The organism is Bradyrhizobium sp. 63_E2_N1_3, from assembly GCF_052076005.1.
In the GTDB taxonomy this organism is placed as follows: domain Bacteria; phylum Pseudomonadota; class Alphaproteobacteria; order Rhizobiales; family Xanthobacteraceae; genus Bradyrhizobium; species Bradyrhizobium barranii.
This window is the reverse complement of record NZ_CP197235.1, coordinates 2,159,049-2,215,080: the sequence shown is the minus strand read 5'-3', so window position 1 is coordinate 2,215,080 and position 56,032 is coordinate 2,159,049. Positions and strand designations below refer to the sequence as shown.

Genomic DNA, 56,032 nt, shown 5'->3' with positions numbered 1-56,032 from the left:
AAACGTCAGCAGCCAAACGAGGCGGACTACCCCCGCCCGTCCACGGTCGGGCGCCAGACCAGCAGCCTGCGCTCAACCAGCGTCACCCCGAAGTCGATCAGGATGACGAAGGCCGACAACACGAACATGCCGGCGAACACACCGGCGACGTCGAAGATGCCTTCGGCCTGCTGGATCAGATAGCCGAGCCCCGCCGCCGATCCCAGATATTCGCCGACGACTGCGCCGACCACGGCGAAGCCGACCGAGGTGTGCAGCGAGGAGAACATCCACGACAGCGCCGACGGCCAATAGACATGCTGCATCAGCTGCCGCTCGCTCATGCCGAGCATGCGGCCATTGTCGAGCACGGTGCGGCTGACCTCCTTGACGCCCTGATAGACGTTGAAGAACACGATGAAGAACACCAGAGTCACGCCGAGCGCGACCTTGGACCAGATGCCGAGGCCCAGCCACAGCGCGAAGATCGGCGCAAGCACGACGCGGGGCAGCGCGTTGACCATCTTGACGTAAGGATCGAACACCGCGGCAACCAGCGGCTGGCGCGCGAACCAGAAGCCGACCAGCACGCCGCCGAGCGATCCGATCACGAACGCCAGAATCGATTCCGTCAACGTGATGCCGAGATGCTTCCAGATCACGCCGGACGAGAACCATTTGACGATCTGGCTGAACACGTCGACCGGGTTGGAGAAGAAGAACGGTGGCAACAGGATTTTTCCGAACACCGGCACGGTCGCAAAGAGCTGCCACAGTGCAAGGCAGACAACGGCGACCAGGACTTGCAGCGCAAGCAGCGTCACGCGCGACATCAGATCGCCTCCGCCGCTTGAGTCGATTGCGCGTAGCCCTTCATCACCTCGTCCTTGAGCACGCTCCAGATCTCGCGGTGGAGCGCATGGAACTCCTTGTCCAGCCGCACCTCGAAAATATCGCGCGGGCGCGGCAAGCTCACGCGCCAGTCGCCGATGATGCGCGAGGACGGCCCCGCCGACATGATCACGACGCGGTCGGCGAGCGCGATCGCCTCTTCGAGATCATGGGTCACGAACAGCACGGCCTTGCGGTCGGCATTCCAGAGGTCGAGCAGCAGATTGCCCATCACCTGGCGGGTCTGCGCATCGAGCGGCCCGAACGGCTCGTCCATCAGGAGTATCTTTGGGTCGCGGATCAGCACCTGTGCCAGCGCCACGCGCTTGCGCTGGCCGCCCGAGAGCATGTGCGGATAACGGTTGGCGAAGGCGCCGAGGCCGACGGAAGTCAGCCATTTTTGCGCGCGTTGCAGCGCCTCGGCGCGGGGCGTGCCCGCGATCTCGAGCCCGATCGCAACATTGTCGAGCGCGGTCTTCCAGGGGAACAGCGCATCGGCCTGGAACAGGTAGCCGGCGTCCCGGTTCAGCCCCGCAAGCGGCCGGTCGAAAATCTTGATGCTGCCGGCGGCGGGCTTGAGCAGGCCGGCCGCGACGTTGAGCAGGGTCGATTTCCCGCAGCCGGTCGGCCCGACGATGGCGACGAACTCGCCCTGCGCGACCGAAAGATGGGCCTTCTCCACCGCCGTATAGACCCGGTCGTCCCCCAGCCGGAACGCGACTTTGGCGTCTTCCAGCGCCACTGCCGTGGGCGTCGTCATGTGTTCCCTCCGAACTTGGCCCGATGCCTTAGCCGCTCGCGCGGCCAAGTTCAATCGAGCCGCCAAGCGTGCTACGCATGGGGTCCGTCGCCTCCTTCACCCTCCCCTGGAGGGGGAGGGTCGGTGCGCATGAAGCGAAGCGGAATGCGGACCGGGGTGGGGTGACGGTCCCTCCACGTCCAACACCGCCCGTGTTGAGAGATCACCCCACCCCGCCCGCGCTTCGCGCGAGCGACCCTCCCCCTCCAGGGGAGGGTAAGGAAGAGTGAGCCGCGTCGAATGCCTTCCAAACCTGCCATCAGCTATTCCCACGTCAGCAAGAACTTCGGCTCACTCAAGGCCGTCGACGATGTGTCGCTCGATATCGCCGAGGGCGAATTTCTGGCCATCGTCGGCGGCTCCGGCTCCGGCAAGACCACGCTGCTGCGGCTCGCCAACCGGCTGATCGAGGCCGATGCCGGCACGATCACGGTCGAGGGCGAGGATGTGCAGACCGTCGATCCTGTCTCGCTGCGGCGCCGGATCGGCTACGTCTTCCAGAGCGGCGGGCTGTTTCCGCATCTGAGCGTCGCCGACAATATCGGAATCACGCCAAGGCTGCTGGGCGCACCGGCAGCGGACATCACCGCGCGGGTCGACGAGCTGCTCGAGCTCGTGCAACTCGACCGTCGCGCGCATCGCGATCGCCTGCCCGAGGCGCTCTCCGGCGGCCAGCGCCAGCGCGTGGGGGTGGCTCGGGCGCTCGCGGCACGGCCCCGCATCGTGCTGATGGACGAGCCGTTCGGCGCGCTCGATCCCCTCACCCGCGATGCGCTCGGCGAGGATTTTCGCGAACTGCATCGCAAGCTCGGCCTGACCACCGTCATGATCACCCATGACATGACGGAGGCGATCCTGCTCGCCGACCGCATCGCGGTGATGCGCGGCGGACAACTGCTGGCGCAGGGCACGCCCGCGGACCTCTCGACGAGCGGCGACGCCTATGTGCTGGAGCTGCTGCGCACGCCGCGACGCCAGGTCGAGCGGCTGAACGCGCTACTGCCGCCGAGCGGTGCGGCATGAGCCTGTTCGCCGATCCGCGCTGGGGCGAGGCGCTGTCGCATCTCCCCGACTATCTCGGCAACCATGTTCGGGTCAGCCTCGCCGCGCTCGCGCTCGGCCTCGCCGTCAGCCTGCCGCTGGCGATCCTGACCCGCAACCGCCCGGCGCCGCGCGCTATCCTGCTCGCGCTCGCAAGCATCGTGCAGACGGTGCCCGGCTTGGCGCTGCTCGCGCTGTTCTATCCGCTGCTGCTGCTGGCCGCGTCCTTGACACTCGCCTGGTTCGGAATCTCCTTCTCCGCTTTCGGCTTCCTGCCGGCGATGCTGGCGCTCGCGCTCTATTCGATGCTGCCGGTGCTGCGCAACGGCATCACAGGCCTCAACGGCATCGATCCTGCGCTGATCGAAGCCGCCAAAGGCGTCGGCATGACCGCGCGGCAGTCGCTCGTCATGGTCGAGTTGCCGCTGGCGCTGCCGGTGATGATGGCCGGCATCCGCACCGCGGCGGTGTGGGTGATCGGCACCGCGACCCTGTCGACGCCGATCGGGCAGACCAGCCTCGGCAACTACATTTTTGCCGGGCTTCAGACCCAGAACTGGGTGTTCGTGCTGTTCGGCTGCTTTGCCTCGGCCCTGCTCGCGCTCGCCGTCGATCAGCTGCTCGGCCTGATCGAGAGCGGCTTGCGCCACCGCAGCCGCCTGCCTGCCGCGCTCGGCGGCATCGGGATCGCGGCGCTGGTCCTCGCAACGCTGGTGCCGACGATGGGACGCTCGTCGCAGAGCTATGTCGTCGGGGCCAAGACATTCGCCGAGCAATATGTGCTGTCGGCCCTGCTGAGGGACCGCCTCCAGGCCGCCGGTCTCCCCGCGACCGCGCGGTCGGGTCTCGGCTCCAGCGTGATCTTCGAGGCGCTCAAGGCCGGCGACATCGATCTCTATGTCGATTATTCCGGCACGCTGTGGGCCAACCAGCTGCACCGCACGGACATCAAGCCGCGCGCGGAGTTGTTGGCGGAGCTCAAGACGGCGCTCGCAAAGGACCATATCACCCTGCTCGGCGAGCTCGGCTTCGAGAACGCCTATGCGCTGGTGATGCCGAAGAAGCGCGCCGAGGCGCTCGGCATCCGCACCATCGCCGATCTCGCCGCACATGCACCGGCGCTGTCCATCGCCGGCGACTACGAATTCTTCTCGCGCCCCGAATGGGCGGCGCTGCAAAAATCCTATGGCCTCTCGTTCCGCGCCCAGCGCCAGATGCAGCCGGATTTCATGTATGCGGCCGTCGCCAGCGGCGAGGTCGACGTGATCGCCGGCTACACCAGCGACGGGCTGATCGCGAAATACGATCTGGTCGTGCTGGACGATCCCAGGCACGCGATCCCGCCCTACGACGCGATCCTGCTGCTGGCGCCGAAGCGCGCCGGCGATGAGCGACTACAGGCCGCGCTCGAGCCGCTGCTCGGCAAGATCGACATCGCCACGATGCGAGAGGCCAATTTGCGCGCCAGCGGCAACGACGCGAATTCATCGCCGGATGCGGTGGCGAAGTGGCTTTGGGAGAAGGTGGGCAAGCGGTAGGCCGACTACAGCCCCCGGATGATCCCGGCATTGATCAGCAGCCGGTTCAACCGCCGCGCCTCGGCGCCGTCCTTGCAGCCGTAGAAGATGCCTTTGCAGCGGAGCATGATCTGCTTCTGCTCGGCGAAGGAGGGATCGAGCGGAATGCCGGCGGCTTCCTGAATCACCAGCGGGAGATAAGGGCCGTCGACCGTGTCCATCACGGCCTCGCTCTTCACCGGCTCGAAATTGATGGCGTCGATCGCGTAATAGGTCGCGTAGAGACGCGGATCGTAGGCGTCGAGCTTCTTGCCGAGCGCGCCCTCGTCGAGCCCGGGCTCGAGGAGGTTCGGCGCAAACTCGGGCTGGTGGTCGCCGTAGCGCACGATCAGGAAGGGCTCGCCGGGAAAATTCTTCTTCAGCCCCGCGACAAACGCTCTGTACTGCTCGGCGCTCATCGCTTGCCGGCGCAGATATTCGTCGATGGACGCCACATTATTGCCCGGCGCGCGCCAGTTCGGCAGCAGGTCGGGGCGGAAACGCGTCTCCCAGGGGAAATGATTGGCGCCGAGATAGATGAAGGTGAACAGCGGCTTGTTCGGCGGCTGCTGGCCCATCAGTTGGAGCGCCTTGTCGTAGAAGAAGGAGTCCGGCTCGACGTCCTTGGCGCCGAGATCCTTCGAGTCGAGGAAGCGTTCGACGCCGGTCGTCACCTGAAAGCTGCGCGCGCCCATGAAGCCGCCATAGGCGGGATAGAGCGATAGCGTGTCATAGCCGCAGCGGCGCAGCGCCAGCGGCAGGCCGCGCTCGACGCGGTTTGAGGCGATGCGCGTCACGAAATAGGCGAAGCGGCCGAACGAGCGCGAGGAGAGACCAGCGAGCACGTTGTATTCGGTGAACCAGCTCGGCCCGCCATTGCTCTCGGCCAGGAACGTGCGCTGCTTGCCGTCAAAGGACTTGAAATGATCGCCATAGCGCGGCGGCACCTTGATGCCCTGGGCGGCGCGAATGTCGAAGCTCGATTCATCATGGACCATGATGATGTTCGGCCGCCGTCCCGCGGGGTGGCAGGCATCGACCAGCGGCATGTTGAGCCGTTCGCTGGTCGAGGTCGCCGACTCCATGAAGCCGTATTGCGCGAAATCGGAGACCGCGCTGACGCCGGAGCGGAAGAATTTCGAGAGATAGCCGTCGTCGTAATAGCCGCGCCAGGCCTCGTCCGGATGATAGAGCGAATAGCCGACCAGTGCGGCAAGACAGGCGAGCGTGGACGCGAACGCCGGCAGGCGGCGGATGCGAAACGGATCGAGCCACCACAGCGCATACATCAGCGGCAGCGTGACGAGGCCGGCCCCGATCACCGACCAGCGCAGGTTCGGGAAGATCGTGAACAGGAACGCCACGGTGTCGCGGTCGATCATCATCAGGTCGATGAAGTTGACCGTCATCTGCACGACGTCGTGCTTGAGACGCGACAGCAGCACCAGCACGACGACCATGGTCAGCGACAGCGCGCCCGACAATGCCGGCCGCCGCAAGAGCGTGATCCAGAAGAAATTGAGGATGCCCCAGGCGAGCACGAACGAAAGCCGCGAACCCAAATCGGTCTCGGTCTCGTACATGAGCGCGAGGGCGGCAAGATGCGGCGCGGCAACCGCAAGCAGGCGCCAGATGCCGAGCGCGGCAACGCTCGCCAGCACGGCGGTGGTGGCAGAAGGACCTGGATTCGGCGCGGACGCCATCGACGGCACGCAACTTCTGGTCCGGCGCGATGAATACCCAGCCGTCGGGCCGGCCTGCGGCGTTCGGCGCAGCCGGAAGCCTGCACCGTGTCATAAAACTGTAATTGAATGGTCACGGACAAGCAACGCGTGTCGCGGTCCGACCTTCGCTTAATGTTAGCAGGCGGCGAACAGCCGCACGGCCAACTCCATCCCCTCACCCTGAGGAGCCTGCGAAGCAGGCGTCTCGAAGGGCGAGGCCCGAGTGGGCCTGCATGGTTCGAGACGGCGCTACGCGCCTCGTCGCCATGAGGGTCAGTCAGTTCAGGAGCCGCGGCCCGACTTCGCGATCCCCGCGATGAAGAGGTCGATCACCCCTTCCGCCATCCGCTCGGTCTCGCCCTCCTCCACCCCCCAGCGCGGAAAGTGGCCGTCGAGGTTCATCCGGGCAAAGCCATAGACCAGGGCGCGGCCGGCGATCTGGATGCGCTTGAGGTCGGCCGACCGCAGCAGGCCCTGCTCCGCCGCGTCTGCCAGCATCCGTTCGGTCAGAGCGATCAGCTCGGCATTGTCGCGTGTCAGCTCCACGGAGCTGCCATGGGCGAAGTAGCGCCCCGTGGAGATGATCTCGAAATGCGCGGGATTGCGCATCGCCCAGCGCAGGTAGGCGAGCCCGAAGGCGCGGAAGCGGCCGAGCGGGTCGGTGGCCGGCGCCTGGCCCAGCGCCACCTCGATCTCGGCACGAAAGCGCCGCTGCGCCTCCCCGGCCACCGCCGCCATCAGCGCGTCGCGGTTGGGGAAGTGCCGGAACGGCGCCCCCGGCGAAACCGCGGCCCGGCGTGCGGCCTCGCGCACCGAGACTTCGGCACCCTCCGCCGCCAGTTGCAACGCAGCATCGATCAGCACGCGGCGGAGGTCGCCGTGATGATACGGCCGGGCTTCCGGCGTTTGGCGGCGGGTGCGCGGCTTGGACGGCTGTCGGGCGGGCATGGTGCTTCCTAGCATCACCCGAACGTGAATGTAAGCACCGATTACACCGTTGACGATTTCGCCAGCCTGAAATGTAATCGATGCTTACATTAGGGAGGAGACCGCCATGTCACAACGTCAAAACTGGTTTGAGGGCTGGCGGCTGCTCGCCGTTCTCACCCTGAGCCTGATCGCGCTCAGCCTGTGGATCGCGTCGATGCGGCAGTTCGAGGTCGAGGGCGTGCGGATGGTGATCCGTTTCACGGCGCGAAGCTCGCTGCTGCTATTCTGCCTTGCCTTCAGTGCAGCGGCGCTCGCCCGGCTGTGGCCGAACGCCTGGACCCGCTGGCAGCGCCGCAACCGCCGCGATCTGGGCCTGAGCTTTGCGGCCTCCCACGCCATCCACGCAGTTGCGATCGTTGCCTTCGCCAAAATGGACCCGGCCGGCTTTGTGGAGGCCACCTCGGCCGCCTCCTACATCTTCGGCGGCATCGGCTATGCGTTCATCATCGCCATGAGCGCGACCTCGTTCGACCGCACCGCCGCGCTGCTCGGACCGCAGGCCTGGCGCGTGCTGCACCTCGTGGGCGGCTATTACCTCTGGTTCCAGTTCATGGTGTCGTTCGGCAAGCGCGTGCCGGCGATGCCGCTCTATGCCGCCTTCCTCATTCCGCTGCTCGCCGTGATGGCGCTGCGCCTGATCGCGATGGCCGCCCACCCCCGCCGACGGACGGCCGAAGCGAGCTGAACGTCGATCAGCCCTGCGGCAGGAACCCGAGGCGCTTGGCGATGATGCGATCGACCGTCCGTTTCGGCAACAATGCGCCGATCAGATGGCGCAGCGGGTCCGGCGTGATCTGGTAACGCACCTTGGGGCTTGCGGCGGTCAGCGCCTCGAACACGATTTCGGCGATCCGCTCGGCCGGCAGACCCTTCGCACCGAGGTCCATCATGAACGCCATGACCTTGTTCAGCGCCGGCAGATAGGGCGAGTTCTGATAGACGGAGAGATCGATCTCTTCGGCCTTGCTCCAGATCGGCGTCTTCACTGCGCCCGGGGCGACGATGATGACGTCGATCCCGAACAGCATCAGCTCGCGCCGCAGGCTCTCCGACAGGCCTTCGATGGCATGCTTGGAGGTGCAGTAAGGCGCCGACAGCGGATTGCCGTTCTTGCCGGCGACCGAGCTGATCATCACGATCCGCCCCTTCGGCCCCTTCAGCGATGGGTCCGCGCCGAGCAGCGGCCCAAAGGCTTGCGTCGCGATGACCGGGCCGATGACGTTGATGTCCATCTGGCGGCGGAAATCGTCGACCGACAATTCCAGGACCGGCCCCGCGACCGCAATGCCGGCATTGTTGACGAGCCCCGCCAGCGTCTCGCCAGCCAGCGCTTCGCGAACTTGGCGCGCAGCGGCGAGCACGGCGGCCTCGTCGGTAACGTCGAACAGGAGCGGCGTGAAGTTCGCGCCGAACTCACCCCTGAGCCGGTCGGCGTCGGCCTGCTTGCGGACGCTGCCGAAGACGCGGTAGCCGCGCCCGATCAGAAATTTCGCAATGGCCCAGCCGATGCCGGTGGACGCGCCGGTGACGACGACAGATCGCATAGACCCCTCCCCCTCAAGTTCCCGCGATCATGGAGAGAAGGATGTGTCAGCGCAATGCCACCCAACGCTCAAAGGGACGTCGCGGGTGTCGATTCTTAAGATGAAGCGGCGCGCGAGCTTCGCGCCATGAGATTGATTGCGCCCTGAAGATGCAGATGAAGATCCGAATCCTCGATCTTGAAGACGCTGGGCTTTTGGCGATCGCGAGCTTCTGGAGAAGTTATGAAAACGACGCGAGACCAAGAATGTGGTTTAAGCGTCAGTTCTTCGCGCTCAGAGGGCATGTCAGCTCGCGAAGAATTTGAATGAAGCCGCAATGCTTCGCGCGAGATGAAAGGAGCGAGACCGCCGTTCGCGACCTCGCTCCGATGTAGTCGAGAAGGTTTAAAATTTGGTTTGGCGAGCGAAGCTTGTGTTTCGCTCGTCATTCCGGGGCGCGACGAAGTCGCGAACCCGGAATGACGGCGCAGCCGTCAGTTCTTGCTCTTGTCGACCAGCGCGCCCTTCTTGATCCAGGGCATCATGTCGCGAAGTTTCGCGCCGACTTCCTCGATCGGGTGCGCGGCGAGCTTGGCGCGGGTCGCCTTGAACGAGGTCTGGTTGACCTTGTTCTCGAGCATCCAGTCGCGGGCGAACTTGCCGCCCTGGATGTCGGCGAGAACGCGCTTCATCTCGGCCTTGGTCTCCGCCGTGACGATGCGAGGACCGGTGACGTACTCGCCATACTCCGCGGTGTTGGAGATCGAGTAGTTCATGTTGGCGATGCCACCTTCATAGATCAGGTCGACGATCAGCTTCACTTCGTGCAGGCACTCGAAATAGGCCATCTCCGGGGCGTAACCGGCTTCGACCAGGGTCTCGTAGCCGGCCTTGATCAGCTCGACCAGGCCGCCGCAGAGCACGACCTGCTCGCCGAACAGGTCGGTCTCGCACTCTTCCTTGAAGGTGGTCTCGATGATGCCGGCACGACCGCCGCCGACGGCGGAGGCGTAGGAGAGGCCGAGGTCATGGGCGTTGCCCGAGACGTCCTTGGCGATCGCGATCAGGCAGGGCACGCCGCCGCCGCGCTGATATTCCGAACGCACCGTGTGGCCGGGGCCCTTCGGCGCGATCATGAGCACGTCGAGGTCGGCGCGCGGGTCGAGCAGGTTGAAGTGGACGTTGAGGCCGTGCGCGAACACGAGGGCGGCGCCCTTCTTCATGTTGTCGTGCAGGTGCTCGCGATAAATGTCGCCCTGGAGCTCGTCCGGGGTCAGCATCATGACGAGGTCGGCCCATTTGGCGGCGTCGGCGACTTCCATCACCTTGAAGCCGGCGGCTTCCGCCTTCTTGACCGAGCCCGAGTCCTTGCGCAGCGCAATGGCGACTTCCTTGACGCCGGAGTCCTTGAGGTTGAGCGCATGGGCGTGGCCCTGGCTGCCATAGCCGACGATGGCGACCTTCTTGCCCTTGATCAGGTTCAGGTCGGCGTCGCGATCGTAATAAACACGCATAGTCGTTTCCTCGTTCAGGGCCAGAATCGGCCAAAGGTCAGTGTCCGAAGGGTGAAATTTGCGGATTTCGGGGGCTGTCTAGAGCATTTTCAGCCCCTAGGGAAACCCGTTTCTGCATGGAAATCCGCGACATCATGCATCCATGAAAACGGGGTAGAGGGAGGCGAGCAGCAGGAGCGCCATCACGATATTGAAGGCGCGGATCAGCCGCTCCGAGGTCAGTACCGGTCGTAGTGCAGTGCCGAACAGGGCCCAGACCACCGTCGAGACCGTGCCGACGAGCAGGCTGATCAGGGTCTGGATCGCGATGTTCAGGGGGAATTGGGCGATGGCCGCATAGGCGGTGATGGTGCCGATCACGATCACCCAGCCCTTGGCGTTGATCCACTGGAACATCGCCGCGCCCCAGAAGGTCATCGGGCCACGGCCGTCCTCCTCGTCCGGCTTGGCCGGCCCCGAGAAGGCGATCACCGCGGCGAGGTAGATCAAGTAGGCGGCGCCGGCATATTTCAGGATGGTCTGGAGGATCGGATAGGCCAGAAACACCGTGCCGAGCCCGAGGCCGACGGCGCCGACCATGAAGGCGAAGCCGATCGTGATGCCGGCGATATGCGGGATGGTGCGGCGGAAGCCGTAAGTCAGTCCCGACGACAGCAGCATGATGTTGTTCGGCCCCGGCGTGAAGAACATCACGAGGGCGAAGATGATGAAGGCATAGAGCAGCGACTGGGACATGCTCACCTCACGCGGTCTTCGGCAGCGGCTGCGGGCGCCTCGCCAGCACCATCACCGCGATGCCGCCGATGACCGTCAGCATCCCGGCCAGCCGCAACGGGCCGAACTTCTCGCCAAACACGAGGCTGGAAGCGGCCGAGCCGACGAACGGCACCAGCAGCGCGAACGGCACCACTTGAGCGGCTGGATAATCACGCAGCAGCCGGCCCCACAGCCAATAGGCGATGCTGGTCGAGATGGCGCCGATCGCCAGCAGGCAGACGAGGCCAGTCGGCGACATATGGATCAGCGACTGGAAGGTCGGCGCCGGCCCGTTGACGACCAGCGCCAGCGCGAACAGCGGCACGGCGGCGGTCAGGCAGAGCCAGGCGAACAGGTCGAACATCGGCGCGCCACGGGCGCCGCGCAGCAGGAGATTGCCGACGGCAAAGCAAATCGGGGCGATCATCAGCACCGCGAAGGCACCAACGCTGAAATCGTAACCGACGGTACCGCAGATCAAGAGCAGTCCGACTGCGGCGACGACGATGCCAAGGGTCTGCACCGGCGTCGGCCGCTCGCCGAATGCGATCGCGGCAAAGCCGATGGTGAACAACGCCTGGCTCTGCACGACGACGCTGGTCAACCCCACCGGAACACCGTGGGCGATGCCATAGGCCTGGCTCAGGAACTGGCCGAGGAACAGCGTGAAGCTGATCGCGATCAGCAGCGACCAGGCGATCTTCGGCTTGGGAATGAACAGGCACGGCACCGCGGCAATGGTGAAGCGCATCGCCGTCATCAGCTCCGGCGAAAGTTCGTCGAGCGCGATCCGGCTCGCCACGAAGGCAAGCCCCCAGATGACCGCCACCAGAATGGCGATGAGGATATCGGCCGGCTTCATTGTTGTTCTCGGTTCTGCTTTGTCGTGCAGCCCTGTTTGTTGTTCTGTTCTAGCCTTGCTCGCCGGCTTTCGCTTTCCGCAGCAGATAAGTGCCGTGCATGGGCGCGTGGTAGTCGACCGAGACCAGCGTGAAGCCGACATCGGTCAGCATCCGCTCCATCACCCAGCCGAAGGTGGAATATTCGTCGCGCATGTGCGTGACGACGCTTTCGCGCGAAAAATCGTGGTTCTTGATATGGAAGTCGGCCCATTGCTCGACGTCGCGCTCGATGGCGTCGGGCATCGAGGCGTAGACGATGTCGCGCAGATAGAAGCTCGCGCCCGGCTTCAATGCACGGTAGATCCGCGACATCGCCACCGCCTTCCAGAAATCCGGCAGATGGTGCAGCGTGAACTCGCTGACGATCAGGTCGTAGGATTCCGGGCGGTAGGCGAAGCTGAGCAAGCCGGCGGACTGCGTGCGCACGGGCGCCTTACGGTCGCGAGCGTAGATCTCGGCGAGCGCCAGCATCGCCGGCGAGATATCGATGGCGTCCACCTCGGCACCCATCAGCGCCGCTTCGGTCGCGAGCACGCCGTTGCCACAGCCGATATCCGCGATGCGCCAGCCGCGCTGCACCCCGAGCATTTTCAGCGCGGCGCGCGCCCGCAGATCGGCATCGTCATGGGCGTCGTAGATCGAGGCCACTGCGGGCTCGATCCCCATCCGGTTGCGCTCGTTGTAGTACCAGTCGCGCGCCAGCATGGCTCACATCCCCTCAGGCCCGCGGCCAATCGCGGCAACGCCGGTGCGCGACACCTCGACAAGGCCGAGCGGGCGCATCAGGTCGATAAACTGGTTGATCTTGTCCGTATTGCCTGTGATCTCGAACACAAAGCTCTCGGTGGTGGCGTCGATCACGCGGGCGCGGAACGCATCCGCCAGCCGCAGCGCCTCGACACGATGCTCGCCCTGCCCGCGCACCTTCACCATCGCAAGCTCGCGCTCGATCGAGCGCTTGGTCAGGGTCATGTCGACGACGCGATAGACCGGGATCATGCGGTCGAGCTGGTGCTTGATCTGCTCGATCACCATCGGCGTTCCCGTGGTGACGATGGTGATGCGCGACAGATGCTTCTGGCTCTCGGTCTCCGAGACGGTGAGACTCTCGATGTTGTAGCCGCGCCCGGAGAACAGGCCGATGACGCGCGCGAGCACGCCCGGCTCGTTCTGGACGAGCACCGAGAGCGTATGCGTCTCGTTGGGATCGTGGCGGTCCTCGATGAAATAGGCGGATGCCGGCTGGTTCATGGTCGTCCCCTCTTGTCTCTCCGTCACGCCATCGCTGGCGCCTCTGCCCCGACCCAACTGCGGAACAGATCGAAATCGATATTGCCGCCGGACAGCACGAGACCGATGCGCTTGCCTGACAGCTTGTTCTTTTCCTGAAGCGCCGCGGCGAGCGAGGCTGCGCCGGCGCCTTCGGCGAGATTGTGCGTGTCGGTCCAGTAGGCGCGGATCGCGGCGGCGACCTCGTCGTCGGAAACCTGCACGATGCGCGCGGCACCCTTGCGGATCAGCGCGAACGCGTCTGCGTCGGGAATGCGCGTTGCCATGCCGTCGGCCAGCGTGTTGCTGGTCTTCGTCGTCACGACCTTGCCGGCCGCGAACGACAGCGCGTAGGACGGCGCTTCGGTCGACTGCACGCCGACGATCTCGGTCTTCAGGCCGAGCAGGTCACGCGCCATGATGCAGCCGGAGATGCCAGAGCCCTGCCCGATCGGCACATAGAGAACATCGAGATCCGGCGCCGTCCGGAACAGTTCGAGCGCATAGGTGGCGACGCCGAGCACGAGATCCGGATGGAACGACGGCACCATGTGCAGGCCGGTAAACTGGGCGCGCCGCTGCGCCTCTTCGGCGGCCGCCTGAAAGTCCTCGCCATGCTCGACGAGCTCGGCGCCAAACGCTTTCATCGCCCGGTTCTTCTCGACCGAGTTGCCGCGCGGCACGTAAATCACTGCCGGCACGCCGTGACGGCTCGCGGCAAAGGCCAGGCTCTGGCCATGATTGCCGCGCGTCGCCGAGATGATGCCGGGTGTGTTCGGCCGCTCGCGCTTCAGCCGTTCGAGATAGACGAGACCGCCGCGCACCTTGAAGGCGCCGATCGGCGTGTGGTTCTCGTGCTTGACGATGACCTGCGTCCCGAGGCGCCCGGCGAGCAACGGCCAGCCGCGTGCCGGCGTCGCCGGCACCGCCTGCCCCACGATCGCATGTGCGCGCTCGAGCTCCGTCAGGTCGAACATGACGTCACACCAGCGCCTTGCCGCCGGCAAACGCCTTTGCCGTGGCCTCGTCGTTCGCCTGCTCGGGCAACAGCATCTCGTTGTGCGCCTTGCCGGAGGGGATCATCGGGAAGCAGTTTTCGAGCGCCGCGACGCGGCAGTCGAACAGCACCGGACGCTTGACCGAGATCATCTCCTGGATGGCGCCGTCGAGATCAGAGGGCTTGTGCACCTGGATGCCGACGCCGCCATAGGCTTCCGCGAGCTTGACGAAATCCGGCAACGCCTCCGAATAGGAATGCGACAACCGGTTGCCGTGCAGCAGCTGCTGCCATTGCCGCACCATGCCCATGTACTGGTTGTTCAGGATGAAGATCTTGATCGGCAATTCGTACTGAACCGCCGTCGACATCTCCTGCATCGTCATCTGCACCGAGGCGTCGCCCGCGATGTCGATGACGAGGCTGTCGGGATGGGCAACCTGCACGCCGACCGCGGCCGGCAGGCCGTAGCCCATGGTGCCGAGACCGCCCGACGTCATCCAGCGATGCGGCTCCTCGAAGCCGAAGAACTGCGCCGCCCACATCTGGTGCTGGCCGACTTCCGTCGTGATGTAAGTGTCCTTGCCGCGCGTCGCCTCGAACAGGCTCTGGATCGCGTGTTGCGGCAGGATCACGTCGTTGCTCTTCTTGTAATAGAGCGAGTTGCGGGCGCGCCACTGCGCGATCTGCTGCCACCAGGCCTTGATGTCGGGCTTCTTCGCTTCCGCCTTGAACACCTGGAGGATATCGCCGAGGATGTTGCCGCAGTCGCCGATGATCGGCACGTCGACACGGATGTTCTTGTTGATCGAGGACGGATCGATGTCGATGTGGATCTTCTTCGAGCCGGGCGAGAACGCGTCGACGCGGCCGGTGATGCGGTCGTCGAAGCGCGCGCCGACGCACAGCATGACGTCGCAATCATGCATGGTCATGTTGGCTTCATAGGTGCCGTGCATGCCGAGCATGCCGAGCCAGTTCTTGCCCGACGCCGGATAGGCACCCAGGCCCATCAGCGTGGAGGTGATCGGGAAGCCGGTGACCTCGACCAGTTCGCGCAGGAGCTTGGTCGCCTCGGGGCCGGAATTGATCACGCCGCCACCGCTGTAGATCACAGGGCGCTTGGCGTTGGCGAGCAGCGACACGGCCTTGCGGATCTGCGTCGCGTCGCCCTTCACGCGCGGCGCGTAGGAGCGGTGCACGTCCGACTTGCGCGGCGGATGATAGGTGCCGGTCGCGAACTGCACGTCCTTGGGCACGTCGACGAGCACCGGGCCGGGACGGCCGGAGGTCGCGACATAGAAGGCCTCGTGCAGCACCTTGGCGAGATCGTTGACGTCGCGCACCAGCCAATTGTGCTTGGTGCAGGGCCGCGTGATGCCGACGGTGTCGCACTCCTGGAACGCGTCGTTGCCGATCAGATGCGTCGGCACCTGGCCGGAGATGCAGACCAGCGGGATCGAGTCCATCAGCGCGTCGGTCAGCGGGGTCACCATGTTGGTGGCACCGGGTCCGGAGGTCACCAGCGCAACGCCCGGCTTGCCGGTCGAGCGCGCATAGCCCTCGGCGGCGTGGCCCGCGCCCTGCTCGTGGCGGACCAGGATGTGCTGGACCTCGCTCTGCTGGAAGATCTCGTCATAGATCGGAAGCACGGCGCCGCCGGGATAGCCGAAAATGTCGGTCACGCCATGATCGATGAGCGCACGGACGATCATCGCGGCGCCGGTCATCTGGTTCGGATCGTGGCTCTTGTCGCTCATTGTCTTGCTCCGGATGCGCTGTTGTCAGCGGCTTCGTTCGTGTCGGGTTCGGGAAATAAAAAAGGCCCCGAAGAGGGCCCATGCACACCGCCTGTCTTGTGGATGGCAGCTAGCCACCCCCGGCGGTGTGCCTGGGTACGACGGCGATAAGGAGTTTGGTAATAATGTTACGCATGGCAGGTGCCCGGCTTCCCAAAGGTTGCGCGAAACATAACGGTCAAAGCCCGGATGTCAAGGCAATGCGACCGTTCCCGCGCGATTTTGGCAATGTAGCGGTGTTCCCAGGGTTCGGCGAGAGGTAAATTCGGGAACCCGGGTACAAAAGCGCGTCAGCCGGGGTCGCGGGCCGCATTCACGATGGCGGCAAGCCTCCCCCTCGCCTCCTCCGGCTTCACCCATTCGAACTCGGGCAGTTGATGCCGGAACCAGGTGAATTGCCGCTTGGCGTAGTGGCGGGTGTCGGCACGACCGATCGTGGCGGCATCGTCCAGGCCGATCTCACCGCGCAGATGCCGGATCAGCGCCGGCACGCCATGGGCTTTCATCGCCGGCAGCAGCGGATCGAGATGTCTGGCGGCGAGCCACTCCACCTCCCTCAACGCGCCGGCACCGAGCATGGCATCGAAACGGGCATCGATGCGGGCATAGAGCTCGTCGCGCTCGGGGGCGAGAAACACCGCGCGAAAACTGTCCTTGGGCAGCAGCGGCGGCTGGCCTTCATGGTGCCAGTCGAGCAGCGAACGGCCCGTTGCTTCGACCACTTCGAGCGCGCGCGCGATCCGGGTGCGGTCGCGCAGGTTCAATCGTTCCGCGGCGCGCGGATCACGGCGTGCAAGTTCCGCATGCAGCGCCTCGACGCCGTTCCGCTCCAGCCGCGCGCGCACGTCGTCGCGGACTTCGGCGGGGATCGGCGGCACCACCGAGAGGCCCGCCGTCAGCGCCTTGAAATAAAGGCCCGTGCCGCCGATGAAGATCGGCAGGCGGCCTGCGGCTTTCGCCTCTTCCAGCGCCTTCGTCGCGTCGACCACCCATGCGCCGGCCGAGAAATTCACGGCCGCATCGACGTGGCCGTAGAGACGGTGCGGCGCGCGTCCTTCCTCGCCATGTGTGGGGCGCGCGGTGATGATGCGGAGGTCACGATAGACCTGCATGGAATCGGCATTGATGACGATTCCGCCCGTACTCAGGGCAAGCTCGAGCGCCAGCGCCGACTTGCCGCTGGCGGTCGGGCCTGCGATAAGCACGGCCTTGCCAACATGTCTTCTGCTGACTTGTCCCTCGCTCACGAAAACCTCAAATGTCCCTCGTCGCCACGCTGATCTGCAATCCCGACAATCCCGCGCTCGACAGCACCATCGTCGACGGCGCCCGCGCCGTGCTGCCCCAGGCGCAACCTGCGCACTGGCTGTTCGACGGGGTTGCGGTCGACATTCCCTTCGGCGCGCAGGATAACCTCCAAGGCGACCGTCACGCCATCGAACAGCGGTTGCGCGAGCTTCGCGGCGACCTTCCCATCGACATCGTGGTGCAGCCAGTCGGCTTCCGGCGCAAGAAGCTTTTTCTCGCCGACATGGATTCCACCATGATCGGCCAGGAATGCATCGACGAGCTCGCCGATCTCGTCGGGATGAAGGCCCACGTGGCGGCCATCACGGAACGCGCGATGCGCGGCGAGATCGAGTTCGAGCCGGCGCTGCGCGAGCGCGTCGCGCTGCTGAAGGACCTTCCCGCCAGCGTGGTCGACGAGGTGCTGGCCAAGCGCATCACGTTGACGCCGGGCGGCCGCGAACTGGTCGCGACCATGCGCGCCCACGGCGCCTATGCCTGTCTCGTCTCCGGCGGCTTCACGCTGTTCACGCGCGCGGTCGCCGCAAAAATCGGCTTCCAGGAGAACCGCGCCAACGAGCTCGTCGTCCGCGACGGCAAGTTCACCGGCGAGGTCAAGGAGCCGATTTTGGGCCGCGCGGCAAAACTCGCGACGCTGGTGGACCTGATGGAGTCGTTCGATCTCGACGACATCGACTCGGTCGTGGTCGGCGATGGCGCCAACGATCTCGCGATGATCCAGGCGGCGGGACTGGGCGTGGCGTATCACGCCAAGCCAGCGGTCGCGGCTGCGGCTGCCGCGCGGATCGACCATGGCGATCTCACCGCGCTGCTCTATGCTCAGGGGTATCGGCGGGACGAGTTCGTGGAGGCTTAGCCTCTCCCGTCGTCAGCACTTGCGGCACGCCCAGCGGCCGTAGGGTGGGCAAAGGCGCACTTGCGCCGTGCCCACCACTCTTGTCGCAATGGTGGAAAGATGGTGGGCACGCTTCGCTTTGCCCACCCTACTGGATTGAACCGCGACTACTGCACGCTCAGCGCCACAAACCGCAATTCGCCGTCGGCGTTGGAGACGAGCAGCAGCACGGACTTCTTGCCGTCCTTCTTGAGCTGGTCGACCCGCTTCTGGATGTCGGCGCCGCTGGAGACGGCCTCCTGCGCAACCTCGACGATGACGTCGCCGGCGGAGAGGCGCTTCTCGGCAGCGTCCGAATTGGCGTCGACATTGGTGACGACCACGCCCTTGACGCTGTCCTTGATCTTGTAGCGCGTGCGCAAATCCTTGCTGAGCGCGGCAAGATCGAGACCGAGCGCCTTCTGCGTCACCGGCTTCTCGGGCGCCGGCTCGTCGGTCTTGACCGCGGCCTGCACCTTGTCGGGATCCTGGAGACGGCCGAGCCTGACCTTCTTGGTCTCCTCCTGGCCCTTGCGGATGACGACGACATCGACTTCCTTGCCGACCGCCGTGTCGGCGACGACGCGGGAGAGATCCTTGGGATCCTTGACGTCCTTGCCGTCGAACTTGACGACGACGTCGCCGGGCTCGATGCCGGCGGGCTTGGCCGGGCCCTTGTCATCGACGCCGGCGACCAGCGCGCCGCGCGCGGGCTTGATGTTGAGGCTCTCGGCGATCTCGTCGGTGACGCTCTGGATGCGCACGCCGAGCCAGCCGCGGCGCAGTTCGCCGAACTGGCGGAGCTGGTCGACCACGGCGACAACCGTCTTCGATGGCACCGCAAAGCCGATGCCGATCGAACCGCCGGAGGGCGAGATGATCAGCGTGTTGACGCCGATGACGTCGCCATCGAGGTTGAACAGCGGACCGCCGGAATTGCCGCGGTTGATGGAGGCGTCGGTCTGGATATAGCTGTCATACGGCCCCGAGGAGATGTCGCGGTTCTTGGCCGAGACGATACCGGCCGTCACCGTGCCGCCGAGGCTGAACGGATTGCCGATCGCAATCACCCAGTCGCCGAGGCGCAGCTTGTCGGAGTCGCCGAACTTTACTGCCACCAGCGGCTTCGGCGGCTTGATCTTCAGCACGGCGAGGTCGGTCTTCTTGTCGACGCCAACCAGGTCGGCCTTGATCTTGGTGCCGTCGTTGAGGATGACGTTGATCTCGTCGGCGTCCGCGATGACGTGGTTGTTGGTGACGACGACGCCAGCGGTGTCGATGATGAAGCCGGAGCCGAGCGAGTTGGTCTTGCGGGGCGGGTTGTCACCGCGCTCGCCGCCCTTGCTGCCGCCGCCGGGGCCGCGGCGGTTCTTGAAGAAGTCGTCGAAGAACTCCTCGAAGGGCGAGCCGGGCGGCAGTTGCGGCATGGTGTTGCTGCCGCCGCCGCCGCCCTTGGCTTCGACGGTCTGCGAGGTCGAGATGTTGACGACCGCGTCGATCACCTTCTCGGCGACGTCGGCGATCCCGTCCGGGCCACGCGCAAGGGCCGGCGTGCCGAACGCGCTGAATGCACTGACGGCGAGCGCGGCCAGCCCTAAGCGCAAGCGGGTCGGGGCAATGGTGGCAGCGGTCATTGGTATCTCCAGAGAAAAGGATCAGGCGCCAAGGATTCGCCTCCAAGACTGCGCTCGAACGGGGGGACGGCGCAAGCGCGGAGCTTAACGGGCCTCAAGACCCGGATAATACGGCGAAAACCAGTCTCTCGCCTTCACTTTGGCGTTGGCGTGACGCCTAAATCGGACGGCGCATAACCCAGATCAAGACCAGGCCGGCCACGGCCGAACCGATCCCAACCGCCCGCAGGATATTGTCCGGCGTGGCGATGGCGCTTTTCATGGCCTTGCGCATCCAGTTCGGACTTGCCGCGAACATCAAGCCTTCCAGCACGAACAGGATGCCTAAGCCGATGAGGAAGTCGGCGAACGCAATGGACCTCATCGGAATGGAACCTCCCGTAGTGCTGTTCTTGTCTGGACGAAGGGCGGCAGAACTGCCGCCCTCTGTCTGGCTCACGGCTTCGCCGGCGTCTCGGTCGCCGTCTTGCCGGACGGGTTACCAAAGAACCGGAAGAAATCCGAGTCCGGCCGCAGCAGGAAGCGGGTGTCGTTCGCGCGCAGCCCGTTCTCATAGGCTGTCATCGACCGGTAGAAGGCGAAGAAGTCGGCGTCCTTGCCGTAGGCTTCCGCGAACAGGCGGTTGCGCTCGGCGTCGCCGACGCCGCGGATCTGCTCGGCCTGCGATTTGGCTTCCGCCTCGATCACGGTCGCCTCGCGGTCGGCCTTGGAGCGGATCTCCTGTGCCTTCTGGCCGCCCTGCGCACGGAACTCGGCGGCTTCGCGCTCGCGCTCGGTCTTCATGCGCTGGTAGACCGCCTGGCTGTTCTGCTCCGGCAGGTCGGCGCGGCGGATCCGGACGTCGACGACCTGGATACCGTAGCCGTCGGCCTCGCGATCGAGCTGGTCGCGGATGCGCTGCATCAGCTTCTCGCGGTCGTCGCGCACCACGTTGATGAAGGTGACCTCGCCGAGCACGCGGCGCAGCGCCGCGTTCAGGAGCGTGGTGAGCTGGATGTTGGCAGCCTGGATCGAGCCGACGCTCTGGTAGAAGCGCAGCGCGTCCTTGATGCGGTAACGCGCGAAGGCGTCGACCACGAGCCGCTTCTGGTCGGACGCGATCGCTTCCTGCGACGGGTTCTCCAGATCGAGGATCCGCTTGTCGATGTTGATCACCGAATTCCACGGCGCCTTGAAGTGCAGGCCGGGCGCGGTGACGACGTCGACGGGACGGCCGAACTGCAGCACGATGGTCTGCTCGGTCTGTTGCACCGTGAACAGCGACATGTAGCCGACGATCACGACGAGCAGGAGGGCGAGCAGCGTGACGATACCTGTGACCGGAGACCTCATCGGTTGCCTCCGCTCGACTGCTGACCGGTGGTAGGCGGCCGCTTGGTTGTCAACTCACTGAGCGGCAGATAGGGCACGACGCCCTGGCCCGAGGGGCCGCCGTCATAGACGAGCTTGTCGGCGCCGCCGAGCACGCGCTCCATCGTCTCCAGATAGATCCGTTCACGCGTCACGTCGGGCGCCTTCTTGTATTCCTCGTAAACCTTCAGGAAGCGCGAGCTCTGGCCCTTGGCCTCGGCGACCGTCTGCTCCCTGTAGCCTTCGGCGGCCTGCGTGATCTGCGCCGCACGTCCGCGTGCCTGCGGCACGACCTGGTTGGCGTAGGTCTGCGCCTCGTTCTGCAACTGCTCGAGATTGGCGCGCGCCGCCTGGACGTCGCGGAACGCGTCGATCACCTGCGCCGGCGGGTCGACCTTCTGCATCTGCACCTGGCTGATGAGAATACCGGCGCCGTAGCTGTCCAAAGTCCTCTGGATCAACTCCTGCACGCCCTGTTCAGTGACGTTGCGCGCACCGGTCAGGATCGGCTGGATCTGCGAGCGGCCGATCACCTCGCGCATCGCGCTCTCGGAGACCGCCTTCACGGTGCCTTCGGGATTCTGGATGTTGAAGAGGAAGTCGCCGACGCCGTCCGGCTTGATGCGCCAGAGCACGGTGAAGTCGACGTCGACGATGTTCTCGTCGCCGGTCAGCATCAGGCTCTCTTCCGGCACGTCACGAATGGAGCGGCCGCGTCGCGCCGGATCGTCGATCAGCGTCATGCCGATGGAGATCGTGTTGACGCGCAACGCCTTCGGCAGCAGCACGGTTTCGATCGGATAGGGCAGATGATAGTTCAGACCCGGCTGCACGGTGCGGACATGTTTGCCGAAGCGCAGCACGACGCCGAGCTCTTCGGATTGCACCCGGAAGAAGCCCGACAGCAGCCAGAACGCGATGATGAGCAGGACGATCAGCGTGATGCCGATGCCGGAGAAATAGCCGCCCGGCATGATCTGCTGGAGGCGGTCCTGGCCGCGCCGCAGAAGGTCTTCCAGATCCGGCGGCCTTGGCCCGACCGGTTGCGGGCCGTTGCCCCATGGTCCCTTCGGACCCGAGCCCCATGGGCCACCGCCCTGATTCTTCCACGGCATTCGACGCTCTCCTCGGCAGGGTGAAAATCGCCCCCGCCCGCTTTGTCCGGTCCGGCTTTATAGGGGACAGGCAAGTCCCTTACAACGCGGCCCGGGCTGTCCCTCGAGCTATGCTCGGGCACGAAAAAGTCAATGTAAACATTGACGAATGCGGTTAATTGCCCGCCCGCCGACGATATGTCACATAGGAGTAGTCGGCGCTGTCGTCGGGTCCGGCAGGATGCCGGATGCGCTCAACCTCATCCCACTCTGCCTTGTCGATGTCGAAATGCGTGTCGCCTTCGGGGCGCGCATGCACTTCGGTGATTTCGAGGCGATCGGCGCGATCGAGCCATTGCCGGTAGATCTCGGCGCCACCGATCACCGCGATCTCGGCGACCGAACGCCGCAGGGCATCGCCAAGCGCAACCGCGCCCGCATCGGCAGCCGATGTCGTGACGATGGCGCCATTGGCGCGATAATCCGCATCGCGCGTGATGACGATGTTGGTACGGCCAGGAAGCGGCCGGCGCAGGGTTTCGAAGGTCCTGCGGCCCATGATCACGGGCTTGCCGATCGTGAGCGCCTTGAAGCGCGCCATGTCGGATTTCAATCGCCACGGGAACCCGTTGCCGGCGCCGATGACGCCGTTCTCCGCGATCGCTACGACGAAGATGATCTCCATCAGGACGCGCTCCCTGCAAGTCGTGTCAGCGCGGGGCCGGTGACGCGGCACAGCGTCCAGTCGTCCATCATGACGGCGCCGAGCGATTTGTAGAACGCGATCGACGGCGCGTTCCAGTCGAGCACCGCCCATTGCAGCCGCGACCAGCCGTTGTCGACGCACTCCCTGGCGAGATAGACCAGCAGCGCCTTGCCGAGGCCCTTGCCCCGATGCGACGGCCGCACATAGAGATCTTCGAGATAGATGCCGTGACGGCCGCTGAAAGTAGAGAAATTGACGAACCAGACCGCAAAGCCGACGGGCTCGCCGTTCCACTCGGCAATGGCGCAATAGAGCTGCGGACGCTCGCCGAACAGCGCTTCCGCAATCATCGCCTCGGTCGCCTCGACTTCGTGCGAAAGCTTTTCGTATTCGGCAAGCTCGCGGATGAGAGCAAGAACCAGCCCGGCTTCACCGGCGCGCACGCGGCGGATGGTCAACGACATCTGCGTTAGACCGCGACTTCCGCCTTGATGTGCGGATGCGGGTCGTAGCCGACGAGCTCGAAATCCTCGTAGCGGAAGGAGAAGATGTCCTTCACATCGGGATTGATCCGCATCACCGGCAGCGTCCGCGGCGCGCGCGTGAGCTGGAGCCGCGCCTGCTCCAGGTGATTGGAATAGAGATGGGTGTCGCCGAGCGAGTGGACGAAGTCGCCGGGCTTCAATCCCGTGACCTGCGCCACCATCATGGTGAGCAGCGCGTAGGAAGCGATGTTGAAGGGCACGCCGAGGAAGACGTCGGCCGAGCGCTGATAGAGCTGGCACGACAATTTGCCGTTGGCGACATAGAACTGGAACAGCAGGTGGCAGGGCGGCAGCGCCATCTTCTCGACGTCGGCGGGATTCCAGGCGGTGACGATCAGCCGGCGCGAGTCCGGGGTGCGCTTGATCATGTCGATGACATTGGCGATCTGGTCGATGCTGCGCCCGTCGGCCGTGGGCCAGGAACGCCATTGACGGCCGTAGACCGGCCCGAGATCGCCATTGGCATCGGCCCACTCGTCCCAGATGGTGACGCCGTTGTCGCGCAGATATTTGATGTTGGTGTCGCCCTTCAGGAACCACAACAGCTCATGCACGATCGCCTTCAGCGGCAGCCGCTTGGTGGTCAGCATCGGGAAGCCGGCAGACAGGTTGAAGCGCATCTGATGGCCGAACACCGACAGCGTGCCGGTGCCGGTCCGGTCGGTCTTCTCGGCGCCGTCTGAAAGAATCCGCTCGAGCAGGTCCTGATACTGGTGCATGTGCCATTGAGCCTTTGGGGAGGCGGCGAACTTAACGGCGCGCCCCGCGCTACGACAGCAGCGATTCGCTGTTTAAGCCCATTATACCCCGAAAAGTGACTGTTCCCGGTGCAAACAACAAGAGGCGGAACTTGCGTCCCGCCCCTCGCCTATCGGCTTGAAAGTGCTCGTTAAGTTGCCGGCTTGAGCACCGGGGTCCACTTCGCGATCTCGTTCTTGACGAGGGTCGCCAGCGCCTCCGGCGTCCGGTCCTTGGGCCCCGGAATGACGCTGCCGAGCTCGAGCAGGCGCTTCTTCACCGTCTCGTCGTCGAGCGCCTTGATGGCGGCGGCATTCAGGCTCGCGATGATCGCGGGCGAGGTTCCCTTCGGCGCGAACATCGCGTTCCAGGCCTGGGCCTGGAAGGCAGGCAGGCCAGCCTCCGCCGTCGTCGGCACGTTCGGCAGCGACGGATTGCGCTCGGCCGTCGCGATCGCATAGGCCTTGATGGTGCCGGCATTGATCTGCGGCACCGCATTGACGATCTGGTCGCACATGTAATCGACCTGTCCGGCCACCAGCGCATTCATCGCGGGGCCCGTGCCGTTGAAGGGCACGCCGACCGGCTTGACGTCGAGGATCGAGTGCAGGAGCTCGCAGGAGACGTGCGAGACCGAGCCGACGCCGGCATGCGCGGCGTTGACCTTCTCGGCGTTCGCTTTCAAGTAGGCGACGAACTCCTTGAGGTCTTTCGGCGGAAAGTCCTTGCGCGCCAGGATCAGGATCGGCGTGCCCGCGAGCAGCGCGACCGGCTCAAAATCCTTTTCCGGGTGGTAGGCGAGTTTCGGATAGAGCGGCACGGAGGCGGCATGCGTGCCCATATGCCCGGTAATGAGCGTATAGCCGTCATTGGCCGCGCGCGCAGCGCGCGTGGTCGCGGTGGTGCCGCCGGCGCCGACCACGTTCTCGATGATGATGCTCTGTCCGAGCGTCTGCGCCATGTGCCCGGTGACGATGCGCGAAATCACGTCGGTCGGTCCGCCGGCCGCGAACGGCACGATCATGGTGATGCTGCGCGTCGGATAGGTCTGCGCCTCCGCCGGTGCGACAAAGCCGCACAACGATGCGAACGCCGCAGCACATGCGCCCGCAAGCGCGCGAATGGAAGTCATCTCGATCCCCTCGGACGTAAAACAAAAATGCCGGCCACAGGGCCGGCATTTTCATTTCACGAAGCGGTCACACAAGTCGATTGGACTTCCGAATGCGGCGTGCGGACGCAGGGCGCCGCGACGACGCAGGCGCGGTCAGTTCTCGGATTCGGTGAACACCTCATCGCGCTTGGCGCGCAGCACGGGCAGGACCGTGAGGATCAGCAGAAACGCCGCGATCGCCAGCAGCACCGCCGACAACGGACGCGTCAGGAACACGCTCCAGTCGCCGCGCGAGATCAGCAGCGCACGACGCAGGTTCTCTTCCATCAGCGGTCCGAGCACCATGCCGAGCAGCAGCGGCGCCGGCTCGAAATCGTGCTTGATCAGCCAGTAGCCGACCAGACCGAAGACGCCCGCGAGGATGACGTCGACCGGTGCGTTGTTCACCGAGTAGATGCCGATCGCGCAGAAGATCACGATCGAGGGGAACATCAGCCGGTAAGGCACGCGCAGCAGCCGCACCCAGATTCCGACGAGCGGCAGGTTGATGATGATCAGCATCAGATTGCCGATCCACATCGAGGCGATCATGCCCCAGACCAGATCCGGCTGCTTCTGCATGACCTGCGGGCCCGGCACGATGCCATGGATGGTCATCGCGCCGACCATCAACGCCATCACCGCGTTCGGCGGGATGCCGAGCGTCAGCAGCGGAATGAACGATGTCTGCGCCGCAGCGTTGTTGGCGCTTTCCGGCCCCGCCACGCCCTCGATCGCGCCGCGGCCGAACCGCGACGGGTTCTTGGCGAGCTTCTTCTCGAGTGTATAGGCGGCAAACGACGCGATGACCGCGCCGCCGCCCGGCAGAATGCCGAGGATCGAGCCGAGCACCGTGCCGCGCAGGATCGCAGGCGCCGAGTCGGTCAGGTCTTTCCTTGTCGGCATCAGGCCGGTGATCTTCTGCTGCACGAGATCGCGATTCATCTCGGCGCCGGCGTCGAGATTGCGGATGATCTCGGCGAAGCCGAATACACCCATCGCCACCGTCGCGAAGCCGAGGCCGTCGGCGAGCTCCGGAATGTTGAAGGCCATGCGCGAGGCGCCGGTCTCGATGTCCGAGCCGACGATCGAGAGCAGCAGGCCGAACACGATCATCGCGATCGCCTTCAGCACCGAGCCTTTGGCCAGCACCACCGCGAAGATCAGGCCGAGCACCATCAGCGAGAAATACTCGGCCGGACCGAACGCCAGCGCGAGCTTCGTGAGCGGCGCGCCGAGGACGGCGATCAAGACGGTCGCAACGCAGCCGGCGAAGAACGAGCCGATCGCGGCGATCGCCAGCGCCGGGCCGGCGCGGCCCTGCTTGGCCATCTGGTGGCCGTCGATGGCGGTGACGACCGAGGTCGCCTCACCGGGTATGTTGACCAGGATCGACGTGGTCGAGCCGCCATACTGGGCGCCGTAATAGATGCCGGCGAGCATGATCAGCGCGCCGACCGGCGGCAGGCCGAAAGTGATCGGCAGCAGCATCGCGACCGTCGCGATGGTGCCGATGCCCGGCAACACGCCGACCAGCGTGCCCACGAGGGCGCCGATCAGGCACATCAGCAGGTTGATCGGAGAGAACGCGACGGCAAAACCGTGAGCGAGGTTGGCAAAGAGCTCCATTACACCCTCACTGAACCAGGAAACGCGGGAACATCGGCATCGGCAACCCGAGCACGTACGGGAACAGGATTGCGCAGCCGAGCGTCAGGCAGGCGCCGACGATGGCGGCCTCCAGCCAGCGCGTCTCATGCGAGCCCAGCGCTGCAATCATGAAGCTCACGAAGGCCGTGACCACGAGGCCGAGCGGCCGGATCGCCAGCGCGAAAAACAGGATCGCGACCATCACGAACAGCGGCCCGCGCCAGGAATAATGGGCCATCGCCGGCCCATCGGTCAGAAGGCCGGTCAAGGCGATGCCGGCCGACAAGGCCACCAGCAATCCACCGAACATCCGCGGTGCCGTGCCGGCGCCGAAGGAGAAGCCGCGCATGCCCTGCAGATCGCTCGACGCCCACAGCGCGAACAGGGCGAGCGCCATCAGGATGACGCCGCCGACATAATCCTGCGCCGACCGGATCGTCATGAACAGCGTGAGGATCGCCACTGCAAACAGTGGATAGGAATAGATCAGGGCCAGCAGCACATCGGATGATGCCTTCTTGGTGCCGGCACCGAACGATCCGAATATTGCACTGGGCGCGCCGGCGAGCAGCGCCGTCGCATGGCCGGTTACGACCTGCAGTGGGCCGCGCCCGGCACCCCAGCCGAAGATCGTCCCGATCGACCAGATGAATTCGAAAATCTGCGGCGCGATCGCCAGCAGGCAGAAGCCGATCGCCACCGAGGTGTTTCGGGTGGCAGTCGCCGAGTGGCCCATCGTGTCGGCCATGCTTGTCTCCTCCGCGACTCCTAAGTCACGAGCACTGTTGTTCTAATCGGCTGGAAAAGGATCCCCCGCCCGGATCACTGCCTAGCGATTTTCATTACACAATGCCAGCAAAACCAATCAGGCCTCCGGCGAGCAGAAGCCAGAGTGGATTGATGCGCGAGACGGACGCGAGCACTGCAACCGCCGCGGTCAGAAGCAGCGCAGCAAAGGTGCGATCGGTCGACTGGGCCAGGATCAGGGCGCTGGCTGCCATCAATCCAATCGATAGCGGAACCAGTGCAGTCTGAATCAAGGCGGGCCAGCGGGATTGGCTGGGCCGGCTCAGCAGACGGCTGACATAATAGGCAAGCAGCGCCGTTGGCAGGCACATCGCCAGCGTCGCCGCCAGCGCGCCGGGGATGCCGGCGACGGCATAGCCGATTAACGTGACGATAAGCACGTTCGGACCTGGCGAGAGCTGTGCGATCGCATAGGCGTCGGCGAACTGCTTCTCGGTCATCCAGTGATGCACGTCGACCGCGATGCGGTGCATCTCCGGTACCGCCGCCGCAGCGCCGCCGACTGCGAACAGCGACATTAGACCAAAGGTGGAGATCAGCGCCCAGATCGGGTTTTCGCTGTTCATGCTGCTACCTTCCGCCGCACCCAATATGTGACGCCGATACTGATTGGAATCGCGACCAGCAGCACCGCCTGGAGCGGCAGGCGAAGCACGCCGATCGCAACGAACACGCCGAGCATGAGAATGAGCACGACGACGTCCATCCGCTTGAGCAGGGGCATCATCATGCGAAAGACCACCGCGATCAGCAGCCCGACCGCCGCGCAGGAGATGCCCGCGAGGATCCGGCGCAGCACCTCCACATCGCCGAACCGGGCGTAGATGATCGCAAGCACGGTCATGATCACCGTCGGCGGCAGCAACAGCCCGGTAAAGGCGGCAACGCCGCCGGCGATGCCGCGCAGCCGCGACCCGAACACCATCGACAGGTTGACGATGTTGGGCCCGGGCAGGAAATGGCAGAGCGCAAAGGTCTCGTTGAACTCGTCCGCCGTCATCCAGCGGTGCTGATCGACGATGGCGTGGCGGGCAAACACCAGGACCCCGCCGAAGCCGGCCAGCGACATCCGGGCGAAGGCCAGGAACAGCGCGACGAGGCCGGGCGGAGGAGCGTGGGCGGCTGGATGGTCCGGCTCTTGGGCGGCCGGTGCTGAATCCGTGGACATGTCAGGAGCTTAGAACGCTGGCCGTCCCAGGGCCAAGATCATACCGAGGCCCGGCCGGAACCTATCCAAAGGGAACCGTGGGATCGCCGCTCGAAACACCTGTCATTTGAAACCTTTGCCCCCTATATTGGGGGTGCCGGTTCGCCGGCTATGGAAATAAACGGTCGTCGCAATAAACCATTCGGACCCGGGGGCGGTACCCGGCGCCTCCACCAAAGCCCACCAGCGGGCTCACCCAGAGCGGGTTTTGGCGGGGGCGAAATAGGATCGACGAGGGCGTAAAGGGCGTGCTTTTTCCCGGTATTGTTCCGCCGTTATCGGGCTACTGCAATAGTTGCCAACGACAACTTTGCTCCGGTTGCTCAGGCTGCGTAACGCAGTTTGAAAGACCATCTTAAAGTCCTAACGGGTTAAGCTCCGTTAGGCGGGGTTCGGAGGCACCTGGCAACAGAAGCCTCCACTTACCTCTTATTTTTATTTCCTTCCCGGCGGGGACTCCTGCTGACCCGTCAGGCGCGGTACTATTGCGGCTTGGCGAGTCGGGCCGGCAGGGCCCAACTCCTGGAATGCAACAGGACCACCATGGCGACCGATCATATCCGATACGATGTGCTGGCCCGCGACGCGCTGCGCGGCGTGCTGCGGAAGGTGCTGACCGATGCCGCGTCCCATGGACTGCCGGGCGAGCACCATTTCTTCATCACCTTCGTGTCGAAGGCCGAGGGCGTGAAGCTGTCGTCGCGGCTCCTGGCGCAATACCCGGAAGAGATGACGATCATCCTCCAGCACCAGTTCTGGGATCTGACCGTGCTCGAGGACCGTTTCGAGGTCGGCCTGTCCTTCGGCGGCATTCCGGAGCGGCTGATCGTGCCGTTCAGCGCGATCAAGAGCTTCCTCGATCCGTCCGTGAAGTTCGGCCTCCAGTTCGACACCTCCGATGTCGCCGAGGTCTCATCCGAGACATTGCCGGCCGCTCCCGCGCCGTCGGCCGTCGCAGTGCCCGCGCCTGCCAGTGAGCCGGCCGAAAGTGCCGAGGAGCCGACCGCCCCGAACCAGGGCGGCGCCGAGGTGGTGCGGCTCGATCGTTTCCGCAAGAAATGATCTAGGTTGGGCGCGAAACGGTCGCGCCCGGCCAAACTGCCGATATAGAAGAGCACATGAAGAGGCTGCACGGCATTCCGTGCCGCAGAATGGATGTGCTCATGGCCAAGACTGCTCGCTCGAAGACTGCTCGCTCGAAGACTGCCCGCCCCGCCAGCCGCACCGAGACCGACAGTTTCGGTCCCATCGAGGTCCCCGCCGATCGCTATTGGGGGGCGCAGACCGAACGCTCGCGCCAGAATTTCCGCATCGGCATCGACCGCATGCCGATCGAGCTCGTGCATGCGCTCGGCATCGTCAAGCTCGCCGCCGCACAATCCAACCTCGCGCTCGGCCTGCTCGACCAGCGCCGGGCCAACGCCATCATCCGCGCCGCGCGCGAGGTGATCGAGGGCAAGCTGGACGATCATTTCCCGCTTGTCGTGTGGCAGACCGGCTCGGGCACGCAGAGCAACATGAATCTCAACGAGGTCATCGCCAACCGCGCCAATGAGCTGCTCGGTGGCGAGCTCGGCGCCAAGAAGCCGGTGCATCCCAACGATCACGTCAACATGAGCCAGTCGTCGAACGACTCGTTCCCGACCGCGATGCACATCGCGGCCGCAAGCCGCATCAATGCCGATCTCGTCCCTGCCCTCGGCGAGCTGCTGCGCGCGCTCCGCAAGAAGGAGAAGGAGTTCGCAAAAATCGTCAAGATCGGGCGGACACACACCCAGGACGCCACGCCGCTGACGCTCGGCCAGGAATTTTCCGGCTACGCCGCGCAGGTCGAAAGCGGCATCGCCCGCCTCAAGGTCGCGGTGAAGGACCTCTATCCGCTGGCCCAGGGCGGCACCGCCGTCGGCACCGGCCTCAACTCCAAGCCGCGCTTCGCAAGACTGTTCGCAAAGCACGTTACTGGGATTACGAAGCTGCCCTTCACCAGCGCCGCCAACAAATTCGAGGCGCTGGCCTCGAACGACGCCTATGTGCTGGCGCACGGCGCCATCAATTCCGTCGCGACAGGCCTGTTCAAGATCGCCAACGACATCCGCCTGCTCGGATCGGGCCCGCGCTCGGGCCTCGGCGAGCTGATCCTGCCGGAGAACGAGCCGGGCTCCTCGATCATGCCCGGCAAGGTCAACCCGACGCAGTGCGAGGCGATGACGATGGTGTGCTGCCAGGTGTTCGGCAATCACACTGCGATCACAGTCGCCGGCAGCCAGGGCCATTTCGAGCTCAACGTCTACAAGCCCGTGCTCGCCTACAACATGCTGCACTCGATCCGGCTGATGGCGGACGCCGCGCGCTCCTTCACTGAACATTGCGTCAGCGGCATCCGCGCCGACGAAAAGCGCATCAGGGAGCTGATGCAGCGCTCGCTGATGCTGGTGACCGCGCTCGCCCCGAAGATCGGCTATGACAACGCCGCCAAGGTGGCGAAGACCGCGCATGCCAACGGCACCACGCTGAAGGAGGAGGCGCTGCGGCTCGGCTTCGTCTCGGCCGACGAGTTCGACCGGCTGGTGCAGCCGGAGAAAATGACGCGGCCTGGATGAATTCCGAATTCCGATAGTCATCCGTAATGATACGGTGCCCTGGGGCTCATAAATATAAGGCCTAAGGGCCGGGATTTGATTACCGTCAATGTTGTGGCGAGGCGGCGTGCTACGCAGGCCTCTCTGCCCTTTGACGGGGCTAATTCATCGTTTGATGGCCCGAGGGGCCAATTGACGAGGACGAGCGAATGGCGATCAAGTCTCATAGGGCGCAACACGGCACCCAGTTTCTGAATGTTTCATCCTGCCAGAAGAGGAGCGGATGATGGAGACGCGGCATGGGGAACGTCATCAACCTGAATCGTTTCAGGAAGCGCGCCGAGCGGGAAGCCACGGCGAAGCAGGCGGACGTCAACCGGGCGAAGTTCGGCCGCACGAAGGCGGAGCGGTCGGCGGAGGAGACACGCGCGGACCAGGCGAAGGCGCATCTGGACCAGCATCAGATCGATCGCGAGGATCAGTCATGAAGTCGCCCGTGGTGAAACGGTCGATCGTGGTCGCCGGCCACAAGACCAGCGTCAGCCTGGAAGAGGCGTTCTGGAACGGCATGAAGGAGATCTCGGGCCTGCGCAACATGACGCTGTCCGAGCTGGTCGGCGAGATCGACGGCAACCGCCAGCAGGGCAATCTGTCCTCGGCGATCCGCCTGTTCGTCCTCGACTACTTCAAGAGCCGCGCCATGGCCGCCATCCAGCCGGAAAAGGTCCCGGCCCAGTAGCCGTTGGGCGTCCCCCAACGGCGCCTCACGGTTCTGCACTTTAAAATCACTCTAAGGTGCAGTTTCAGCCGACCCGCGCGCTTGACCTCACTGCCCTGCGTTGAAAATACAGGGCATGACCGACACCAATGACACGCGTTCGCGGATGCCGCTGGGCCTGGCCCAGCGCGGCTATATCGGCATCATCCAACACCTTTCCGCCGGGGATGCGGGCTCCGCGCTCTCGGACATCGAGCTCGAGAGCCGGCTGATCGAGCTCGGCTTCGTCGAGGGCGCCCGGGTCGAGGTCCTGCACGAGGGCCTGGTCGGGCGCGACCCGATCGCCGTCCGTGTCGACAACATCACGATTGCGGTCCGCCGTCGTGAAGCCATGGCCATCATTGTCGCCTAGATAGCGACCGGAAATCTGATCCCATGGAAGCTCCTCTGCTGCATCTCGCCCTGGTGGGCACGCCGAACAGCGGCAAGACGTCGCTGTTCAACGCGCTGACCGGCAGCCGACAGAAGGTCGCGAACTATCCCGGCGTCACCGTCGAGCGCAAGGAAGGCTTCTTCGTCACGCCCCTGGGACGCCAGGTCTCGGTGGTCGACCTGCCCGGCACCTACTCGCTGCGCGGCCGCAGCCCGGACGAGGAGATCACTCGTGACTTCGTGCTCGGCAAGGCGTCCGGCGAAACCGTGCCCGACCTCGTGCTGTGCGTGGCCGACTCGACCAATCTGCGCCTGACCATCCGCCTGCTGCTGGAGCTGAAGCGCACCGGCCGGCCGATGATCCTCGTGCTCAACATGTTCGACATCGCGAGCCGCCGCGGCATCACCGTCGACGTGGAGCGGCTCGCCAAGGAGCTCGGCGTGCCCGTGGTCACCTCGATCGCGGTGCGCAAGAGCGGCACGGCCGACCTGTTGGCGCTGACGGACGAGATCTCGGCGAAACTCGCCGCGGAGCCGCGGGAGAACAGCTGGAGCGCGCTCAGCGTCGCCGAGCTGCGCGCCACCCAGCGCGAGGCCGACCGCATCATCGCCGACTGCGTCAGCCTGCCTGCTAGACCCGACACCTGGACCGCGCGGATCGATGCGGTCGTGCTGCATCCGGTCGGCGGCCTGATCGTGCTCGCTCTCATCCTGTTCGTGATGTTCCAGGCGGTGTTCGCCTGGGCACAGCCGCTGATGGACCTGCTCAACAACGGCTTCGACGCGCTCGGCGAATTCGTGCACGCCACCCTGCCCGCCGGCCTGCTGCAGAGCTTCCTTCAGAACGGCGTGATATCTGGCGTCGGCAGCGTCATCGTGTTCCTGCCGCAGATCATCATCATCTTCCTGTTCATCCTGCTGCTGGAAGACTTCGGCTACATGGCGCGCGCCGCGTTCCTGATGGACCGCATCATGGGCGGCGCCGGCCTGCACGGCCGCGCCTTCATTCCGCTGCTGTCGAGCTTTGCCTGCGCCATTCCCGGCATCATGGCGACGCGCGTGATCGACAACAAGCGCGACCGGCTGACCACGATCCTGATCGCGCCGCTGATGACCTGCTCGGCGCGCATTCCCGTCTACACGCTGATCATCTCTGCCTTCATTCCGGCCAGGGACGTCTGGGGCTTCATCAACCTCCAGGGCCTCGTGATGTTCGGCCTCTACGCCGCCGGCATCACAAGCGCGCTGGTCGTCTCGTTCCTGATCAAGTTCTTCATGCTGCGCGACTATGCGCCGGCGCCGTTCATGCTGGAGCTGCCGGACTACAAGATGCCGCGGCTGAAATCGATCGCGATCGGCGTCTACACGCGGGCGAAAATGTTCCTGCATCGCGCCGGCACCACGATCTTCTCGATGATGGTGCTGATCTGGTTTCTGGCCTCGTTCCCGCAGCCGCCCGCGGGCGCCACCGAACCCGCGATCGACTTCAGCCTCGCCGCGATCATCGGCAAGGCGCTCGAGCCGCTGCTGGCCCCCGTCGGCTTCAACTGGCAGATCGCGGTCGCGCTGATCCCGGGCATGGCGGCGCGCGAGGTCGCGGTCGCAGCCCTCGGCACCGTCTATGCGATCGAAGGCGGCAAGGAAGCGGCCGAGCAGATCGGCCAGGTGCTGGCGACGAAATGGTCGCTCGCCACCGCGCTGTCGATGCTGGCCTGGTACATCTTCGCCCCGCAATGCGCATCCACGCTCGCGGTGATCCGGCGCGAGACCGGCAGCTGGACCTGGATGGCCGTGACCTTCTTCTACATGCTGGTGCTGGCTTATGCCGCGAGCCTTCTGACCTACAACGTCGCGGTCGCGCTCGGCGCGGGGTAGCGCCCTCTCCAAACTAAAATTGCGAAAACAACCCCATGCACAGTAGACGGGGATTGTCGGGCTCGTGATCGGTGACGTCAGTGAAGTCGTTGATGCATCCGAGGAAACAGACGTAACCCGGATGGAGCGCAGCGAAGTCCGGGAAAGCGCATCTGATGCGAGGATTCCCGGATTGCGCTACGCTCCATCCGGGCTACGGACTACGGCGTGCCGGTTGCGCCGTCGGGCAAAACAGGAGCAGATGGCATCCTCCCGGGATTCCCACCTCGACTGCGCCACCATACGACTGGACGCGTTCGGTCCGAACCAAAATCAACAAATCAAATGGAGGCGACGCAAGGCCTCCTCCGGTGCCTCATCATTACTGGCAAACATAACCGCAGGAATTGATGCCGGACATCCGCGCGTTTGCTTTCGCTCCCCATGAAAAAGGCCCCGGTCGATGCCGGGGCCTGAGTTCACTGGGAGGACTTTGGATCAATAGCGCGCCGCGCCGTAACCGCCGAAGCGATAGTTCACGCGAACCGTGACCATGTCGATATCCTGGGTGACACCGCTGCCGGTGAGGGTGAACCCACCGGGTGTGACCACGCCTGCGAAGGAGGTGTTGTCACGCCCCATCCAGAGGTGGTCGTATTCGACACCGACCGTCCAGTTCGGGCTGAAGCCATACTCCCAGCCAACACCCAGGGCACCGCCCCAGCGCGTGTGACCTGCCGAGGCGAGGCCGACGCCTGTGACGTTGTTGAAGATGTCAAAGCGATTGCGCGTCACGGCGGCGCCGCCCTTCACGTAGAGCAGTGAGGCGTTCCATGCCCAACCGAGCTGAGCCGTGAACAGCCCGATCGCATCGGTCTTGCCCGTGGTCGAGATAAACGGATCGATCACGCTGACGCGTGTGTTCTTGATCTCGGCCCAATCACCCTGAGCTTCCAGGCCGAGCACGAACTGATTGGTCTGCCAGCGATACCCGATCTGTCCACCGACGAGGCCTCCGGAGCGATCGGCGCAACCACTTGCGACGTTGCCTGCGGGCGTTATCAAATCGACGCAACCGTGGCTCTGCCCCCAGCCTCCGTTGGCGCCGATGTAAAATCCGGTCCAGTTGTAAACCGCCACCACCGGTGCCGGCGGCGGCGCCTTGACGGCCATATCGGCCGCCATGGCCGGAGCCGCCATGCTCAGCGCAGCGAAGCCGATCGCCGCGATCGAAAGCTTTTTCTTCATCGTTTCGTCCCCTTTGCTCAAATTTCTTTCGTCAGAAGCGAGCCCTAATGCAGGCTGGCGTGCATAAAGCTTGCGAACATCCTGAAGTTTACGCGCGAGGGGATTTTGGGCTCGTATCAAAATGGCAACACCCAAGCGCCATCGCTGTGCACAGAAGAGTGCTTAGTCAGTCTTTGAAGTGCCGTGCGCTCCAGCACCGTCCTGTTCGTCAGCAAGCCACGCGCCGATGCCGGAGGATGGGATCACCCGCTTCGGCAGGTGCGGGTTGATCGTGCCTGCAAAGACGGAAAGTCCCTCATCGCGCTTGGCGCGCGCAAACAGCTTGGCTTCATGTTCAGTCGCGAAGGTCTTCGTCTCGCGCGGACTTCGTTGTCTCGGCAGAACGCCTCGCCGTTGCACTTCGAAGGTGACGTACCAGGTCGGACTCATTGCGCACACCAACATGTCACCAGTCCCTAGAGTCGCCTTATGGTGCGGCTGTCATCCGCCTGTTTGATTCAGATCAAGCAGCGACTTGACTGCGAACGCTTGACGCGCCGGGCTGCGAACTGAGGATCGGTTGACCCGTCGGGCAACACAGGAGCACGATGGCATCGTCGGCTTCAGTGACATCCGGCTCGCGACCTTCTCCGTCCTGCGAGTGGCGGTGCGGTACCGTCTTCGGGCTGGATCGGCGTCGTGATCAGGGCCGACCGCCACCCCATCAGCAGGGAACCCGGCGCCGATCTGAGAGTTCGTTCCAAGGCCGTTCGGCTTAACCGGGCGCGAGCCCTGGGACTCGCGCAGGGGCGGTGGCGCCCTTCTCTCGAAGCGTCAAAGGGGATCAATGAGCAGTCCATCCAGCACTGTTACGGACAGTGCGCCCCGAGAGCTGTCCAGAATATCGACCGGCAGCGCCGGGCTGGACGACATCCTGGGTGGCGGCTTCGACGCCAACCGGATGTATCTCTACGAGGGGCAGCCCGGCACGGGCAAGACCACCATCGCGCTTCAGTTCCTGCTGAGGGGGGTGCGGGACGGAGAGCGCGTGCTCTATATTTCGCTGTCCGAAACCAAGCGCGAGCTGGACGTCGTGGCGCAGCGGCACGGCTGGACGCTGGACGGCATCGACATCTTCGAACTGGTTCCGCCGGAGACGACGCTCGATCCGGAGCGCGAGCTCACGGTGTTTCATCCCGCCGAAATGGAGCTGAGCGAGACGACCGGCCTGATCTTCAGGGAAGTCGAGCGGGTCAATCCCAACCGCGTCGTGCTCGACAGCCTGTCCGAACTGCGCCTGCTTGCCCAGAACCCGCTTCGTTACAGGCGCCAGGTGCTGGCCCTGAAACATTTTTTCACCAACCGCAATTGCACAGTGGTCCTGCTCGACGATCTTTCGTCATCTCAGGACGATTTGCAGCTCCATTCCATTGCGCACGGCGTGGTGATGCTCGAACAGGTCGCGATCGATTACGGCGCCGAGCGGCGCCGGCTCCGCGTGATCAAGATGCGCGGCATCCGGTTTCGCGGCGGGTTTCACGATTTCACGATCGAGCGAGGCGGCCTGCAGATATTCCCCCGCCTGGTGGCGGCCGAACATCACAAGACCTTCGTCGGCGACTTCACCCCGAGCGGCAACGCCGAGCTCGACCAGCTCCTGGGAGGCGGCCTCGAGCGCGGCACCAATGCGCTGCTCATCGGCGCCGCCGGCGTGGGCAAATCATCGGTTGCGCTCACCTACGCGATCGCGGCGGCCGAACGTGGCGAGCACGCGGTGTTCTTCGCGTTCGATGAAGGCCGCGGCACGGTCGAAGCGCGCGCCCGGACACTTGGCCTGCACCTGCAAGAACACGTCGATTCGGGGCTTGTCCGGTTTCAGCAGATCGATCCCGCCGAGCTGTCGCCGGGTGAGTTCGCCGCAAACGTGCGAAAGAGCGTCGAGGCCGACAATGCCCGTCTCGTCATCATCGACAGTCTGAACGGCTATCTGGCCGCGATGCCCGACGAGCGATTTCTCATCCTGCAGATGCACGAACTCTTGAGCTACCTGGGGCAGCAGGGTGTGCTGACCATCCTGGTCCTCGCCCAGCATGGCCTCGTCGGTCCGATGGATACGCCTCTCGACATCAGCTATCTCAGCGATTCCGTGGTCATGCTGCGCTATTTCGAGGTCGGCGGAACGGTGCGGCGCGCTCTGTCTGTCGTCAAGAAGCGCAGCGGCCGACACGAGCATACCATCCGGGAATTTCGGCTTAGCAGCGCCGGCATCACGCTCGGCCCGCCCCTGAGGGAGTTCAGCGGCATCTTTTCCGGCAATCCGCATTATACCGGGGCACCTAAGCCCGAAGGGTCGGTTGAATGAGCGTTGAGCGAGATCACCATGTTCTCGTCTTTGCTCCGATCGGGCGCGACGGACTTGCCTCCGCCGAGCTGTTCCGGAGTTCGCACCTGGAAGCGACCAGCTGCCGCAGTCTGCCCGAACTCGTCAGCGAGATGGCAGCCGGCGTCGGCGCCGTTTTCGTTGCCGAGGAAGCTCTGTTCGGGAAAGACACCTCGCCGCTGGCACAATGGATCGAGAGCCAACCGCCCTGGTCCGACCTGCCCTTCGTCGTCCTGACCAGCCATCGCGAGCAGCCGGCCGTCCTTGCCTGGCGCCGCAGCATTGTCGCGCTTCTCCGTAACGTCTCGCTGCTCGAGCGGCCGGTTCAGCCAATGACGCTGACCAGCGCCGTTCAATCGGCACTGCGCGCGCGGCGGCGCCAATACGAAATCCGGGCTCTGTTCGCGGCGCGCGAACAGGCGGCTCAGGAGCTCGAGACGCTGGTGGTCGAGCGCACGCGGGCCCTTGCGGAAGCCGTCGAGCAATTGCGCGTCGAGATGGACGAGCGTGCCCGGGTCGAGGAGACGCTTCGGCAAGCCCAGAAGATCGAAGCCATCGGACAGCTGACCGGCGGGGTGGCGCACGACTTCAACAATCTGCTGATGGTGATCTCCGGCGGCCTCGACATGCTCGACCGCCAGACCGATCCGGACCGTCGCCGCCGGCTCATGGACGGGATGGTCCAGGCCGCCCAGCGCGGGGCCAGCCTGACCAGGCAGCTTCTCGCGTTCTCCCGCCGGCAGACGCTCCGGCCGGAGCCCGTCGACGTCGCCTCGCAGATGGGCGGCATGCGCGAACTGCTCGATCGAAGCCTGAGAGGCGACGTCCATGTCGAGTTCGATTTTCCGGACACGCTCTGGCCGGTGGAGGTCGATCCCGGCGAGCTCGAACTCGTGATCCTCAACCTCGCCGTCAACGCCCGCGACGCCATGCCCAATGGCGGCACGATTCTCGTGCGCGGGGAAAATCTGCCCGATCTGAATGACGAGCAGATCGCCGGAGACTATGTGCGCCTGTCCGTCGTCGATACCGGTGTCGGCATGAGTCCGGAGATCCTGTCACGCGTTTTCGAACCATTCTTCACGACCAAGGAGGTCGGAAAGGGCTCGGGGCTCGGGCTCGCCCAGGTCCATGGATTCGCGACGCAGTCGCGGGGGACGGTCCGCATTCGATCGGAAGTCGGCCGAGGCTCCAGCATCGAACTCTATTTGCCGCGATCGCTCAGCACTCCTTCCAGGGAGCGACACCTGATCGATCTCAACATGGTGCGGCCGAAGAAGAGCAATCATGGCCGCATCCTTCTGGTCGAAGACGATGACGAGGTTGCCGCGCTGGTGAGCGAGATGCTGGGCCAGCTCGGTTACGAGGTCACGCACGCGGCGAGTGGCGCGGCCGCGCTCGGTGCCCTGGCCGACGGCCGCGCCGTCGACCTCGTCTTTTCCGATGTCATGATGCCCGGTGGCATGAATGGGGTCGAGCTGGCGCGGGAGATCAAGAGAAGGCGAAGCGACATACCCGTGCTTCTGACCAGCGGATACTCCGAAGCCGCAGTTCACGACGCCGAATTGGCGGGTCTGCAGATTCTGCCGAAACCCTACCATATCGACGAGCTGGCCGCGGCGCTCAGCGCGGCAAAGGCAGAACCCGGGCGCGACATGGAGTCCAAGCGGTCCAGCCGCTGCTGACGCGTGCGGTGTCGCATCGCGAAAGCGATCGACGACCGGCCGCCAAAGCGGCTATCAGTCTCCATGGACCGCTTCAGCACCGACAGATTGACCGCCGAGAGGCTTCGCGAAGACCACCTCGACGACCTCGTCACGCTGCATCTCGATGCCGAGGTGTCCCGCTATCTCGGCGGCGTGCGTGCACCCGAGGTCACCAAGACCTATCTCGCGACCAACATGGCGCATTGGGACCAGCACGGTTTTGGGCTGTGGGTGCTGCGAACGAAGGACGGCGCCTTCGCCGGGCGAGCGGGCATCCGGCACATCCTCGTGGACGAAATCGACGAGATCGAGATTGCCTACGCATTCAAGCGCGAGTTCTGGGGCCGCGGATTTGCGAGCGAGGTCGCAATCGCGCTGACGGACATTGGGCTGTCGCACCACGAACTGCCGTCTCTCATCGGCCTTGTCTATGTCAGCAACGGCGCATCCCGCCGCGTGCTGGAGAAGGCCAATTACATCCTCGAGAAGAGTACGACGCGTCATGGCACTGATGTCGTGATTTACCGCGCTCGGCGGTGAGATGCGTCTCGCAGGATGGGTAGAGCGAAGCGAAACCCATCCTTGCTTCCGGGCGCGTTGAAGCGTGATGGGTTTCGCTGTGCTCTCCCCGTCCTACGGGCTATCGCAAAGCCGCTTTAGGCTCCGCCGGTGCGGAGCCGGACAACCGACTGCGGCAACGAAGCGAGAAACAGCACAACGCACACACACAGCAGGACGATGTCCTTGAACAGGAACTCGCCGGCCAGATTCCACGCCATCGGATCGGTTGACAGGCTCCATGTGACGACGCCCGGCGTCGTGAAGAAGAACGACCACGTGATCGCGAAGGTCATCATGCCCATGAACGAACCCAGCGCCGACAAGACCGGACTGAAGCTGCCGGCCACGAGCAGCGCCGCGATCACGAATTCGGCGACACCGAGAACATAGGCCTCTCCCCTCAGGCCGAATACCGACAGCCAGGAGATGAACGGGCTGTGGCTGATGAACTGGGCGATACCCTGTGCGGATTGCAGTGTGAATTTCTGCATTCCAAACGATACGAATATGACCACCATGACCCAGCGCAGAATGGCGAGCGGACGATAAGAGCCTCCACCATTCTCCGCGACGTTGAATCCCATCATGCGACGATTTCTCCCCGGATTGCGCATCCATCTATTGGCGAACGAAGCGTCCGCTACGGGCTATTCGGAGGGGAGCGTCCGTCGTTACATCCGCGGCGGGGTTCCACGATCACAGCTGCGTGCAATGCGCGTGTCCGCGCCACGGTCGAGACTCGCGCATTTCGGATCGACAGGCTCTAGCCGTCGCCGCAATTGCGATGACAGTGCATTCAATTGATGCGCACGGGGTCCCCGGCTTCGAGTTAAGTGCACTGTCACCGGCTACCCGGGTGCCGGGCCGACAAGGCCTGACCGGCAGGTAAGGCCCGCAGATGACGAAAGCAGACAAGGCGGTTTATGCGGCCGTTGAGTTTTCTAGTCCTCGCGGCGAGCGAGAACTCTGTCAGCAGATCCGCACATTCACGGACAAATCAGTACGGGAGTTTTCGCCTGTGCCAGCACCTTGTTTGTCACGCTACCGATGAGAAGCATGGAGAGTCCGCTGCGGCCATGGGATGACATCACGATGAGATCGCAACCTTTATTCTCGGCTGCTGCGATGATGGCTTGATGGGGTTGCCCGTTCTCCACTTGAATCGGTTCGCAGGAAACGCCGGCCTCCTTGGCCGCATTTGCCGCGCGATCCAACGCGCTCGTGGCCTGTTCCTTGCGCAGCTCGGCATATGTTGCGACTGCTTCACGGAACCGCCCTGTCATTTCTGAAAACGGCTCCACAACGAAGATTAGAGATACCTTGGCTCCAAGGGATTTCGCCAGCGCCAACCCATGCGCCACGCCGTGCTCCGCTAGCTCCGACCCATCTGTCGGAATGAGAATATGCCGGTACATGCTTCACCTCCCGCCTGTCTGGACGTATCGCTGCCTTCCGAATGTAAGCTGGGCCCGCGTTTCGGATACGGTCTTGAGATAGATCAATCTCTCGGCCCAGCTCGTAGGATGGATAGAGCGGAGCGAAACCCATCAACACGCCTGGATGGAACGATGGGTCTCGCTGCGCTCTACCCATCGTACAGGCCGCGAGCTACCGCTCGCCCGGCCACATCGCCATGGCCGCCTTCGCTACGCCTCTCAACTCCTCAGGCGTCGCGTCGTCCTTGGCCTGGATCGCCATGCCTTCGAAGACGCTGAGGTAGAACCGGCTCAGCGCATCGATGTCGGTTGCGGCAGGCAGTTCGCCGCTCGCGACCGCAGCCTCCAGCCGCCCGCGCAAATTGCCGAGCATATCGAGCCGGGCCTTCTTGATCTCGCGGGCAATCGTTGCCGGCCATTCGTCGCTGACGGCGCCCAGCACGGCCATGCAGCCGGCCGGCGCTCTCCGGGATTTCGGCAGGGTCTCGGCCGCCCCGATCAGCAGATTCTCGATGCCGGCGCGCGCGGTCGCGCCTTCCGCAAGCCGGTCCCAGACCGGCTGGCCCTGGGTCTCGACGTAATGCTCGATCGCGGCAAGGTAGAGTGCCTCCTTGCTTTCGAAGGCCGCATAGAGGCTGGGCGAGCGGACGCCCATGGCGTCGCAGAGGTCGTGCATCGAGGCTGCCGCAAAGCCCTTGCGCCAAAACAGCAGCATGGCGGCCTCCAACGCCGCGTCGCGATCAAATTCCCGTGGCCGACCTGCCATCGCCCGTCTTTCTGTAATGATCAACACATAATTCACTTGACCGCGGCAATCAAGACTCCACATATTCTGTGTCGATCATTACAGAATTGGAGAGATCACATGACACTGGCAGGAAAACGGGCCCTGGTGACGGGCGCAAGCAGGGGTATCGGTGCGGCCATCGCGAAGGCGCTCGCCGCGGAAGGCGCCGATGTCGCGATTACTTACGAGAAGTCGGCGGAGATCGCCGCCAAGGTCGTGGACGCGATCAAGGCGACGGGCCGGAAAGCCGTAGCGATCCAGGCCGACAGCGCCGATGTCGCTGCCGTTCAGGCTTCGGTCGACAAGACCGTCAAGGAGCTGGGCGGGCTCGACATCCTGGTCAACAATGCCGGCATTCTGCGATTGGGCGGCCTCAACGACATCTCGCTCGCCGACATCGACGCGATGCTGAACGTCAACGTGCGTTCGCCGATCGCCGCGAGCAAGGCGGCGCTGCCGCACCTTGGCAAGGGCGGCCGCATCATCACCATCGGCAGCTATTTTGCGGACCGCGTGCCCTCGCCGGCGCTCGGCGTGTACGCGGCGTCGAAGTCGGCGCTAACCGCATTCACGAAGGCGCTGGCGCGGGAGCTTGGCCCGAGGGACGTCACGGTCAACCTCGTGGCACCGGGCTCGATCGACACCGACATGAATCCGGCGCACGGCCCGACCGCGGAGACGCTGAAACAGTTCATGGCACTGGGCCGGTATGGTGCGACGGATGACATCGCGAATGCCGTGGCATTCCTGGCGAGCCCGAAGGCAAAATACATCACCGGCTCGACCTTGACCGTCGACGGCGGCGCGAACGCCTAGACATTCTGGCGCTTCGTGTTCGTCCAACAGGAGGTTGAGAAGCTGGCCACGACGGCGATGGCAAAATAAGATGATGTTCGCGATCATCATGGCGGGCGGCCGATGCCTCGGCCGCCCCCGAGCGTTAGATGGAGCGTGTCGCGTGCTTCGTCTCTCGTCCAGCTTCGAGCATGACAGCACGACTGTCACTTTGGCTTGAACGTCAAAATGCCGTTTGCACTCATCGTTCGCACCCGTCATTGTTTCGCAACGCCGCCCGGATGTTGAGCGGGTTCCGGTGATCAAGCGGGAGGCCTTGCCATGCAAGACGTCGAGAAGCGTGTCATTGGCAAGGTTATGTGGCGGCTTATACCGTTCCTGATCGTCTGCTATTTCGTGGCCTATCTTGACCGCGTCAATGTCGGCTTTGCCAAGCTGCACATGAACCAGGCGCTGGGTTTAAGTGAAGCGGCGTTCGGACTGGGCGCGGGCTTGTTCTTCGTCGGGTATTTCCTGTTTGAAGTCCCCTCCAACATCTTCCTGGAACGAGTCGGCGCGCGCGTCTGGATCGCCCGCATCATGATTACGTGGGGGATCGTCTCGGCGGCCTTCGCATTCATCCCATCGATATCGGCAGCAACGGGAATACCGACGACGGGCGTCTTCTACTCTCTTCGGTTGCTGCTCGGCGCCTGCGAGGCGGGATTCTTTCCGGGCATCATCTTCTATCTGACCCTGTGGTTCCCGGCGGTTTACCGGGCTCGGGTCATCAGCCTGTTCATGCTGGCGATCCCGATTTCGTCCATCATCGGGTCGCCCATCTCCGGACTTCTGCTCGGCGTGACCGGTTGGGGATTGGAAGGCTGGCAGTGGCTGTTCATTCTCGAGGCGCTGCCGTCGGTCGTGGTAGGCATCTGCGTCCTGCTCTATCTGACCGATTTTCCGCGCCAAGCCCGCTGGCTGCAACAAGACGAGATTGCCTGGCTGGAAGACGTGCAGGCCACCGAGAAGCGAAACAAGGAGAAGGTCGAACACCTGTCATTGGGTCAGGCGCTCACCGATTACCGCATTTTGTTGTGCGCTCTGGTGTACTTCTGCCTGAATGCTGCAAGTTACGGCGTGGCGTTCTTCCTGCCGACCATCATCAAGGGTTTTGGCGTCAGCGATACCCAGACCGGCTTGCTCGCAGCGCTGCCCTTTATTTTCGGGGCCGCGGGCATGGTGCTGCTTGGTCGTCATTCCGATCGGACCATGGAACGAAAGGGTCACGTCGCCGCGGCACTGTTGATGGCAGCGGTGGGCATCGGAGTGGCAGGTCTCGTTTCCAACTCCGTCCTTGTCATGGCATTGCTTTGCTTCGCACAGATCGGCGTCTCCGCGGTCCCCCCGATGTTTTGGCCGCTGCCGGCGAGCTTTCTAACGGGAGCATCGGCTGCCGCCGGCATCGCCGCGATCAACTCGCTTGGAAATCTTTCCGGTTTCGCCGGTCCTTACGCAATGGGCTATCTGAAGGATTTAACCGGCAGTTTTACCGCAGGTCTTCTGTTGCTGGCGGGTTGCGCGCTGGTGGGCGCAGTCGTTGTCGTGCTGCTACGCATCGATGCAAGGCGCGAGCAAGTGTCCGGCGAAATCGCGATGGCGCACTAGACGCTGGTGATCATCGCTACCTGAAATAGCCGAGCACGAGATCGATATCCGCGCTGCCGGCAACCGTGCCGTTGAGCTCGGCGTCGATGACGCGGCGGCAGGCCGCTATCGCGGCGTGATCGCCGAGATCGTTGGCGGCTTCAAGCACGAGCCAGGCGGCGTCGACGGAAGCCTTCTCGGGAGCCGAACCGCCGGCATCGACGGGCAGGCTCTTGTTCTTGCGAATTGCGGTGCCGAATTGAGGCAACATGGCAAATACTCCCCTCTGGCTCAGTGCACCTGGAGCTCGGGCTGACGGCCCGTATCGGCACCCGCGCCGGTCTTGCGCGACTGGTAGAACTTCAGAATGCTGCGCGACGTCTCGATCTTGAGCTTGCCGAACTCGCGCTCGCTGTCATGGAGCTCGCGCGCCGTGATCAGATGATCCTTGGCGCCGAGGAACAGCAGCGACATGGTCGTGTCCCACGAGAAGTCGAGCGCCTTGCACAGCACCAGAAGTATCTCGCGATTGCGGTCCATCATCGCGCGCTCGATCACGTCGACCGGAAGCGACGACAACAGCGACAGGCCGATCTGCACCTCGTCGAAACGGTGCTGGCGCGCATAGTTCGAGATCGAGTCCTGGTTGAGGTTGCCCTGGCGGTACTGCGTCGTCACCACGCGCTTGGCGACGAAATAGCTGCGCGAGGACGGACCGAACTTGGACTGCAGATCGCCGGTGACGTCGGTCACCGAGCTCTGGATCTGCGCCATCATCTCGGGCCGCTCGTGCTCGAGGCGGCGGCGGACGTCTTCCGACGCCTTGGAAATGAGCTGCTGGAAGATGTGGCGCGGCACGTCCTTGCGCAGGCCGAGCTGCTCGGCGAGGATCGAGTCACCCTCCGCGCGCCTGACCATGTGCAGCAGGCCCGAACCGGAGAAGCGCGCGCCCTCGTTCTTGGCGACGGAGGTCACGACCGCCTGGTCGCCGCGCTTGACCAGCACGTCGGTGACGGCTTCGCCGATCGACTTGCGCTGGGCGATCGCAAGCAGGTGCGCCTGGCCCTTGGTCATGGCGCTCTCGACCAGCATCTTCTCGTCGATACGGCTGGAGTCGCGCAGCACCGGACCGGCCACGTCGATCTCGTCGTCGAGGGCGAGCTTTTCGATAACATTGAGCGGAGCATGGTCGCAGGCCGACATCAGTTCCGAGAGCTGCGCCCGCGCGGCGACCTCGATCTCGTCGGCAAGCCGTCCGATGACCTCGCCGAACATGCTGATCTCGTCGTCGCTGTAGCGGCCGGTGATCAGGATGTCGGTCGCATGCCACAACGCCTTCGCCCGGCTCTCGTCGGTGCCGCGCGCGATCGCGTCGTCCAGATCCTGCAGAAGCGATTTTGCCCCGTTCATCTCGTTACCCCAGTTCTTGGTTAGCCATCCTGCTTGTGCGGGCAGGACGCCGAATTCCTCTGGGAACCGACACTAGAGATCAAACGCGAGAATCCAGTAAAGTCGGCAGATCAGTTTTGCCGAGCAAAATTCGTTAAAATGCGCGGGAATGGGTTTACCGGCGGGCAAGGGCCAGCGCTTGCCGAACAGGCTGCCGCGTTCACGGATTCGACGGCGTCAGCACCAGCGGTGGCTTCGGCTTGGGTTTTGCGGGCGGCGGGCCTGGCGCCGGCCTCACCTCGATCGGCGGCGGCAGCGGGGCGATCTGCTGGCTCGCGAGCGGCGGGCTTGTGAGTGGCGGGCTCGGCACCGCGGGGGCGGCCTGCGGCGCCTTCGGCGTCGGCGCGGCCTTTGGCTTCGGCGGCGCGCGGCGCGGATCGCGGCCGGGCAACGGCACGTCGGTCAGCGACGGCTCGGGCACCGGATCGGGCGAGACCAGCGTCGGCAGCGCCGCAGTCGCCGGCGGCGGCTCGCCACGCTCGATCGCGTCCAGCCGGCGCGTCTCGCGATCGATCGTGCGCACCGCGAGCCAGGACGACAGCGGCGCGAGATCGACGGTGCGGTTGAGCCTGTCGGGGGGACCCGCCGCGAACAACTGGATCTCCGGCGGCGCGCCCGAAAGTCCGGTCATGATCGGCGTCAGGCTGGCGCGGATGTCGGCCTGGTCGGCGGGAATATCGTAGCCGCCGGAGACGATGGCCCGCGCGTTCTTGGCTTCCAGCGGTGTCGCGCCGACGCGCAGGCGCCCGTCGCGGATCGTGAACGGGATCTGCGCCGAGGCGACCGCGATCGGACCGGCCGACAGCGCAGGCTCGACGAGCTGCCGCAGCCTGTTGTCGTCGGCAACCTGGCCGCCGTCGCTGGCGCGGATGGCGATCTCGAAGGCGCGCGGATTGAGGCCGCTGATTTCCGCGGCCTCGAGCGTCACCGTGCCATTGCCGGCGAGCGCACCGGTCAACGCCGCAACGCTGCGGCCCTGGCTGGTCAGCGCCATCTGCACCGAGGCGCGTCCCTTGGGCAATGCGAGATCGCGGTAGCGCAGCGCCGCCGCATCGACATTGCGCAGCTCGATACGTGCGTTCAGCGCAACGCCATTGGCGCCATTGCGCGCGTCGAAGCTCGCCGACATCTCACCACCGCCGACACCGCCCTTGAGCGCGTCGAGCGCGAGCGACTGGCCGTCGCTCCGGATCGTGCCGCCGACGGGGCGCAGCTCGATGCCGTCAGGCAAGGTGCCGCGCAGGGCCTGGAAGGCGATGCGGCCGCGCCAGCCGCCGAGCAGCCCCGCACTCAGGGGATCGCCGGCATCATGTCCGGCGGCGCCGATGGCCATCGCGAACGCGGGCGCAAGATCGAGCGCGTCGAGGCCGATTTCGCCATCGACGCTCTTCTCCTGATCGAGCGTCACCGCGAGATGCCCGCGCAGATGCGAGCCGGCCGCGCTGCTGTCGAGATCGTCGAAGGTCAGGCGGTTGCCGGAGAGGCCGACGCGCGAGGACAGGTTGACGCTCTGCACTGACTTGTCCGCCGGGCTGGTCCCGAACAGCGGCGCCAGATTGGCATTGCGCACGCGCAAATTCACGCTGGCCTTCGGCTGGAACGAACTGGGGTCCGACAATTCGATGCTGCCTTGCGCATCCGCATCCAGTCCGCCGCCACTGAGCTTTGCGTTCAATTGCAACGGCCGGCGCCACGCGCCACTCAACCGGCCTTCGAACTGCGAAGGGCCCTCGCCCGCGGCAGCGACGCGATCGAGGCCGAGCAGCGCCAGCAATGCGCCCGCCTTCGGCGTCGAGATTTTCGAGTCCAGCGTGAAGTCGCTGTTGCGCAAGCGGTCGATGTCGATGTCGATGCCGTTGACCGCCGCTACCGGCGTCTGCCCGGCCAGCGTCGCTGTGGCCTTGAGCTGCGGCGCATCGAGATCGAGCACGGCGCGCGCGTCGCTGCGATCGGCATGGTCGGCGTTCTTGTCGAGGCTGAGGTCGAGCTTCAGCCGCGTCGCACCGGGCAATGACGGGATGGCGTCGAACCGTGCGCGCACCGAAGGCGCGATCGGCTCGAGCAGCGCGGTGAGCTCACGCAGCGAATTGGCCGAGGATTTCAGCGCGAGCTTGCCGGTGGCATGAACGCGGTCGAAGCTGCCGCTTGCTTCCGTGGTCACCCCGCTCGCCTGGCCGAAGCGCAACTGCTCCAGCGACAGCGCCGCAGGGCCGTAGCCGAGCTTCGCCGTGAACGGCCGCAGCTCCTGTCCGGCCGACATCGCGCGGCCGACATCGAGCGCAAGCTTGGCTTCCTCCGGCCATTCGCCCTGTGGCCCCGCGAGCGCGCGCACGAAGCTTGCGGCGGCATCGAGGTCGAGACGGTCGGCCTTGAGCTCGGCGTCGATCCGCGAGCCCTTGCTCGCGCCGGTCTGGACGAAGGCGATGCGGCCCTCCACCGCGCCGCCCTCGATCTCGGCCTTCAGCCTGTCGACGGCGAGATGGTTGGCGGCGATGGTCACGTCGCCGGCAAGGCGCAACGGCCGCGTGCTGCGGCGGTTGATCTCGCTGCGGCCCTGGAGCCAGGCCACCAGCGTATCGGGGTCGGACGACTCGACGCTGAGACGGCCGCTAAAGCTGTCGGCGCCGGGCGTTGCGCCGTTGAGCGAGAGCTGCGTCATGCCGGGCGCGCGCAGCTCGAGCCGCTGGAAAGTCCAGGACCTTCCGTCGGTCTGAAGCTCCGCCGTGATGTTCTGGAGCGGACGCCCGCCCAGCATGATCTGGTCGGAGTTGAACTCGATCTGCGCCGGCATCGGCGCCTGCGGGATCGCCGCAAGGCCCGCGCGCAGCGCCGGCAGGACGCGCTGCGGCTCGGCATCATCCTTGCCCGCCAGCTTGTCGGCATCGACCTGGCGCGCCGACAGCACCGCGCGCAGTAGCGGCGAGGCGCCGAACCTGACATCGCCGACACCGCCAAACTTGAGCGCATTGTCCTCGGCGCCGAAGCTCGCGTCGATCTGATCGAATTTGGCGCCGGCCGGATCGGCCTTGAGCTTTGCCGTGAGCTTCCAGGGTGTCGGCCCCGCCGTGCCCGCCTTCTTGACCGGGGGCACAGCGAGCGTCAGCGCGCCGTCGAATTTCGGCAGGCGGTTGTCGAAGGCGAGCACGCCTTCGAGATCGGCCAAGATCGCGCGCTCGCCGGGATCGATGTTGAGGTGGAGACGGGTGGCGCTGCCGTCGGCGCTCGGGCCGGAGGAGACGCGGAACGGATAGCGCACCCCGGTGGCGGTGAAACTGCCGTCGCCGCGGACCGAGCCGGCCAGCGAGCGCACGTCGCCGGAAAAGGTGATATCGTTCAATTCCAGCGTCGAGCGGCTGGCGGCATCGTGCAGGGCGATGCGGCCGGTGAGGTTCAGCCGCTCGATCGCAAGCGAGGCCAGGTTGAAGGTGCCGCTCGCGGTGGACGGCAAATCGACCCGGCCCTTGGCATCCAGGCCGAGATCCACGGCCATGCCGTTGACGGTCAGCTCGGTGGCGCGCCATTCGCCGCGCATCAGTGAGCTCAGGCTGAACTCGACGTCGAGCTTGTCGGCGCGCAGGCGGCCGAGATCGTTGTTGCCGCCGAAGGTGACCGAGCGCAGCCGCAGCGTCGGCGCCGGCAGCAGCCGCGCATCCAGCTCGCCCGCCACCCGCACCGGCACGCCCATGATCGTGCCCGCCTCCGCCTCGAACTGGGGCCTGAACTGGTTCCAGTCGATGAAGTAAGGCCCGATCAGCGCGGTCAGCAGCGCAATGATGAAGGCAATCGCCAATCCGAGCAGCGTCGTCTGCACGGGTCTCCCCTCGGCCAAATCGGCCCGGGCCGAACCTGAGGGCCTCAGGCGCGCCGGAACAGCCCCTTATATAAGGGGAAGTGTGGCGAAGTCACAGCGACTGTTGCGCGCGGAGGTTAACGCTGGCGGGAGACCCTCATGGTGAGGAGGCGCGCTAAGCGCCGTCTCGAACCATAGAGGCCCCCGCGCCCGCGGCTATCCTTCGAGACGGCTGCTTTGCAGCCTCCTCAGGATGAGGACCGGCGCTCGCAGATGCAGCGCCGCCGGCCATCACCAGCTTGCCGGCAGGCGTTTCAGGCCGCGCAGCACGAAGGTCGGGCGCCATTCCGGGTTCTCGACGTCGTCGATGCGCAAATCCGGCAGCCGCCGCAACAGCGTCGCGATGGCGATTTCGGCCTCGATGCGCGCCAATTGGGCGCCCAGGCAGAAATGGATGCCGCCGCCGAACGACAGCGGCTTGACGTTGGGCCGGGTGACGTCGAGCCGGTCGGGGCGATCAGGGTAGACCGCCGGATCGCGGTTGGCCGAGCCGAGCAGGCAGAGCACGGTCTCGCCCTTGGGGATGCTCTTGCCGCCGAGATCCGCGATGTCCTCCAGCGCCACGCGCCCGGTCATCTGCACCGAGGAATCGTAGCGCAAGAATTCCTCGATCGCGTTGACCATCAACTCGGGCCGCGCCTTCAGGAGCGCGAGCTGATCCGGATTGCGATGGAGCGCGAGCAGGCCGTTTCCGATCAGATTGACGGTGGTCTCGTGGCCGGCGCCGAACAGCAGGATGATGTTGGCGGTCAATTCTTCGTTGGTGAGCTTGTGGCCGTCTTCCTCGGCCTGCACCAGCTGGGTGGTGAGATCGTCGCCGGGATTGCGGCGGCGCAGCTCGAACAGCTGCTGGAAATACATCTGCGCCATCATGTTGCCGGCGTTGCCCTTCGCGATCTCTTCCGGCGTGAGGGGCACGGGGTCAAGCAGCCGCCCGCCATCGCGCGAGCTGTTGTAGAAGGTCTCGCGATGATCCTCGGGGATTCCGAGCATGTCGCAGATGATGGTGACCGGCAGGCGGAAGGCGAAATCCTCGATCAGGTCCATGTGGCCGCGCTCGATCACCGCATCGATGGTCTGGTCGACGATCGCCTGGATCCGCGGCCGCATGTCCTCGACGCGACGGGCGGTGAAGGCCTTCACGACGAGGCCGCGCAGGCGGGTGTGGTCGGGCGGATCGGATTGCAGCATCCAGTGGCTCATGCTGCGAAACACCGGCTCGTCCATGATGGCAGGGCTATAGCGGCGCTTGGAGCGCTCGACAAAGTCCTTGCCGAAGCGCTTGTCGCGCATCACGAAGCTGACGTCGGCATGGCGGCTGGCGACGAACTGGCCGAACGGCGTCACATGGATCGGCTCGATCGTGCGCAGCCGGTCGTAGTGCGGATAGGGATCGCGGATGAAGTCCGGCGACAGCGGATTGAACAGCGGTCCGCCTGCGGGTTGCACTTGCTCGTTCATGGTGACCTCAATCGGTTGCCGCATGACACGAATACGCCGGCAGCCCCCTTGCGCGCGCGGCGTAACCATCCCCAAGATTATAAACTCGATACATTGTTGTATCGAGTTGCATTCTGCCCTAACCTGCGCCGATGTCAAGGGTGAGAACCAGGCCGACCAGGGACGACACGCGCGACAAGCTGTTCGAGGCGGCCGCGCGCGTGTTCGAGGCGGACGGCATCGGCGGCGCCAGCATCGAGGCGATCGCGGCCGCCGCGGGCTTCACCCGTGGGGCGTTCTATTCCAACTTCAAGAGCAAGGACGAATTGATCATCGCCATGCTCGAGGATCATGTCGAGCAGTCGATCCGGCGCAACCTCGACATCCTCGCGCAGCACGACAATCTCGACGATTTCATCGCGGCGCTGAAGACGATGGATCGCAGCCGGCAAGACCCGCTCGGCCGCTCGCCCCTTCTGCACATGGAGATGATCCTGTTCGTCGCGCGCGCCGAGAAGCGCCGCCCGGAGCTTGCCAAGCGGCTGCGCGCGCGGCGCAAGCTGGTGGCCGACATCGTCGAGGCCACGTTGAAGAGCAACGGCAGGAACGACACGCTGAATCCGCCGTGGATGGCCTCCGTCGTGCTGGCGCTGGAAGATGGCTTTCGCCTGCACCGCCTGATCGATCCGGAGACGACGCCGGCCGACAGTTTTCTGCGCGCGATCACGGATCTCAGGCGTAGGACCGGATTGTCGCCGAACTAGCCCGGGTCGCCGATATCAGGCTCGCGACCGGACCGTCATCCGACCGGCGTTGGATTCTCCGACAACTCGCCGTCCGCCCCCAATCGTGCGTTTGTGAAAACGTGGGCCTGCTTGCGGCAGGATCGGACAAGGCATGGCCGCTTCGGGAAATACGCCGGGCCTCGGCGCCGCTAACCGGCTAGGCGCCGGGCGATTGGCGCAGGCGCGTCCGTTAGCAGCAATCTCTCGACAGGGACGGCAATCGCTCTGGCGCAGTCGACGATCCGGTTGGCTAAACATCGCAACGTCACATCATGGGGACGGAGACAAACGATGGACAGGAAACGGTTTGCAATCGCGCCACGACGGAAGGCGGTCTCGACGGCGCTCATGTACGGGCTTTCACTGACCGTGCGTTTCACCTCGCCGACGGCCGATGAGGCGCCGCCACAGATCGCACAAGACGCCAAGGTCTCGACGTCGATCCTGATCGATCGGGGCTGGACCAACAAACCTGCGCTGCCGGTCGCCCTGCGCGGCTGGCCATCGGGCCCGCGAATTTGCCGCGCAGGATGTGAAGGCCCTGCGCTGCTGTCCTCGCTGCCCAACTGCGCCGCGCCGTAAGGACCAGGCGGTCTCCGTCTCACCTCTTCGCGTCATCATCGCTCGCAACAGGCACTGCTCGCATCGAGCGGCGGCGATGGCGCGCGTTTCGAACCAACAAACCCAGAACCAAATCCAGGAGTGAACCAAATGCGACTGCTCATCATTGGCGCCGGCTTCGCCGGCATGTACGCCGCCCTCTCCGCCGCTCGCCTGCGCGACATTCAGGGCGTCTCGCCGGAAGAGCTCGAGATCGCGCTCATCGCACCCGAGCCGACGCTGGTGGTCCGCCCTCGGCTCTATGAGCCGAAGCCGGAAACCCTGACGGCGCCGTTGCTCGATGTCCTCAAGGCGATCGACGTCGATTACATCCAGGGGAGCGCCGAGACTGTCAACACCGAGGCGCTGACGGTGCAGATCTCGACTCCCAAAGGCACCCGCAAGACCCTGTCCTACGACCGCCTGGTGATCGCTACCGGCAGCCGCCTCTTCCGACCCAACATCCCCGGCCTTGCCGAACACGGCTTCAGCGTCGACTCGCTCGACGATGCGGTTGCCCTCGACAAGCATCTGCATGGCCTCGCCGACCGGCCGGCCGTCAATGGACGTGACACGGTCGTGGTCGCCGGCGGCGGCTTCACCGGCATCGAGGCGGCGACCGAGCTGCCCGCGCGCCTGCGCGCCATCTTCGGACAAAACGCCAGGACGCGCGTGATCATCGTCGAGCGTAACGGCGCGATCGCTCCCGACATGGGCGAAGGCTCCCGCCCGGTCATCGAGCAAGCGCTGCGCAAGCTCGGCGTGGAGACAAGGCTCGGCACCGGCGTTGCCTCGCTCGACAAATCCGGCGTGACGCTGTCGACCGGCGAACACATCGAAACCGAGACGGTGGTCTGGGCAGCCGGTATTCGCGCCGCGCCGTTGACGGCGCAGATTCCCGCCGAGCGCGACAATTTCGGCCGGCTGCTGGTGGACCGCGATCTGCGCGTGCCCGGCATCGCCGGTGTCTTCGCCACCGGCGATGCCGCGCGAGCCGCGTGCGACGACGAGGGCAATTACGCGCTGATGTCTTGCCAGCACGCCACGCGGATGGGCGCCTTTGCCGGCAACAATGCGGCAGCCGAACTCCTGCGCGTCCCGACCAGGCCGTATCACCAGAAGGCCTACGTCACCTGCCTCGATCTCGGCGAAGCCGGCGCGCTGTTCACGCGCGGCTGGGAGCGCAAGGTCGAGATGGTCGGCGACGTCGCCAAGAAGACCAAGCAGGAGATCAACACGGTCTGGATCTACCCGCCCCGCGCCGAGCGTGCCGCAGCGCTCGCCTCGGCCGATCCGGAGCGTGTGACGAGCCTCTAGAAGCACGAAACGATCACGGCCGCACCTCCCTGGCTGCGCGGCCTGCTCAACCAAGACCAGCCGGGAGCCCTACCTTGAAACAGGAGACCAACATGAACCTGCACAACACCTCATACCCCGCGACATCGAAGCCGGAAGAGCTCGTTCCATCGCGCTACGCGCTGAAGGTCGGCGAGATCGACGTGCTGGTGGTCAGCGACGGCGTGCTGCCGCTGCCAACCACGATGCTGGCGCACAATGCCGACCCGGCCGTCCGGGCGACCTGGCTGCACGACATGTTCCTGCCGCAGGACGCTTTCGACTGGGCGTTGAATGCGGTCGTGGTCCGCAGCGGCGACAAGACCATCCTCATCGACGCTGGACTGGGGTCCGACCCGGATCTGCACTTGCCGCGCGCCGGCCAGTTGATCAAGCGACTGGAGGCCGCCGGCATCGATCTTTCGTCCGTGACCGATCTGGTGCTGACCCACTTGCACATGGATCACATTGGCGGACTGCTCGTCGACGGGGTGAAGGAGCGGCTGCGTAAAGACCTGCGGATCCACGTGGCGGCCGCCGAGGTCAAATTCTGGGAGGCGCCCGATTTTTCCCACACCGCCATGCCGCCGGGCTTCCCGGACGCGCTTCGGGCGACCGCCAAGCGGTTCGTCAAGGAGTACGGAAGTCAGCTGCGGAAGTTCGATGAGCAGCACGAGGTTGCGCCGGGCGTCGTCGTTCGTCGCACCGGCGGTCACACCCCCGGACACAGCGTGGTTCGCGTGGCATCCGGCGGCGACGGGCTGACGTTCGCCGGCGACGCCGTGTTTGCCGTCGGATTCGATCAACCCGACTGGCACAACGGTTTCGAACACGACCCCGAGGAGGCGGCGCGCGTTCGGGTCGGTCTGTTGCGAGAGATTGCCGCGAGCGGCGAGATGCTGGTGGCGACCCACATGCCGTTCCCGTCCGTCGGCCATGTGGCGGTCGCCGGCGACGCCTTTCGCTGGGTGCCGGTGTTCTGGGACTACTGATCGCTCGCTGAGCCAACGTGAGACCAGGGCGCGCGCATTCATGGCGGGCCCTGGTTTCGATGCGGCGAACCGAGTCAGCGCGGCGCGCCGCCGATATCAGATCCGATCGTTGATCAGGACGCCGGACAACGACGGATCGTTCGCATTGGTCGTATCGCCTGCTTTCGTCGCGCTATATGTCGAGTCCGCAAGCGAGCTTTTCAGCTGCTGGAGAAACTGCTGCAGCAGCTCTGCCGTCGAATTGCCACTTGACGAGTCGTCCGTGCCGTTCACCGAGGGAGGCTCGCCGGATGGCGGTGGCCCGTCCGGCGGCGGTCCACCCGCTCCGTGCGGTCCATGCGAGAGCGCCGCCTTGAAAATTCCTTGCAGCTCGGTGGCCTGCTCGTCCGTCAACTTGCCGGCCGACACTTGCTGCTGGATGAGGCCATTAATCTTCGACGCGAAGGCGTCGGGCGAAGATGTCCCGCCGCCGGATTGATCGCTTGCACCGGTTGACTGCAACGCGGAGCCGATGCTGCTGAGCGCGGCCGACAGCGCCGACTGATCCGACGCATCGATCGTGCCGGAACTGACTTCCGCTTGCAGCTCGTCTTGTAATTGTTGCAACGGTGATGAGCGGTGGTGATTGGAGGAGAGCGCAGAAATCGAGGTCATGGTGGCTTTCCGTGCTTTTG

At 64.8% G+C, this 56,032-nt stretch carries 54 protein-coding genes and 1 other RNA gene; 20 read left to right on the top strand and 35 right to left on the bottom strand.

The genetic code is table 11. The annotated features are described in order from the left end of the window. Positions 1–26: 26 nt before the first annotated feature. Together AB7531_RS10365 and AB7531_RS10360 are read right to left on the bottom strand one after the other, a co-directional pair. Entirely contained in the window at positions 27–812 is a 786-nt protein-coding gene (locus AB7531_RS10365; RefSeq protein ID WP_063981635.1) for an ABC transporter permease, read from the bottom strand. Beyond that, positions 812–1,630, bottom strand: a complete 819-nt coding sequence (locus AB7531_RS10360; protein WP_014493075.1) for an ABC transporter ATP-binding protein — start codon at positions 1,628–1,630, stop codon at positions 812–814. The genes AB7531_RS10365 and AB7531_RS10360 overlap by 1 nt, the downstream gene beginning before the upstream one ends. Before the next feature lie 279 nt (positions 1,631–1,909). Here AB7531_RS10360 and AB7531_RS10355 point away from each other — a divergent pair, with 279 nt between their 5' ends. Both AB7531_RS10355 and AB7531_RS10350 read left to right on the top strand, forming a co-directional pair. Continuing rightward, the gene (locus AB7531_RS10355) at positions 1,910–2,692 is read left to right on the top strand and encodes an ATP-binding cassette domain-containing protein (protein WP_063981634.1); all 783 of its coding nucleotides are present in this window, start codon (positions 1,910–1,912) and stop codon (positions 2,690–2,692) included. After that, on the top strand, positions 2,689–4,248 hold the full coding sequence (locus AB7531_RS10350) for a glycine betaine ABC transporter substrate-binding protein (RefSeq protein ID WP_063981633.1): 1,560 nt from the start codon (positions 2,689–2,691) through the stop codon (positions 4,246–4,248). Before AB7531_RS10355 ends, AB7531_RS10350 begins: the two co-directional genes overlap by 4 nt. 5 nt (positions 4,249–4,253) lie before the next feature. On the opposite strand, the gene AB7531_RS10345 is transcribed toward AB7531_RS10350, so the two are convergent. Continuing rightward, positions 4,254–5,969, bottom strand: coding sequence for a sulfatase-like hydrolase/transferase (locus tag AB7531_RS10345; RefSeq protein WP_063981632.1), 1,716 nt, complete (start codon positions 5,967–5,969; stop codon positions 4,254–4,256). Positions 5,970–6,272: 303 nt separating this feature from the next. Continuing rightward, a complete protein-coding gene (locus AB7531_RS10340) occupies positions 6,273–6,938 on the bottom strand; it encodes a TetR/AcrR family transcriptional regulator (RefSeq protein ID WP_063981631.1) in 666 nt (221 codons plus the stop codon). A gap of 106 nt (positions 6,939–7,044) precedes the next feature. Here AB7531_RS10340 and AB7531_RS10335 point away from each other — a divergent pair, with 106 nt between their 5' ends. Beyond that, positions 7,045–7,665: a hypothetical protein gene (locus AB7531_RS10335; RefSeq protein ID WP_063981630.1), complete on the top strand. Its 621-nt coding sequence runs from the start codon at positions 7,045–7,047 to the stop codon at positions 7,663–7,665. Between the two features lie 7 nt (positions 7,666–7,672). On the opposite strand, the gene AB7531_RS10330 is transcribed toward AB7531_RS10335, so the two are convergent. The 9 genes from AB7531_RS10330 to miaA form a co-directional block, all read right to left on the bottom strand. Further along, positions 7,673–8,524: an SDR family oxidoreductase gene (locus AB7531_RS10330; protein WP_063981629.1), complete on the bottom strand. Its 852-nt coding sequence runs from the start codon at positions 8,522–8,524 to the stop codon at positions 7,673–7,675. Positions 8,525–8,997: 473 nt separating this feature from the next. Then, positions 8,998–10,017 (bottom strand): ketol-acid reductoisomerase, encoded by a 1,020-nt coding sequence (ilvC, locus tag AB7531_RS10325; protein ID WP_063981628.1) that lies wholly within the window; start codon positions 10,015–10,017, stop codon positions 8,998–9,000. Between the two features lie 132 nt (positions 10,018–10,149). Beyond that, positions 10,150–10,752, bottom strand: coding sequence for a LysE family translocator (locus AB7531_RS10320; RefSeq protein ID WP_063986153.1), 603 nt, complete (start codon positions 10,750–10,752; stop codon positions 10,150–10,152). A 7-nt stretch (positions 10,753–10,759) separates the two neighbouring features. Beyond that, positions 10,760–11,635 carry an EamA family transporter gene (locus AB7531_RS10315; RefSeq protein WP_063981627.1) on the bottom strand — a complete coding sequence of 292 codons (876 nt, stop codon included), beginning with the start codon at positions 11,633–11,635 and terminating at the stop codon, positions 10,760–10,762. 49 nt (positions 11,636–11,684) lie between these two features. Next, positions 11,685–12,380, bottom strand: a complete 696-nt coding sequence (locus AB7531_RS10310; protein WP_063981626.1) for a class I SAM-dependent methyltransferase — start codon at positions 12,378–12,380, stop codon at positions 11,685–11,687. 3 nt (positions 12,381–12,383) lie between these two features. After that, on the bottom strand, positions 12,384–12,926 hold the full coding sequence (ilvN, locus tag AB7531_RS10305) for an acetolactate synthase small subunit (RefSeq protein ID WP_014493064.1): 543 nt from the start codon (positions 12,924–12,926) through the stop codon (positions 12,384–12,386). A 23-nt stretch (positions 12,927–12,949) separates the two neighbouring features. Continuing rightward, the gene (locus AB7531_RS10300) at positions 12,950–13,921 is read right to left on the bottom strand and encodes a threonine dehydratase (RefSeq protein WP_063981625.1); all 972 of its coding nucleotides are present in this window, start codon (positions 13,919–13,921) and stop codon (positions 12,950–12,952) included. Positions 13,922–13,925: 4 nt separating this feature from the next. Further along, positions 13,926–15,701, bottom strand: a complete 1,776-nt coding sequence (locus AB7531_RS10295) for an acetolactate synthase 3 large subunit (RefSeq protein WP_063981624.1) — start codon at positions 15,699–15,701, stop codon at positions 13,926–13,928. A gap of 329 nt (positions 15,702–16,030) precedes the next feature. Then, the gene (gene miaA / locus AB7531_RS10290; RefSeq protein ID WP_441279941.1) at positions 16,031–16,987 is read right to left on the bottom strand and encodes a tRNA (adenosine(37)-N6)-dimethylallyltransferase MiaA; all 957 of its coding nucleotides are present in this window, start codon (positions 16,985–16,987) and stop codon (positions 16,031–16,033) included. Between the two features lie 11 nt (positions 16,988–16,998). On the opposite strand from miaA, the gene serB reads away from it, so the two are divergent. Next, entirely contained in the window at positions 16,999–17,904 is a 906-nt protein-coding gene (serB, locus tag AB7531_RS10285) for a phosphoserine phosphatase SerB (protein WP_063981622.1), read from the top strand. Positions 17,905–18,050: 146 nt separating this feature from the next. Here serB and AB7531_RS10280 read toward each other — a convergent pair whose 3' ends face one another. The 12 genes from AB7531_RS10280 to AB7531_RS10225 all read right to left on the bottom strand — a co-directional run bounded on the left by AB7531_RS10280 (position 18,051) and on the right by AB7531_RS10225 (position 28,767). Beyond that, entirely contained in the window at positions 18,051–19,556 is a 1,506-nt protein-coding gene (locus tag AB7531_RS10280; protein WP_063981621.1) for a Do family serine endopeptidase, read from the bottom strand. Positions 19,557–19,713: 157 nt separating this feature from the next. Next, positions 19,714–19,920 (bottom strand): DUF2065 domain-containing protein, encoded by a 207-nt coding sequence (locus AB7531_RS10275; RefSeq protein WP_025038031.1) that lies wholly within the window; start codon positions 19,918–19,920, stop codon positions 19,714–19,716. A gap of 71 nt (positions 19,921–19,991) precedes the next feature. After that, the gene (gene hflC, locus AB7531_RS10270; RefSeq protein ID WP_063981620.1) at positions 19,992–20,888 is read right to left on the bottom strand and encodes a protease modulator HflC; all 897 of its coding nucleotides are present in this window, start codon (positions 20,886–20,888) and stop codon (positions 19,992–19,994) included. Next, positions 20,885–22,021: an FtsH protease activity modulator HflK gene (gene hflK / locus AB7531_RS10265; protein WP_063981619.1), complete on the bottom strand. Its 1,137-nt coding sequence runs from the start codon at positions 22,019–22,021 to the stop codon at positions 20,885–20,887. Before hflK ends, hflC begins: the two co-directional genes overlap by 4 nt. A 154-nt stretch (positions 22,022–22,175) precedes the next feature. Further along, the gene (locus AB7531_RS10260) at positions 22,176–22,685 is read right to left on the bottom strand and encodes a dihydrofolate reductase (protein WP_084794997.1); all 510 of its coding nucleotides are present in this window, start codon (positions 22,683–22,685) and stop codon (positions 22,176–22,178) included. Next, a complete protein-coding gene (locus AB7531_RS10255) occupies positions 22,685–23,170 on the bottom strand; it encodes a GNAT family N-acetyltransferase (RefSeq protein ID WP_063981618.1) in 486 nt (161 codons plus the stop codon). The genes AB7531_RS10260 and AB7531_RS10255 overlap by 1 nt, the downstream gene beginning before the upstream one ends. 5 nt (positions 23,171–23,175) lie before the next feature. Continuing rightward, the gene (locus tag AB7531_RS10250) at positions 23,176–23,970 is read right to left on the bottom strand and encodes a thymidylate synthase (RefSeq protein ID WP_063981617.1); all 795 of its coding nucleotides are present in this window, start codon (positions 23,968–23,970) and stop codon (positions 23,176–23,178) included. 170 nt (positions 23,971–24,140) lie between these two features. Beyond that, on the bottom strand, positions 24,141–25,121 hold the full coding sequence (locus AB7531_RS10245; protein ID WP_063981616.1) for a tripartite tricarboxylate transporter substrate binding protein BugD: 981 nt from the start codon (positions 25,119–25,121) through the stop codon (positions 24,141–24,143). A gap of 135 nt (positions 25,122–25,256) precedes the next feature. After that, the gene (locus AB7531_RS10240) at positions 25,257–26,771 is read right to left on the bottom strand and encodes a tripartite tricarboxylate transporter permease (RefSeq protein WP_028147708.1); all 1,515 of its coding nucleotides are present in this window, start codon (positions 26,769–26,771) and stop codon (positions 25,257–25,259) included. A 7-nt stretch (positions 26,772–26,778) separates the two neighbouring features. Beyond that, positions 26,779–27,540, bottom strand: a complete 762-nt coding sequence (locus AB7531_RS10235; protein WP_063981615.1) for a tripartite tricarboxylate transporter TctB family protein — start codon at positions 27,538–27,540, stop codon at positions 26,779–26,781. A gap of 94 nt (positions 27,541–27,634) precedes the next feature. Further along, a complete protein-coding gene (locus AB7531_RS10230) occupies positions 27,635–28,165 on the bottom strand; it encodes a chromate transporter (RefSeq protein ID WP_063981614.1) in 531 nt (176 codons plus the stop codon). Then, a complete protein-coding gene (locus AB7531_RS10225) occupies positions 28,162–28,767 on the bottom strand; it encodes a chromate transporter (protein ID WP_063981613.1) in 606 nt (201 codons plus the stop codon). Before AB7531_RS10225 ends, AB7531_RS10230 begins: the two co-directional genes overlap by 4 nt. Positions 28,768–28,863: 96 nt before the next feature. Here AB7531_RS10225 and ssrA point away from each other — a divergent pair. From ssrA to feoB, 7 genes are all read left to right on the top strand, one after another. Then, positions 28,864–29,229, top strand: a transfer-messenger RNA (tmRNA) gene (ssrA, locus tag AB7531_RS10220). Positions 29,230–29,349: 120 nt separating this feature from the next. Then, positions 29,350–29,868, top strand: coding sequence for an SspB family protein (locus tag AB7531_RS10215; protein WP_063981612.1), 519 nt, complete (start codon positions 29,350–29,352; stop codon positions 29,866–29,868). 89 nt (positions 29,869–29,957) lie between these two features. Continuing rightward, positions 29,958–31,406, top strand: coding sequence for a class II fumarate hydratase (gene fumC / locus AB7531_RS10210; RefSeq protein ID WP_028156440.1), 1,449 nt, complete (start codon positions 29,958–29,960; stop codon positions 31,404–31,406). Between the two features lie 278 nt (positions 31,407–31,684). After that, positions 31,685–31,873, top strand: coding sequence for a DUF4169 family protein (locus AB7531_RS10205; RefSeq protein ID WP_063981611.1), 189 nt, complete (start codon positions 31,685–31,687; stop codon positions 31,871–31,873). After that, positions 31,870–32,124 (top strand): ribbon-helix-helix domain-containing protein, encoded by a 255-nt coding sequence (locus AB7531_RS10200; protein WP_014493044.1) that lies wholly within the window; start codon positions 31,870–31,872, stop codon positions 32,122–32,124. The genes AB7531_RS10205 and AB7531_RS10200 overlap by 4 nt, the downstream gene beginning before the upstream one ends. 115 nt (positions 32,125–32,239) lie before the next feature. Continuing rightward, positions 32,240–32,515 carry a FeoA family protein gene (locus AB7531_RS10195; protein ID WP_063981610.1) on the top strand — a complete coding sequence of 92 codons (276 nt, stop codon included), beginning with the start codon at positions 32,240–32,242 and terminating at the stop codon, positions 32,513–32,515. A 23-nt stretch (positions 32,516–32,538) separates the two neighbouring features. Beyond that, a complete protein-coding gene (gene feoB, locus AB7531_RS10190) occupies positions 32,539–34,410 on the top strand; it encodes a ferrous iron transporter B (RefSeq protein WP_063981609.1) in 1,872 nt (623 codons plus the stop codon). A gap of 477 nt (positions 34,411–34,887) precedes the next feature. On the opposite strand, the gene AB7531_RS10185 is transcribed toward feoB, so the two are convergent. Then, entirely contained in the window at positions 34,888–35,637 is a 750-nt protein-coding gene (locus AB7531_RS10185) for an outer membrane protein (RefSeq protein ID WP_063981608.1), read from the bottom strand. 162 nt (positions 35,638–35,799) lie between these two features. After that, positions 35,800–36,066: a hypothetical protein gene (locus AB7531_RS10180; RefSeq protein ID WP_063981607.1), complete on the bottom strand. Its 267-nt coding sequence runs from the start codon at positions 36,064–36,066 to the stop codon at positions 35,800–35,802. Positions 36,067–36,463: 397 nt separating this feature from the next. Between AB7531_RS10180 and AB7531_RS10175 the strand changes: the two genes are divergently transcribed. From AB7531_RS10175 to AB7531_RS10165, 3 genes are all read left to right on the top strand, one after another. After that, the gene (locus AB7531_RS10175) at positions 36,464–37,978 is read left to right on the top strand and encodes an ATPase domain-containing protein (protein WP_063981606.1); all 1,515 of its coding nucleotides are present in this window, start codon (positions 36,464–36,466) and stop codon (positions 37,976–37,978) included. Continuing rightward, on the top strand, positions 37,975–39,681 hold the full coding sequence (locus AB7531_RS10170) for an ATP-binding protein (RefSeq protein WP_063981605.1): 1,707 nt from the start codon (positions 37,975–37,977) through the stop codon (positions 39,679–39,681). Before AB7531_RS10175 ends, AB7531_RS10170 begins: the two co-directional genes overlap by 4 nt. A gap of 63 nt (positions 39,682–39,744) precedes the next feature. Next, positions 39,745–40,242, top strand: coding sequence for a GNAT family N-acetyltransferase (locus AB7531_RS10165; RefSeq protein WP_063981604.1), 498 nt, complete (start codon positions 39,745–39,747; stop codon positions 40,240–40,242). 116 nt (positions 40,243–40,358) lie between these two features. Here AB7531_RS10165 and AB7531_RS10160 read toward each other — a convergent pair whose 3' ends face one another. From AB7531_RS10160 to AB7531_RS10150, 3 genes are all read right to left on the bottom strand, one after another. Continuing rightward, positions 40,359–40,850, bottom strand: a complete 492-nt coding sequence (locus AB7531_RS10160) for a YkgB family protein (RefSeq protein WP_084794996.1) — start codon at positions 40,848–40,850, stop codon at positions 40,359–40,361. Positions 40,851–41,249: 399 nt separating this feature from the next. Further along, positions 41,250–41,678, bottom strand: a complete 429-nt coding sequence (locus AB7531_RS10155; protein WP_063981602.1) for a universal stress protein — start codon at positions 41,676–41,678, stop codon at positions 41,250–41,252. A 193-nt stretch (positions 41,679–41,871) separates the two neighbouring features. Beyond that, positions 41,872–42,414 (bottom strand): TetR/AcrR family transcriptional regulator, encoded by a 543-nt coding sequence (locus AB7531_RS10150; protein WP_245328564.1) that lies wholly within the window; start codon positions 42,412–42,414, stop codon positions 41,872–41,874. A 150-nt stretch (positions 42,415–42,564) separates the two neighbouring features. Here AB7531_RS10150 and AB7531_RS10145 point away from each other — a divergent pair, with 150 nt between their 5' ends. Both AB7531_RS10145 and AB7531_RS10140 read left to right on the top strand, forming a co-directional pair. Next, on the top strand, positions 42,565–43,302 hold the full coding sequence (locus tag AB7531_RS10145) for a 3-oxoacyl-ACP reductase family protein (RefSeq protein ID WP_283017497.1): 738 nt from the start codon (positions 42,565–42,567) through the stop codon (positions 43,300–43,302). 300 nt (positions 43,303–43,602) lie between these two features. Further along, positions 43,603–44,928, top strand: coding sequence for an MFS transporter (locus AB7531_RS10140; RefSeq protein ID WP_063981599.1), 1,326 nt, complete (start codon positions 43,603–43,605; stop codon positions 44,926–44,928). Positions 44,929–44,944: 16 nt separating this feature from the next. On the opposite strand, the gene AB7531_RS10135 is transcribed toward AB7531_RS10140, so the two are convergent. From AB7531_RS10135 to AB7531_RS10120, 4 genes are all read right to left on the bottom strand, one after another. Further along, positions 44,945–45,178: a hypothetical protein gene (locus AB7531_RS10135; RefSeq protein ID WP_063981598.1), complete on the bottom strand. Its 234-nt coding sequence runs from the start codon at positions 45,176–45,178 to the stop codon at positions 44,945–44,947. A 20-nt stretch (positions 45,179–45,198) separates the two neighbouring features. Then, the gene (locus AB7531_RS10130) at positions 45,199–46,317 is read right to left on the bottom strand and encodes a DUF2336 domain-containing protein (RefSeq protein WP_063981597.1); all 1,119 of its coding nucleotides are present in this window, start codon (positions 46,315–46,317) and stop codon (positions 45,199–45,201) included. A 199-nt stretch (positions 46,318–46,516) separates the two neighbouring features. Beyond that, positions 46,517–50,167 carry an AsmA family protein gene (locus AB7531_RS10125; protein ID WP_063981596.1) on the bottom strand — a complete coding sequence of 1,217 codons (3,651 nt, stop codon included), beginning with the start codon at positions 50,165–50,167 and terminating at the stop codon, positions 46,517–46,519. A 270-nt stretch (positions 50,168–50,437) separates the two neighbouring features. Further along, the gene (locus AB7531_RS10120) at positions 50,438–51,667 is read right to left on the bottom strand and encodes a cytochrome P450 (RefSeq protein ID WP_063986151.1); all 1,230 of its coding nucleotides are present in this window, start codon (positions 51,665–51,667) and stop codon (positions 50,438–50,440) included. Between the two features lie 131 nt (positions 51,668–51,798). On the opposite strand from AB7531_RS10120, the gene AB7531_RS10115 reads away from it, so the two are divergent. From AB7531_RS10115 to AB7531_RS10100, 4 genes are all read left to right on the top strand, one after another. Next, a complete protein-coding gene (locus AB7531_RS10115) occupies positions 51,799–52,410 on the top strand; it encodes a TetR/AcrR family transcriptional regulator (protein ID WP_063981595.1) in 612 nt (203 codons plus the stop codon). Between the two features lie 312 nt (positions 52,411–52,722). Continuing rightward, positions 52,723–53,013, top strand: coding sequence for a hypothetical protein (locus AB7531_RS10110; RefSeq protein ID WP_063981594.1), 291 nt, complete (start codon positions 52,723–52,725; stop codon positions 53,011–53,013). 129 nt (positions 53,014–53,142) lie between these two features. Further along, positions 53,143–54,348 (top strand): NAD(P)/FAD-dependent oxidoreductase, encoded by a 1,206-nt coding sequence (locus tag AB7531_RS10105; RefSeq protein ID WP_063981593.1) that lies wholly within the window; start codon positions 53,143–53,145, stop codon positions 54,346–54,348. A gap of 92 nt (positions 54,349–54,440) precedes the next feature. Then, positions 54,441–55,358: an MBL fold metallo-hydrolase gene (locus AB7531_RS10100; protein ID WP_166101732.1), complete on the top strand. Its 918-nt coding sequence runs from the start codon at positions 54,441–54,443 to the stop codon at positions 55,356–55,358. A 96-nt stretch (positions 55,359–55,454) separates the two neighbouring features. On the opposite strand, the gene AB7531_RS10095 is transcribed toward AB7531_RS10100, so the two are convergent. Continuing rightward, positions 55,455–56,012: a hypothetical protein gene (locus tag AB7531_RS10095; RefSeq protein ID WP_063981591.1), complete on the bottom strand. Its 558-nt coding sequence runs from the start codon at positions 56,010–56,012 to the stop codon at positions 55,455–55,457. Between the last annotated feature and the right edge of the window lie 20 nt (positions 56,013–56,032).

Excerpts from the sequence above, each read along its gene's own strand:
- AB7531_RS10365 (WP_063981635.1), bottom strand. The coding sequence starts at position 812 with ATGTCGCGCGTGACGCTGCTTGCGCTGCAAGTCCTGGTCGCCGTTGTC.
- AB7531_RS10360 (WP_014493075.1), bottom strand. The coding sequence starts at position 1,630 with ATGACGACGCCCACGGCAGTGGCGCTGGAAGACGCCAAAGTCGCGTTC.
- AB7531_RS10355 (WP_063981634.1), top strand. The coding sequence starts at position 1,910 with ATGCCTTCCAAACCTGCCATCAGCTATTCCCACGTCAGCAAGAACTTC.
- AB7531_RS10350 (WP_063981633.1), top strand. The coding sequence starts at position 2,689 with ATGAGCCTGTTCGCCGATCCGCGCTGGGGCGAGGCGCTGTCGCATCTC.
- AB7531_RS10345 (WP_063981632.1), bottom strand. The coding sequence starts at position 5,969 with ATGGCGTCCGCGCCGAATCCAGGTCCTTCTGCCACCACCGCCGTGCTG.
- AB7531_RS10340 (WP_063981631.1), bottom strand. The coding sequence starts at position 6,938 with ATGCCCGCCCGACAGCCGTCCAAGCCGCGCACCCGCCGCCAAACGCCG.
- AB7531_RS10335 (WP_063981630.1), top strand. The coding sequence starts at position 7,045 with ATGTCACAACGTCAAAACTGGTTTGAGGGCTGGCGGCTGCTCGCCGTT.
- AB7531_RS10330 (WP_063981629.1), bottom strand. The coding sequence starts at position 8,524 with ATGCGATCTGTCGTCGTCACCGGCGCGTCCACCGGCATCGGCTGGGCC.
- ilvC (WP_063981628.1), bottom strand. The coding sequence starts at position 10,017 with ATGCGTGTTTATTACGATCGCGACGCCGACCTGAACCTGATCAAGGGC.
- AB7531_RS10320 (WP_063986153.1), bottom strand. The coding sequence starts at position 10,752 with ATGTCCCAGTCGCTGCTCTATGCCTTCATCATCTTCGCCCTCGTGATG.
- AB7531_RS10315 (WP_063981627.1), bottom strand. The coding sequence starts at position 11,635 with ATGAAGCCGGCCGATATCCTCATCGCCATTCTGGTGGCGGTCATCTGG.
- AB7531_RS10310 (WP_063981626.1), bottom strand. The coding sequence starts at position 12,380 with ATGCTGGCGCGCGACTGGTACTACAACGAGCGCAACCGGATGGGGATC.
- ilvN (WP_014493064.1), bottom strand. The coding sequence starts at position 12,926 with ATGAACCAGCCGGCATCCGCCTATTTCATCGAGGACCGCCACGATCCC.
- AB7531_RS10300 (WP_063981625.1), bottom strand. The coding sequence starts at position 13,921 with ATGTTCGACCTGACGGAGCTCGAGCGCGCACATGCGATCGTGGGGCAG.
- AB7531_RS10295 (WP_063981624.1), bottom strand. The coding sequence starts at position 15,701 with ATGAGCGACAAGAGCCACGATCCGAACCAGATGACCGGCGCCGCGATG.
- serB (WP_063981622.1), top strand. The coding sequence starts at position 16,999 with ATGTCCCTCGTCGCCACGCTGATCTGCAATCCCGACAATCCCGCGCTC.
- AB7531_RS10280 (WP_063981621.1), bottom strand. The coding sequence starts at position 19,556 with ATGACCGCTGCCACCATTGCCCCGACCCGCTTGCGCTTAGGGCTGGCC.
- AB7531_RS10275 (WP_025038031.1), bottom strand. The coding sequence starts at position 19,920 with ATGAGGTCCATTGCGTTCGCCGACTTCCTCATCGGCTTAGGCATCCTG.
- hflC (WP_063981620.1), bottom strand. The coding sequence starts at position 20,888 with ATGAGGTCTCCGGTCACAGGTATCGTCACGCTGCTCGCCCTCCTGCTC.
- hflK (WP_063981619.1), bottom strand. The coding sequence starts at position 22,021 with ATGCCGTGGAAGAATCAGGGCGGTGGCCCATGGGGCTCGGGTCCGAAG.
- AB7531_RS10260 (WP_084794997.1), bottom strand. The coding sequence starts at position 22,685 with ATGGAGATCATCTTCGTCGTAGCGATCGCGGAGAACGGCGTCATCGGC.
- AB7531_RS10255 (WP_063981618.1), bottom strand. The coding sequence starts at position 23,170 with ATGTCGTTGACCATCCGCCGCGTGCGCGCCGGTGAAGCCGGGCTGGTT.
- AB7531_RS10250 (WP_063981617.1), bottom strand. The coding sequence starts at position 23,970 with ATGCACCAGTATCAGGACCTGCTCGAGCGGATTCTTTCAGACGGCGCC.
- AB7531_RS10245 (WP_063981616.1), bottom strand. The coding sequence starts at position 25,121 with ATGACTTCCATTCGCGCGCTTGCGGGCGCATGTGCTGCGGCGTTCGCA.
- AB7531_RS10240 (WP_028147708.1), bottom strand. The coding sequence starts at position 26,771 with ATGGAGCTCTTTGCCAACCTCGCTCACGGTTTTGCCGTCGCGTTCTCT.
- AB7531_RS10235 (WP_063981615.1), bottom strand. The coding sequence starts at position 27,540 with ATGGCCGACACGATGGGCCACTCGGCGACTGCCACCCGAAACACCTCG.
- AB7531_RS10230 (WP_063981614.1), bottom strand. The coding sequence starts at position 28,165 with ATGAACAGCGAAAACCCGATCTGGGCGCTGATCTCCACCTTTGGTCTA.
- AB7531_RS10225 (WP_063981613.1), bottom strand. The coding sequence starts at position 28,767 with ATGTCCACGGATTCAGCACCGGCCGCCCAAGAGCCGGACCATCCAGCC.
- AB7531_RS10215 (WP_063981612.1), top strand. The coding sequence starts at position 29,350 with ATGGCGACCGATCATATCCGATACGATGTGCTGGCCCGCGACGCGCTG.
- fumC (WP_028156440.1), top strand. The coding sequence starts at position 29,958 with ATGGATGTGCTCATGGCCAAGACTGCTCGCTCGAAGACTGCTCGCTCG.
- AB7531_RS10205 (WP_063981611.1), top strand. The coding sequence starts at position 31,685 with ATGGGGAACGTCATCAACCTGAATCGTTTCAGGAAGCGCGCCGAGCGG.
- AB7531_RS10200 (WP_014493044.1), top strand. The coding sequence starts at position 31,870 with ATGAAGTCGCCCGTGGTGAAACGGTCGATCGTGGTCGCCGGCCACAAG.
- AB7531_RS10195 (WP_063981610.1), top strand. The coding sequence starts at position 32,240 with ATGACCGACACCAATGACACGCGTTCGCGGATGCCGCTGGGCCTGGCC.
- feoB (WP_063981609.1), top strand. The coding sequence starts at position 32,539 with ATGGAAGCTCCTCTGCTGCATCTCGCCCTGGTGGGCACGCCGAACAGC.
- AB7531_RS10185 (WP_063981608.1), bottom strand. The coding sequence starts at position 35,637 with ATGAAGAAAAAGCTTTCGATCGCGGCGATCGGCTTCGCTGCGCTGAGC.
- AB7531_RS10180 (WP_063981607.1), bottom strand. The coding sequence starts at position 36,066 with ATGAGTCCGACCTGGTACGTCACCTTCGAAGTGCAACGGCGAGGCGTT.
- AB7531_RS10175 (WP_063981606.1), top strand. The coding sequence starts at position 36,464 with ATGAGCAGTCCATCCAGCACTGTTACGGACAGTGCGCCCCGAGAGCTG.
- AB7531_RS10170 (WP_063981605.1), top strand. The coding sequence starts at position 37,975 with ATGAGCGTTGAGCGAGATCACCATGTTCTCGTCTTTGCTCCGATCGGG.
- AB7531_RS10165 (WP_063981604.1), top strand. The coding sequence starts at position 39,745 with ATGGACCGCTTCAGCACCGACAGATTGACCGCCGAGAGGCTTCGCGAA.
- AB7531_RS10160 (WP_084794996.1), bottom strand. The coding sequence starts at position 40,850 with ATGATGGGATTCAACGTCGCGGAGAATGGTGGAGGCTCTTATCGTCCG.
- AB7531_RS10155 (WP_063981602.1), bottom strand. The coding sequence starts at position 41,678 with ATGTACCGGCATATTCTCATTCCGACAGATGGGTCGGAGCTAGCGGAG.
- AB7531_RS10150 (WP_245328564.1), bottom strand. The coding sequence starts at position 42,414 with ATGCTGCTGTTTTGGCGCAAGGGCTTTGCGGCAGCCTCGATGCACGAC.
- AB7531_RS10145 (WP_283017497.1), top strand. The coding sequence starts at position 42,565 with ATGACACTGGCAGGAAAACGGGCCCTGGTGACGGGCGCAAGCAGGGGT.
- AB7531_RS10140 (WP_063981599.1), top strand. The coding sequence starts at position 43,603 with ATGCAAGACGTCGAGAAGCGTGTCATTGGCAAGGTTATGTGGCGGCTT.
- AB7531_RS10135 (WP_063981598.1), bottom strand. The coding sequence starts at position 45,178 with ATGTTGCCTCAATTCGGCACCGCAATTCGCAAGAACAAGAGCCTGCCC.
- AB7531_RS10130 (WP_063981597.1), bottom strand. The coding sequence starts at position 46,317 with ATGAACGGGGCAAAATCGCTTCTGCAGGATCTGGACGACGCGATCGCG.
- AB7531_RS10120 (WP_063986151.1), bottom strand. The coding sequence starts at position 51,667 with ATGAACGAGCAAGTGCAACCCGCAGGCGGACCGCTGTTCAATCCGCTG.
- AB7531_RS10115 (WP_063981595.1), top strand. The coding sequence starts at position 51,799 with ATGTCAAGGGTGAGAACCAGGCCGACCAGGGACGACACGCGCGACAAG.
- AB7531_RS10110 (WP_063981594.1), top strand. The coding sequence starts at position 52,723 with ATGGACAGGAAACGGTTTGCAATCGCGCCACGACGGAAGGCGGTCTCG.
- AB7531_RS10105 (WP_063981593.1), top strand. The coding sequence starts at position 53,143 with ATGCGACTGCTCATCATTGGCGCCGGCTTCGCCGGCATGTACGCCGCC.
- AB7531_RS10100 (WP_166101732.1), top strand. The coding sequence starts at position 54,441 with ATGAACCTGCACAACACCTCATACCCCGCGACATCGAAGCCGGAAGAG.
- AB7531_RS10095 (WP_063981591.1), bottom strand. The coding sequence starts at position 56,012 with ATGACCTCGATTTCTGCGCTCTCCTCCAATCACCACCGCTCATCACCG.